This is a genomic window from Streptomyces sp. NPDC085460 (assembly GCF_044541975.1).
In the GTDB taxonomy this organism is placed as follows: domain Bacteria; phylum Actinomycetota; class Actinomycetes; order Streptomycetales; family Streptomycetaceae; genus Streptomyces.
Genome location: NZ_JBITTO010000001.1, coordinates 678,679 through 736,349, shown reverse-complemented (window position 1 = coordinate 736,349; position 57,671 = coordinate 678,679). Strand labels below are relative to the sequence as shown.

Sequence of the window (57,671 nt, the reverse complement as noted above, 5' to 3'; positions counted from 1 at the left end):
GCGGCTCAACGCGCTCAGCGACGACATGCTCGACGGGCTCGTCGACCAGCTTCGGACGGTCGAGCAGGATACCGTCGCCGTCATCATCCGCGGCGCCGGACGTGCCTTCTGCAGTGGACACGACCTCAAGCACGCCGCCGCTCAGGGACCCCTCAACACCGTCAGCGCCCGAGCCGTGGCCCAGCGCATGCAGCGCGTGGCACACGCGATGCGTGAGTGCAGGGTGCCGATCGTCACGCAGGTGCACGGCTACGCGATCGGCGGCGGGGCCGAGATCGCGCTCAGCGGTGACATCGTGATCGCCGCCGAGGAGTGTGTCTTCCAGTTCACCGAGGCGTCGGTCGGGCGCGTCGTCACCAACGGTTTCACCAACCTGCTGCCCAAGACCGTCGGACCGGTACGCGCCAAGTCTCTCCTGTTGATGGGGCGGCCCCTGAGCGGTGCGGAGGCCGCGTCATGGGGTCTGGCCACGGAAGCAGTTCCCGAAGCCGGCCTGGAGATCGCTGTGAACAGTGCGGTCCAGGTGCTCGGCGAACAGTCCGCCTGGGCGGTCGGCGCCGCCAAGAACCTGGTCAACCGGGGCTTGCAGGCGAGCTTCGAGGCCACGATCGACCTGGAGATCGGGGCCGCGATCGAGGCGGAGCTGGGCGCCGATGCCGAATCCGGCGCGCAGTCCTTCGCACGCACCTGACCACCCCCCCCCACGAGAAGGAGCGAGATCAATGCCTGTCAGCAACGCCCTGCAGCCTGACGAGATCGGCCCCGCAATATTCGACCTCACGGGTCGACGGATCCTTGTGACCGGAGCGTCCAAGGGCCTCGGACAACAACTGGCCGTCGGATTCGCCTCGTTCGGTGCCACGGTCGCGTGCGTCGCGCGGAGCGAGGACGGACTGAAGAAGACGAAGGCTCTCATCGAGGCCGCCGGCGGCAACGCCTTCGTCTATCCCACGGATCTGTCCGACCCCGCGTCCATCACCGCGACCGTCGATTCAGTCGCGGAGGACCTCGGCGGGATCGACGTCCTCGTCAACAACGCCGCTGACGACCACGACTCCCCGATCGAGGACACCTCCCGCGAGACCTGGCAGCGGATCACCGACCTCAACAGCCGGTCGGTGTTCCTGCTCTGCCAGGCCGCGGGGCCGCACCTCCAGAACTCCGGCGGCTACGGAAAGGTGATCAACATCGCCTCGATCCTCGGCAGCGTCGGCATCCGCGACAACACCGCGTACATCATGTCCAAGCACGCCCTCGTAGGCCTGACGAAGGCCCTCGCCCTGGAGTGGGCGCGCAAGGGCGTCCAGGTGAATGCCCTGTGCCCCGGCTTCGTGGTCACGGACATGACCGCCGGCGCGTACAACGACGAGGCCTCCAGCCGCTGGGTCGTCCAGCGGACGCCGCTGGGTCGCTGGGGACAGACCACCGACTTCGTGGGCGCGGCCGTGTTCCTCGCGTCCCGGGCCTCCGACTTCATGACCGGCCAGTCGATGATCGTCGACGGCGGCTGGATCGCGCAGTGAGCAACCGAATCGCAGAGCAGCGGTGAGCAACCCGATCGCACAGCAAGGAGAATGAGATGAGTGAAGAACTGAAGCCCCAGCTCGCGCCGCGCGTCGAGAAGTACGTCATCGAGAACGGTCCGATGACCGTCGAGATGCGTACTCAGCGCAAGGGCCTGTCCCAGCTCGGCGGCGGGTTCGCCCGCTTCGACAAGGGTGGAGCGACCGCGCCCTGGAAGCTGCCGTACGAGGAGATCCTCTGCGTTGTCACCGGCATCCTCAGGCTCACCTTCGGCGACGAGGTGGTCGAAGCTCGCCCCGGCGATGTGGTGACCATTCCGAGGGGGGCCGAGGTCGTCTACGAGGGTGTAGCCGGGACGTCCGCGTTCTACGCGCTCACGCCGGCCGACTGGTACCGCGAGTACCCGAACGGCCTCTGATAGGCGCATCAGGATGCTGATCCGGTGAGGCCGAAGGCCATCAACCGCCCGGGGGCGGCACGGCGAACGTCGGGCTGTGCCGCCCCAGGTCCGTCTCCCAGCACCCCTTACACGACACAACACTCGTAAGCCACTGAGGTATTCATGACTGTCGACTTTTCGCCCGACCCCAGCGTCGCGGAGCTCGCCCAGCGCACCGCACGCTTCATCCGCGAGACTGTGCTGCCCCTCGAGAAACAACACAAGGGCGTCGTCCACACCGAGTCGATACGGCTGGAACTGCAGCGCGCTGCGAAAGAGGCCGGGGTCTTCGCGCCCCACGTCGCCGCCGAACTCGGCGGTCACGGTCTGGACATGCGTGGCAGGGCGGCGGTGTTCGAAGAAGCGGGCTACTCGCTGCTCGGCCCGCTGGCGCTGAACATCGCCGCCCCCGACGAGGGCAATATGCACCTGCTGGAGGCCGTCGCGACCGCCGAGCAGCGCGAGCGCTATTTGCGGCCGCTCGCCACCGGGGAAATCCGGTCGTGCTTCGCGATGACCGAGCCGGCCCCCGGCGCCGGATCCGACCCGAACGCGCTGACGACGCGAGCCGAACGCGTCCCCGGCGGCTGGCGCATCGACGGCCGCAAGTGGTTCATCACCGGTGCCGATGGTGCCGGCTTCGCGATAGTCATGGCCAGGACCTCTGGCGAACCGGGCGACCGTGGCGGTGCGACCATGTTCCTCGTCGACTCCGACAACCCGGGGATGAAGACCGTCCGGCACATCGAGACTCTCGACGAGAGCCTCTTCGGCGGCCACATCGAGCTGCTCTTCGACGGCTGTCTCGTCCCTGCGGACGCCGTCCTGGGGGAGGTGGACGAGGGCTTCCGGTATGCCCAGGTCCGGCTGGGACCGGCCCGGATGACGCACTGCATGCGCTGGCTGGGGATCGCCCGCCACGCGCAGGACATCGCGGTGGCCCGTGCCGCGGAGCGGGAGCTCTTCGGTTCTCGGCTGGCCGATCTCGGCATGGTCCAGCAGATGATCGCCGACAACGAGATCGACATCGCTGCCACGCGCGGTCTGATCCTGCAGGCGTGCTGGGAACTCGACCAGGGCGGCTCGGCCGCGCAGTTGACCTCCATCGCAAAAACGTTCAGCTCCGAGGCCATCTGGCGTGTGGTCGACCGATCGCTGCAGATCTGCGGTTCCCTCGGGGTGTCCGGGGACGCGCTGCTCGGACGCTTCTTGCGGGAGGTGCGGCCGTTCCGCATCTACGACGGCCCCTCCGAGACGCACCGCTGGGCCATCGCCCGCCGGGTCGTACGCCGGTACGAGACCGGGACCGGCAGCCAGGGCGGTGCGTCTTGAGCGCAGCAGCCCGGAGCACTGTGGACGGCCTCGACCTGGCCGCCCTGAACTCCTTCTTCCACGACCACGTCCCCGGCTTTCGCGGCGCCCTCTCGGCCTCCTTGATCCAGGGAGGTCGCTCCAACCTCACCTACCGGCTCACGGACGGCCACGCCGTCTGGGTCCTGCGCCGCCCGCCCCTGGGCGGCCTCACCCCCTCCGCACACGACATGGGGCGCGAGTTCCAGGTGATCTCCGCGCTCGCCGACAGCGGCGTTCCGGTGCCCCGTGCGGTTGCCTGCGGCGACGCATCCGTCATGGGTGCGCCGTTCTCTCTGGTCGAGTACGTCGGGGGAAGGGTCATCCGCACCCCCGAGCAGCTTCACACGCTGACGGACCAGCAGATCACCGCCTGTGCCCACGCCCTGGTCGACGTCCTCGCCGGCCTGCACGCCGTCGACCCCGGCGCCGTGGGGCTCACGGGGTTCGGCCGTCCCGAGGGCTATCTCTCCCGGCAGATCGAGCGCTGGTACGACCAGTGGACCCGGGTCCGAACCCGTGACCTCCCCGACATCGACACCTTGCACGCACGGCTCGCCGCCGCCTGCCCACCCGAGGCCGGGGCGTCGATCGTGCACGGCGACTTCCGCATCGACAACGCCATCCTCGCCCCGCACGACCCGTCGGAAGTGCGGGCGCTCGTGGACTGGGAGATGGCGACACTCGGGGATCCCCTGGCCGACCTGGGGCTGCATCTCGTGTACACCGATCCGGCTTTCGCCCCGGTGCTGGGCGGCGCGGCAGCGTCGACCAGCGAGCGCCTGCCCACGAGGCGCGAACTCGCCGCCCGTTACGCGGAGGCGAGCGGGCGCGACCTGGGCCGCCTGGACTTCTACCTGGGACTCGGATACTTCAAGATCGCGGTCATCGCGGAGGGCATTCACGCCCGCCACCTCCAGGGCCTGACCCGAGGCGACGGCTTCGACGCCGTCGGCCAGGCCCCGGGCCCCCTGGCCGCCGCCGGGTTGCGCGCACTCGCGAACGGCGCGTGAGTGGACCGCGATGCCCGGGCGGGCATCGCGGGTGACCCCGCTGCCACCGCCGCGCCAAGAAGTTCGATCGTCAGTGGCTGAGCCCGAGGGCGGCGCCGGCGTGCGGCTCAGACCGGCCGGCGGGACAGGCCCGGGATCAGGCCGGCGAGCGTGGCGCGGGTCGTCTCCGCGTCGGTGTGCAGCAGCGCCTGCATGCCGACCGCGCGCGCGCCGAGCACGTTCGGCTCCGCGTCGTCGACGAAGAGCGCTTGGTGTGCTGGCATACCGAGCCGGTCCAGAGTGAGACGGTAGATGGGGGCCAGCGGCTTGCGCAGGCCGACCTCACCGGAGATCACCACGGGATCGCAGACGGGGTCGATCAGTTCGCGCGGGTAGATGTCGCCCCAGCTGTTGGACAGCAGGGCCACGCGGATGCCGAGGCCGCGCAGCTCGCCGGCCAGCTCGAACATCGCTTGGTCGGGGCGCAACCCGGCGAACAGCCGGGCCAGCAGGCCTACTGGGTCGACCGCGCGGCCGTCCACCGTTTCCAGCTCTGCGGCGATCAGGGTGTCGAAGTCCTCGACGGTCAGCTCACCGGTCTCCAGCCGGTGGATAGGGGTGCCGTCCTGCGCGCGCCGGGACAGCCAGGCCTTGAGCGTGCGCGAGAACGAATCCGGATCGATGCCGTCGGCTTCGATCCATGCCGCGATCGAGTCGCGAACGGGATTGGTGAGGACACCTCCGTAGTCGAAGACCACCGCGTCCACGCGTGCCGTCACCGCAGTGCCCCCTGCGCGGTCTGGCCCATCGTGATGGCGACGTCGGCCGGAGCGCCCCCGGTACGCGGGGCGGCGCAGGCCGTGGTGAAGCCGGACGCGTTCGGACATGTGGCCCTGTCGATCGGCGAGAAGGCAGCCGCCACGATGACGACCTCAGGCATGGATACTCCTCCCGACTGACTAAGCGCTTGCTTTCGAGTGGCAGTATAGGACTCCCCTGATCGAAGGTGAACCTGCGATCAGCCAGGCTGGTGAAGAGCTTCGCCCCGGCCACGGGGGCGGACGCGACCCAAGGCCGAGCAGCGTGCGGGCGGACCGGCGCCACGGCGTACGTGTCCACGGGTAGTGACGGCAGCACCCCGTCACTCCATCGAATACAACTCCAGTGGTACTTCCTGACCCGGTCCGGTCTCGGCCCAGATCGTCTTGCCCTGGCGGCCGTACCGCGTGCCCCACATGCGGGTCAGCTGAGCCACGAGGAACAACCCTCGGCCTCCTTCGTCCTCGTTGCCGGCGCGGCGCAGATGCGGAGAGGTGTGGCCCCCGTCCGAGACTTCGCAGATCAGCGTTCGGTCGACGTCACGGAGCAGGCGCAGACGGACAGGGGGGCTGCCGTAGCGGATCGCGTTGGTGACGAGTTCGCTGACGACCAGTTCCGCGACGAACGCGGCATCGTCCAGCCCCCACTCCTGCAGCTTCTTCCGGACATGTGCGCGGGCTGCGGCCACTTCTGCCGGGTCCGAGGGGACATGCCAGGATGCCATGCTGGCTTCGGAGAGGGCGTGCAGGCGCACCAACAGCAGTGCGGCATCATCCTCTGCGGATCCCTGGGAACGCAGCGAGACGACCTCGTCGCACGTTCCTTGCAAGGAGCCCGTCGAGGCCTCCAGGACCCGGCACAGGTCCGCCATTCCCTCGTCCACGTCCCGACTGCGCGCTTCGACCATTCCGTCGGTGAACAGGGCGAGCAGCGTCCCCTCGGCGAACTCGAACTCCACGCTTTCGAAAGGCAGGCCACCGATGCCCAGCGGGGGGCCTGTGGGCACCTCGAGCGGTTCAGCCTGCCGGGCCCCTGGCCCCCGCCCAGTGGCAACCGGCGGGAGATGGCCCGCACTGGCCATGGCGCACGTGCGGGACGTGGGGTCGTACACGGCGTACAGGCAGGTCGCCCCCAGCGCTCTGTCATCCCGCTCGTCGCCGGGCGTCCGGTGGATTCCGATCCGCGCCTGTCCCACCAGGTCGTCCAGCCGAGTGAGGAGTTCGTCCGGCGGCAGGTCCAGGGCTGCCAGCGCCCTCACGCTCGTACGCAATCGCCCCATGGTGGCAGCGGCGTCCACTCCGCGCCCCACCACGTCGCCGACCACCAGTCCGACCCGGGCGCCGGACAGCGGAATCACGTCGTACCAGTCGCCCCCCACGCCCAGAGGGCCGGTGGCGGGGACGTAGCGGTGCGCGAAGCCGATTCCGTTCGGTTGCGGAAGGGCTTGCGGGAGGAGTTCGTGCTGCAGTTTCAGCGCGGTGGCGCGCTCGCGGATGTAGCGGCGCGCATTGTCCACGCACACCGCAGTGCGCGACGCCAGTTCTTCGGCAAGCGCGCGGTCTGCCTCATTGAAGGGCGCGCGGGGCGGCTGCCGAAGGAGGGTGACCTGGCCGAGCAGTGTGTCACCGAGGAGCAGAGGCGGAGCCAGCAGGTGGTTCGCGCTCGTCGATCGACTGCCGATCACACCCAGTACCTGATCACCTTGCGCGATGGACGGATCGCTCGTGGTGCGCTCCGCCATGAGGCGCAGGCCCCCCGGTGCGCCCGAAGCAGCGAGCGGGGCCGCCTCGCCGGCCAGGACCGACTCCGCTACCTCGACTCGTACAGAGTCGGCCAGATCCGGAACCACGAGCTCCGCGAGTTCCTCCGCCGTCTGCCGGACGTCGAGCGTCGTACCGATGCCGCTTGCCCGGCTGAGCAATGCCAGGCGGGCCTGTGCCTCGTAGCGTTCCGTGATCTCGACGGCCGTCTCGCAGACACCCAGAGGGTGACCCGCGTCGTCCTGCAGCCGGAAGTACGAGCACGAGAAGACCCGATAATGCGCCGAGCCCTCGGGAATTTGTCCCCGCCAATGGATGTCCAGTACCGGCTCTCCGCTACGCAACACCTCCTCCAGCACTTCCTCCATGGCGTGGTAACCCGGAGGGGACAGGACCGCGCCGTGCGGGAACAGCGCACTGATGGCCTGTCCCACCCACGCACCGGCGTGCCAGCCCATTGCCTTCCGCACCGCATCGTTGACCCACCTCAGGCGGGCATCCCTTCCGTAGACAGTCAGCGCCACCGGAAACTGCGTGAAGAGCCCCGACAGCATCGACTGGTCCGTCATCCACTCCCGATAACGGTCGCCGGCCACCGCCATCACGACCCAGGCGGGCCCTTCCGGGTCCTGCTCCACCGGGAAGACACGCAGGACCGTCTCCACCGACGATCCGTCGGGGCGCCGAACGGTACGGTTCTCGATCCAGCCTCCCGCGGACGCCCCTGGTGCTCCCGCGGCCTTGAAGGGCTGTAGCACTTCCCCCTGGGACCGGACGTCGCGCATTACCTCGTTCACGGGGCGGCCGAGCACGTTCGGGGCGTCTGCACCGAACAGATCGCGGGCTGCCGGATTCCAGCCGGTCAAGCGCCCGTGCGCGTCCACCACGACCACGGCTGCGGTGGTCGTGTCGAAGGGGTTCCGACGACCTGCCTCGTGTGATGCCTGGATCGCCACCCTGCACCTCTGCCCAGTACGCGGATGTCTGAAATTCAGGCTACGCCCGGACACCCAGGCACGCTGGAGGACGGATATACGCGACACCCGACCGCACCCCCGGGACGTCGGCAGTCTGTCGGCACCTGCACAGGGCGAAAGAATCGGCCAGGTCGGCCACCAGGTACGGCTGAACGAGATGGGTGACCAGGGCACACCTGGGCCCGTTCCTGAAGCAGCCGGTCGGAGGGCCGCCCGGTCGCGCACCACACCCCGGGTGCGTACCGCTACGTCCAGGAGGAAGGACGCCGCGAGCCGGGTCAGGCCAGTCCCGCGATACACGCCAGTGCCCCGTCCACCGACAGCGGCCGGAAGCTCTCCGTGCGTATGGCGCTGTCGGCACCCCCCGGCTGGGCACGCGCGCGGGCAGGCTCGGCACTCTTCTACTCGGGCACCTCGCCCGCGCCCGCTCTGACCCGCTCGACCCAGCGGGAGGTGCCCTCGGGGCGGTCGAAGCCGACCCTGATTCCAGCCAACTCCTCCACGCCAAGTGCCAACACCTGCTGCGCGCCGGCCAGAGGGTTCAGCGTTAACCCGGCGTTCTCTTCGACCCGCCGTTCGAGCGAGCGGAATACGACATCAGCGGCCTGCACGCAACCCGGTCGCACGTCGTAGAACGCCGCGATGGCGGCCTGGATCAGCAGACTGGCACCGAGTGCGCCCAGCGGACGGTCGATGAGGATGCCGAACCGGTCGTTCGGTGTCCAGCGGGGGAAGAGCCCTGTGAGGTCCGTGTTCTCACCGCCGATGAGGTACTGGAAGCTCGAAGGCTTCGGCTGTGTGGCGGTGTGCATCGGGGTGGTCCTTCGTCAGAAGTCGGCTGGGGTGTCGCCGTTGACAAGACCGCCTTTCTGGTGGTTGAGAGTGCAGGGTGCGCCGTCCGTCGTGCGTGGCGGCCGATGGAAGACGCTGATCGGGCATGCCCCGGGCGGTGATGCCGCGCGGCGGTCCGGGGTCGGCGACGTACACGCCCCGGCGCACAGGCGGACGACATCCGCATCGAGATCACTGCGTCGGTGTGCGGATTCACGGGCTGACGACCACGCCGGCCGGGGTGTGTCCATGCCGTCGTCGGGGTGGCTTACGCCTGCGCCATCAGGGCTTTGAACGCGCCCGGGTGGCGGGCGGAGGACACGGATGTCGCGGCAAGAATGCCGACCGGGAAGACGGCGACGACGAGGTATCCCCAGGTGTAGAGGTGGGGCTCCGGCACTCCGGGGATCTCGGGGATGGAGGCGAGGGACAGGACGATCGTCGTGACGGCGGCGCCGAAAGCGGCGCCGATCATCATCACCGTTGCCGGGATGCCGGCGGCCATCCCGGCCTGGTCCTCGTCCACCACCAGCTGCGGGATCGCGAACGAGCCGCTGTAGCCGGCGCGGCTTCCGAGACCGACGAGGGCCGAGCCGACGAGGTACTGCCACGTGTGGTCGTGGGCGAACGCGAGCCACACGAGTCCGAGGCCGCACAGTGCCGCGCCGGCGGCCAGGATGACGCCAGGGCGCCCCTGCTGCACCATGCGTTCCGCCGCCTTGCCGCTGATGAACATGGTCAGCGCGAACGGCAGCAGGAGGAGGCTCGTCCCGAGCGCGTCGGTGCCGAGGCCGTATCCGACCTCGACCGGGGTCTGGGTGTAGTAGGTGACCAGCAGCACGAAGGCCGCATCGACAGCGCCGAACAGATAGGAGGCCACGCAGGCTGTCGTGGCGTACGGCCGCTTCAGCATCGCGAGGTCGAAGACCGGGGCGGTCGACTGGCGCTGTGCCGGAACCCAGGCGACACCGGCGACGACTCCGACGGCAAGGAGCAGGTAACACACGTTGCCCCAGACGCTGATCTGCGCCATCGCGAGCAGCACCAGGGTCACCCAGGCGATCATCCACACCGTTCCCCACACGCCGATCCGCGCCGAGGAAGCGGGGCGCGAGCGCGGAACGACCGCGAGAAGTGCCGCCGTGGTCACCACGAACGCCGCTGCCAGAATGTAGAAGAACGTCGACAACGACAGGTACTTCACGGACAGGCCGCCGCCCACCATGCCGGCCACGACCCCGGTTCCGGTGGAGATGATCAGGACGCTGACCGCGGTGGCCACCGAGCCGCCGGAGAGGTGGCGGCGCAGGAAGCCGACCGGGAGCATCTGTGCCGCGCTGCCGAAGCCGAGCAGGGCCGACCCGACGATCAGCGCCGGGTACGTGTCACCGATGGCGGGGATCAGCGCGCCCGCCGTGAGGATGACGCCGGACCACAGCAGCATCGTGCGGTCGTCGACGATGTCCTGCAGGCGCGGAATGAGCACGAAGCCGGCGCCGCTGCCCAGGAGCATCGCGGTGAGGACCCAGGTCGCCGCCGAGACGCCGACGGCGAAATGGCTCTGCATCAGAGGCAGCAGAGGCCCCAGCATGAAGTTGACCGCGATGGTCACCGTGCACAGCAGCGCGGCGACGCTGATCAGCGGGCCCCGCTTGCTCGAAGCCTGGGCTGCAACGCCTGTTCCTGCGCTGAGCGCTGTGTCGTTCGTTCCTGCCATGGTGATTCACTCCCGTTCGAACTGGGGCGCCGTCGCCTCCGGCTGATCCGGTCGCGCCGACGTGTGAGGTGGGTCTCAAGGTGCGCGGCATGGCCTCGCCGCGGCTACGACAGTGCCGACCGACATGCGGGTGTCCGCGGTGCACCGTGCACCACATCGACGCGCCGCTGTGCGTGGACGCCTCGGTAACAGCACTGGACGGGCACGAGCCTGACGATCTGTCACTTGGCGTCTTGCCTGGTGAGGATCAGGCTCTGTGCGGAGAACGCGAGTTCGGCGAGCCCCGCCCGCTCGGCGAGGTCGAGATTCTCAACAGCCGCCCCGATCAGGCGACCAGAGTGTCCCGCGGCACGCAGTGCGGTCAGCGTGGCCCGGGCGGCCTCGCCGAAGGTCTTCACCGTCGCTTGATCTGTCTCGTGGGCGTCGTGCGCGATCGCAGTCGCCATCTCCGCCGTCACTGCCTCGAGCAGGGCGATTGCCTGCGCTGCCGTCGAAGCCAACGCCTGCGGGGACAACCCCTGTTCGATCGCATAGGCCGCCGCCTCGACGTAGGCGCTCAGCGCAGCGATGAAGAACGCGCCAAGCATGCCCGCCCCCAGCACGCCGGCGCCGCGCACCTCGTCGGAGACGTGCTGTGACGCGCCGCCGAGGCTCACGAAGATGTCCTTGTGCTCCTCCCAGAGTGCGGCAGGGCCGGACACGACGACCATGCCGCGGGAAGAGCCGATGTCGTTGGGGTAGCAGGCGATGAACCCGTCGAGGTAGGCAGCGCCTCGCTCGCCAGCCCATCGCGCCATGTCCTCGGCTTCGTCGGGCGATCCGCTGACCAGATTGACCAACGTGGTGGCGTCCCAGTCGGTGACTGGCTGGAGAGCCGCTCTCGTGCTCTCGTAGCTGTCGGTGCAGGCGACGGAGATCCGCGACGCCTGCACCGCTTCGTCGAGGGAAGCCACAGGAGAGACCCCCGAGTCGGCAAGCGCGAGAGCTCGTTCCGGCGAGCGGTTCCACGCGGCCACCGAATAGCCCTGCCTGGCGAGGGTTCTCGCGAGCGCGGCTCCCATCAGCCCACAGCCGATGACCACGACGTCGTACCTCTTCGTGCTGTCCATGAATTCATTCCTTTCGACGATGTGCCGCGTCGCTCGTCACCGGCGGCCGATGCGGGCGTACACCTCAGGTGGTTCTTGGCGGAGCGCAGTGCGTGCGGTCGGCGTTGCCGGAACTTGGGTCACGACGACTCCGATGGAGGCGAGTGCGGGCGCGACGGGCTGGTGCCAGACAGCAATCCGGCCATGACCGACGCGGCGATGTAAGGCGTCGGTGCCCCGTGACCGTTGCCAGCCGGTGATCACCACCCGCTGCACGATGCCGAGGTGCCCGGAGGCGGTGGGATTCAGCGGGTCCTGGTTGCGCGGAGTGATACTCGGGTCCGATCGCTGGTGCTCGTCATCGCGCTCCTCGGTCGCACATCGGCCGACAGGACCGAACTCGTTCCCTGCCGCGTCGACAGTGGCCGCTGGGACCGGCGTCTTCCCAGGGCACGTCGGTGCAGGATCGAGGCGGACTCGGTGCACTCTGCACCTTGCGCGGCACCGTGGTGGACGAGGCACTCTGCCCCAGAGTCCCGTTCCACGCCTACGATGGCGGTGCATGCAGATGTTGTGGCCGAACCCGTCCGACCGGGTGTGCGAGCTGATCCGACAAATCGCCGAAAGCCAGCTGCCGGTGTCGGACGAGGTCGCCGACCAGTTGTGGCGGGCCTCGCAACGTGAGACGCGGCAGCGCGAGTACGTCGACGATCCCGTGCTGTCGGGAGCGGACTGGCGCCTCGACAAGGCCAACATGACGCACTGGCTGGCGTCCAACCTGCAGGAGCCGGGGCGCCGGGTGACTCCGGCCAAGGGCAGCGAGATGCTGATCTTTGCCCGGGACCTTGTGCTGCGCGGGATGGACGTGAACGAGCTCGGGTCCTGGCGCGCCGCCCAGCGGGTGGGGTGGGGGTTGTGGGTCGAGGAGTGCTTCGCCGCCACCACGGACCGCGACGAGCTGCGCGAGCTGCTCGAGGTGTCCGCCAACTCGCTGACGACCTACATCGACGACTCGATCGCCGCGGTCGGCCCGCAGCAGATCTCCCGGGTTTCCGGCAGAGCCATCTGGATGCCGCCGCCGCACAGCGCCTTCTGGCCCGGATCGGATCGCCGCGGCAGGTCGTCCGCTACGAGGACGTACATCTCGTCGACCTGCTCACGGCCGACCTGAGCCAGGCCGAGCACTTCGTAGCCGGCACTCTCGGCGATCTGGCGACGGCCGACCCGGTCCTGCAGCGCACGGTTCGTACCTACGTCGCGGAGGGGTACAGCATTTCGAACACCGCCGACCGGTTGTTCGCACACCGCAACACCATTGACCGACGTCTCACCAAGGCCCGCACAATGCTGCCGAGGCCGCTCGACCACGATCCGACAAGCATCGCGGTCGCGCTGATGCTGGTGGAGCTGCGACAGGACCCGCGGTCCGGTTGTTGATCGGCTGCGCTGAGGCTTCAGCGCCGACCAGCCGTCCCTCGAATCCGGAAATCAGGCCGCTTCCCAGAGGCCGGCTTCCAGGATCCGGGCGGCCTTGGTGATGCTGCCCGGCATCAGGTGCCGGTAGGTCCGGTACGTCTCCTCGATGGACTTGTGGCCCATCCATTCCGCGACGTCGGTGATGGGGATGCCACCGCCGAGAGCGTTCGAGGCGAAGTAGTGCCGGAAGCCGTACATGCCGACACCTTCCTCCGGCGGAAGATTCTTGAACAGCCTCTTCACTCGCCGCCGCTCCATGCCTTCGGTGAAGTAGCCGCCCGGGCCACGCAGCAGGTAGCCGTCCGGCGTGGTGCCGTGCTTGGCCTCATAGCGCTCGATCGCCTCCCGCACCGACCGAGACAGAGGTACCTCACGGAACTCCCCCGCCCGGCGGTGCTTCAGCTTCGCCGGCCTCAGCGTGTTGGAGTGGATCTGCTCACGCACCCGGTAGACGTCCGGGGCCACGACGTTGTTGATGTTCACCGCTCGCGCCTCGCCGTTCCGCAGGCCGCACCCCGTCATCATGACGATCTCCAACGCCAGGTCCCCATCGGCAACAGCCAGCGCCTGTTTCACATAGGCGAGGGACGGGATGACGACCGTTCCCCGAACGTATTCAGGTTCCTGGACCCCTTTCACCGGGTCGTCCGCCATGGCCCCCTTGGCATAGGCGTCGCGCAGGATGGTCTTGAGGATCCGGAAGATGTTCACCTGATTCCCCCGGCCGACCCCGTCGCTCTCCATCTCGTCCAGGAAGCGCTCGACCACCATCGGGGTAACCGAGTTCAGCTTCCGCGCTCCCAGGCGCGGGACGATGTGCACGTTGATCGAGCTGTCGACATGCTCTCCCGTGGAGTAGTCCGTCATCCGGCGCTGCCGGGGCCGCCACTGCTTCGCGTACTCCTCCACCGTCAGCTGCCCCAGCTCACGACGCGCCGCCGCCACCGACGGCGCCGTCGTCTTCTTCTCCGCGTACAACTGTGTGAGACGCTCGATCGCGTCGTCCTGCGTGGCATAGCCGGATTCCTCGCGCTGCTTGCCGAGGGCGTCCCGGAAGCGGATCGAGTACGGGTGAGGGCAGCGGGTCGGCTTCGCGCAGCCGCAGTCCTTGAAGAAGGACCCCATGCCGCGGGCGAGCTGTCGGGCCATGTGACGCACCATCCGTTCCAGCCCAAGAACCTGCTCAGGCGCCGCGCTGCGGGTCGCAGGTCAGCAAGCGCAGACACCATGCGGACGCATGCTGACCGTTTGCTGACCTGAGGGGGGCACATGATGCCCCTGACCTGCGGCGACGCCAAATAGTCAGATCTTGGACTTGAACAGAGTACGCAGCACTGTGAACTCCTCTGAGACGGCTCCCTGCCCGCTTTGTGCAGGTCAAGGGCGCTCGCGACTCTACATCGGCACGCGCCGGACGATGTTGGTGAGGAACATCGCTTCGCCTGGGCCGGCAGCGGCCCGTGCCTCGTGAGTTCAGCTCGGGGCGATCGTCACGATGTCAGGGGCGATGTCCAGCACCAGGAGCGCGGCCGCCACGTGGGTCGGGTTGTCCTCCACCTTGACGGTGGAGAGCTCGTTGGCGCGTGAGACGCGCCGTTCGACGGTGTTGCGGTGCGCGTAGAGGTCGGCGGCCGCCCGGGTCGTGCTGAAGCCGCACTGCACGTAGGTGAGCAGGGCCTGCCGCAGGGCTGTGTCGGCTTCGGCCAGCGGCCCGAGGGTGTTGACGACGAACCGACGCGCGCCGGGCCGGTCCTTCGTGAGCGCGTCGATCAGCTCGACGTCGGCGTAGGCGGTGAACCGCCGGCCGGAACCCAGCCGGATCACCAGCGCCTGCGCCGCGAGGGCGTCCTGGTGGCCGGCGCGGAATCCTTCGAGACCGCGTCCCGGCTTTCCCACCGCCGCGCGGACCGCGTCGGTCGCCGCGAGGTCCTTCTCCACGTGGTGCAGGTCCGGGACGGTTTCCCCCGAGAGCCAGATCCACCGCGACGTGGCGCTGGCGCGCGCCACCAGGGCGCTGCGGCCTCCGGCGGAGCAGCGGACGGCGGCGATCGCCTCGTCCAGGGCGTCGGCCTCCTGGGGATCGTCGACCCAGAGGACGAGGCCCACGTGCCACCGCGCCATCCGGTAGCGCAGGCGTCCTTCGGCGAGGTCCTCCGCCATCGGCGCCCCACTGGCGATCAGCTGGATCAGTGCGATCCCCTCGGCATCCGTGTTCCCCATCGCCGCGGCCAGGCCGGCTTGCCGCAGGGCCGCGACGGAGTCGAGGGCGTACTGCACCAGCGACTGCGCCGTCACGTCCAGGACCCCCACGAGGAGGTCGGGGTCCGCGCAGTCCGCCACGCATTCCTCCAGCCATCGCCGCCAGCCGATGCCCAGGGCCACACGCCAGGCGACGGCGAAGTCGGGCGCGATGCCCCGGGAGACGAGATCGTTGATGTACGCCGTGGTCCTCGGACTGACGTAGGGCTCTACCCTCCGCCCCGGTTGCTGGACGTTCGCGGTCAGCCATTGGACCACCTCGGAGCGGTTGAGCGCGCGATCCTCCTCGACCAGCGACGCGTCCGCGAGGAGAGCGGGATCGTTCTGGGCGACGAGAGAGGGCCTTGCGAAGGTGTCGATCAGGGCGTCCGTTTCCGTCAGCAGGCGCTGGCACAGGGACCTGATCGCGTCGGCGACCTCACGCGAGGGCGGGGGCCACAGCTCTTCCATGTTCTCAGTGTCCCTCTGCTCTCGGGGAGCCGAGGCTCCTGACATGCCGTTTCACCGGCAGGTGAAGGGCTCGTCGGCGACCTGACCGCCGACGGGGGCGCGGGCCCTCGACTGCTGTTTACTACCACTAAACGGCGGCAGATTTATCACGCCCTCACCGGCGCCGCAAGGGGGGCAACGCCATCGCCCCCTCCCCCTCCGCAGGGGCGCACCGATCGCCCCTGGCGCGCATGCCTTAGCCTCGTGCCCACGGAGAGGACTCGTCCGGGTCGGCCCGTCACCTGACAGGCACACGACCTCGGCCTCGGGACGGGCGGTGAGCACAGCGTGTCCATCGGTGACGGCGGGACAGCGGGCGGAGCGGAACGGGGCGCCGCCGCCCTCGAAGCGTCCACCGGCGCGCAGCTGCGGAAGATCAGGCTCGACCGCGGCTTGTCGTTGACGGAGGTCGCGCACCGGGCAGAGGTCACCAAGGGCTTTCTGAGCCAGTTGGAGCGTGGGCTCACCAGCGTGTCCGTCCCGACGTTGCTGCGCGTCTGCGAGGTGCTGCGGATCGGGGTCGGGGAGCTGTTCGCGTACCCCGACGAGCAGGTCGTGGACGGCGGAAGCCGGATCGGCATGGGTGGTGAGGGCGTGGCCGAGTACCTGCTCACGCCCGCCGGCGCCACGGCGTTCCAGGTCTTCCGTTCCGTGATCGAGCCGGGCGGGGGCACCGGCGGCCCCTATCGGCTCGACACCGCCGCGATCTTCGCGATGGGGCTGAGCGGTTCGACCCGTCTGATCGTCGGGGGCGAGACCCGGATGCTGTCGGCAGGGGCGTCCACCTCGTTCTCCGGCCGGACGCTTCACCAGTTCGACAATCCGGGGACGACGGTGAGCGAGGTCCTCTGGGTCCTGTCGCCTCCTCTGCCGCGCGCCGCGCGAGGGCCCGCCTAGATCCTGTCGTCGCGTGCCGGGCCCGCGTCTGGAGTGCCTCAGGAACCCCCTCGCCTGCCACGGCGGAGCGCCCGCCGGGCCCGTGTCCTGCTGCCGTTGAAGAAGTCGTTGAACCGGTCCAGCCCCCAGATGGCCCGGAGGACGAACGGCCGCATCAGCAGCGACATCGCCGGCGAGTACGTCGAGGCGTCCGACCAGATGCCGGCGAGGTCCTCCGGCATCTCGCCGTCGACGATGTAGTCGGCGAGCTGATGGGTCACGTACGGCACCTGGCAGAGACCGTGGCCGTTGCAGGCCATCGCGTAGAAGACGTTGTCGCCCACCTGCCCGGCGACCGACAGCCAGTCCGGGCTGATGCCGATCCAACCGCCCCAGGCCCGTTCGATGGCCACGTCGGACAGCGACGGGAACCGGTTGGCCAGATCCTTCCCCATGTCCCGCACGACAGCGGGGTCCGGGACCCGGTCCGGGAGCGGGTAGGTCTGGCCCCGCTGTGCCTTGCGGACCCCGCAGACGATGGTGTTGCGCTCGGTGAGCCGGTAGTGGGTCATCAACTGGTGCTGGGTGATGATGCCGGACCGACTGGTCCAGTCCAGCGCGGCGAGCCGCTCCGGCGCGATGGGTTCCGACTCGATCTCGATGACGTACAGCGGCGTCGCGAGGTTCTTGGGCGTGATGTCCCACTCGCCGCCGTAGACGCTGGTCGCGAGCAGCACCTTGCCGGCCCGCACGGTGCCGTGCGGTGTCGTGATCTCGACGATGCCGCCCGCGCGCCGGACATCGCTCACCCGCGTCCGCTCGAAGACAGTGGCCGAGGAGGCGAGCAGTGCGCGGCGCACACCACGGGCGAGCTTGCCCGGGTTCAGCATCCCGCCGATGGATTCCCGCATCCCGCCCACGAAGCCGGCGGGGAGGCCGAGTTCCTCCCTGCTGCCGACGGTCCCGCCCCCGCCGAAGGCGCGCAGGATCGCCGCCTGGGTCCGTACCCTGAGCATCATGAGGGGTGAGACCGCACCCCACACCAGGCCGTTCGCCACGTAGTCGCAGTCGATGTCGTGCCTCTTGATGAGGTCTTCCACGTAGCGGCCCGCGTGCTCCGCCAGTCTGGCCATGACCGGCATCTTCTTCGGGGACTGGAGGCTGAGCATCCGCAGGTCGCCACCCGGCGCCCCGGCGATCTGGCCTCCGTTGCGCGAGGCCGAGCCGTAGCCGCAGAACTCGGCCTCCAGCAGGACCACGTCCTGGTCGCGCTCCGCGAGGCGCAGAGCGGCCGCCATGCCACCCATGCCGCCGCCGATGACGGCGATGTCGCAGGTGAGATCTCCGTCCAGCGCGGGCCGCACGTCGTCCGGCGGGTCGATCCAGCCGGTGAAGCCGGTGTACTTCGTGCTGTCGGTCCTCATGCTGTCCCGGTCTCCTTTCAGGTGGGGCGTCCGCCCCACTTCGTGCTCTCTCAGTCCTGCGAAGTCGTGGCCCCGAGCGAGGCCCGGTCCGCTCGCCGCTCTCCCTTGGCCGCGACCGAACGGGCGGGCAGGTCCCCCATCGACAGGAGTCCGGGACGCGCCTCGACGACCGCGGTGGAGGCGTTGACCGCCGCCGCGACGGTGCTGAGGAAGGAATCGAAGCCCACGGAGGAACGGAGGTCGACGATCTGCTCCTCTCCGACGATCCGGTAGTCGTCGCCCGCGGCCACCTCGTCGGCCGGCTCGAAGAACCCGAACGTGATCTCCAGATCGATCACCACGTCGCCCTTGAGCACGCCCCGGGCGGCGTGCGTGACCGCCGCGATCTGCCCCGGTTCGATACGCAGGTGGTCGCCGACGCGCGGTGAGGTCGTCACGACAGAGGGTTCGACCTCTCCCACGTCCACCGAGTCGAGTTCCCATCCGAGCCCTGCCGCGAGCGCCCCGATGGCCTGCTCGAAGCCGTGGTGCCCGACGACCTCGCCCCGGCTGCGAGCCGTCGCGAACTCGCGCGTGGTCAGACCGAGGCCGAACTTCGACAGGATGGCACCGTAGCGTGACATGTTCGTCCGCCGGCGGATCCGTACGCTCTCCACACGCTGGGTCAGTGCGGTCAGGAGGAGAGGAAGGGTGTCCATCAGGACGCCCGGGTTCGCCCCGCCGCCCAGGACGGTCACGCCGTGCGCCTTCGCCGTGTCGTCGAGCCGCCGCGCCAGATCGGGGTGGCTCCGCCAGGGGTGGGCCAGCTCTTCGCAGATGCTCAGGACGTTGTACGAACGCTCCAGCAGCGGCAGCAGGACGCCGGCCGCCCTGTCCAGATCCGAGACGGTCGCCACGATCGCGAGGTCGGCGGCGGGCAGCTCGGCGGGGTCGCTCACGACGACGACACCGTTCGCGGGGCCGTCGAGGAGCACTCCGAGGTCGTGACCGACCACGCGGGGGTCCCGGTCCGCCGCTCCCACGATCTCCATGTCCGCGCGTCGCAGCAAGGAAGAGGCGATGGCCCGTCCCGTGGCACCGAGCCCCACCACGACAGTTCGATTCTTCAACGTCACTCCCCTGGGCGCCTCGGTCGGCCCGCCCACGACACGGTGCTCGACGAAACAGGACTTCGCCGGTGGCGGTTGCCTCGTACCCCACGGTCACAGGCCACGGTCGTGGTGAGAACGACACCGGGCACCGGCTTCCTCCGGGGGCGGTGCACGGTGCACAGGCCGGCCGCGCCCTCGCGCTCATGAGCTGACCGGCACGTCGCTCAGAGTCGTGCGTAGACAGCCGGTCGGCGCGCTCGCAGGACGAGGGCCTGCACCGCGCCGGCCACGGCCGAGAGGGCGACGAGGCCGCCGATCACCCAGGCGCCCGTGGTGGTGCCGACGAGGAGCGGGAAGTTGGCGACCATCAGGCAGACCACGCAGGCCAGGCCGAGGAAGGCGACGGCCGGGGCCACGACCGTACGCCACACCGGCCGCCGCCCTTCGGCGCGCCGGAAGAAGCCGATGACGGCGAGGCTGGTGGCCGCCATCAGCAGGACGATGCCGAGCGTGGCGGCGCCGGAGAACCAGGCGTAGAGGTCCCCGATCGGGTCGAGGCCGAGCGAGGCGACGACGAGCGTGGTGACGAACGCGACCGCCGAGGCGACGGCCGAGGACGCCGACGGGGCGCGGTGCCGGGCGTGGACGACGCCCAGCGGCGCCGGAAGCGCGCCGGCCCGGGACAGCGCGAACTGGTAGCGCGTCACGACGTTGTGGAAGGCCAGTACGCAAGCGAACTGGCTGGTGATCAGCAGGAGTTGCATGGCGTCGGCCCAGACGGACCCGACGTAGCTCCGCGTCAGCGTGAGGACCAGGCCCTCGGGGTCGGCCTGCGCGGCTCCGACCACGGCGTCGACGCCGGAACCCACCACGATCGCCCACACGGTGAACGAGTAGAAGGCTCCGATCACCAGGATCGCGACGTATGTCGCCCGCGGGACCGTGACGTCGGGGTCCTTCGCCTCCTGGCGGAACACGGCCGTCGCCTCGAAGCCGATGAACCCGAAGAGGGCGAACATGACGCCGAGGCCCAGGGAGCCGGTGCCCACGATCGAGGGCGACACCGGCTCGGCCGTCAGTCCGTGGGCGCCGCCGTGGCCCACGATGCCGAGGTCCAGGACCAGGAGCAGCAGGGATTCCAGCACCAGCACGGCACCGAGCACCTTGGCGCTCAGCTCGATGTCGCGGTAGCCGAGGAAGGCGATGACGCCGAGCGAGATGAGCGCCCAGGCCCACCACGGGGAGCCAACGTCGGCGTACCGCTCGATGACGTTGCTCGTCGCGACCCCGACATAGGCGTTCACCCCGACGAGAAGCAGCGTGTAGGAGAAGAGTGCGAGGGTCGCTGCCGAGAGGCCGGGTATGCGGCCGAGCCCCGCCTGGACGTAGGCGTAGAAGGCGCCCGCGTCGCGTACCCGTCCGGCCATCAGGGTGAAGCCGACCGCGAAGACCAGCAGCAGCACGGTGGACAGCGCGAAGTACAGCGGCATCCCCGGGCTGCCGCTCACGGCGAAGGCGAGCGGCACCCCGCCGGCCACGAGGCCGAGCGGCGCCGCAGCGGCGACGACCATGAAAACGATCTGCGACACGCCGAGCCCACGGTGGAGCGGGTTGCCCGATCCCGCTTCACCGCCGGGTGCTTCGGCGTGCCCTGTCTTGGAGAGGTCGGTCATCGCGATCACCTTTCGGCTCACGGGCCGGTACCGGCTCGTCATGGGTGGGGCCCGTGCGGGTTCCGGGTCGTCGGCCGCTTCCGCCGGGCCGCGATCGCGGGAGTGACGGCGGCGATCGTGGGAGCGACGGCCGCGATCGTGGGAGCGACGGCCGCGATCGTGAAAGCGACGGCGGCGCTCGTGGAAGCGACGGCGGCGATCCCCCGCAGCTCGAGAGACCTGTGGGTCCCGCTGTTTAGTACCACTAAACAGCGGGGGCAAACCTCCACCAGCCCGCTCCCGCACCCGCACCCGCAGGGGCGCAACGGCCCGGTCCGCCTGTGCATCGTGCACCGAGCCCTGGCGAAGGAGGTGCCCGCTGTCGTTCTCGCGGGCGGTCCTGGCTGGCGACAGTGAGGCAACCGCCACAGGAACAGCGAGGAAACGCCATGACAGCTGAGGTGTTGGACGCCGTCGAGGAGTTCGACGTGGTGATCATCGGAGCCGGGATCTCCGGAATCGGCGCGGCCACCTATGTCAGCCGGGAGCTGCCCGACAAGTCGCTCGCCGTACTGGAAGCGCGCGACGACATCGGAGGCACATGGGACCTGTTCCGCTATCCCGGCATCCGCTCGGACTCCGACCTCCACACGTTCGGATACGCGTTCAAGCCCTGGCGCCACGAAGCCGCGATCGCCGACGCTCCCCTCATCAAGGAGTACCTCCACGAGACCGTCGAGGAGAACGGCCTGGAGCGCGTCCTCAGGCTCGGCCACCGGGTCGTCCGCGCGGAGTGGTCCACGGCGGACTCACGGTGGACCCTCACCGTCCAGACGTCGGACCCCGCCACGGGAGCGACCCGGACCAGGACGATCCACGCGGGATGGGTCTTCGCCGCCACCGGCTACTACCGGTACGACGAGGGGTTCTCCCCGGAGTTCCAGGGACGGGACGACTTCGAGGGCCGGATCGTCCATCCGCAGCACTGGCCCGAGGGACTCGACTACGGCGACAAGAAGGTCGTCGTCATCGGCAGCGGCGCGACCGCGATCACGCTGGTGCCGGCCATGACCACCGGGGCGGGCGCCGCCCGGCACGTGACGATGCTGCAGCGCACCCCCACCTACGTCATGGCGCTCCCCCGCGTCGACAAGGTCGCCCTGGCGCTCACGAAGCTGCTCGGGGAAAAACGCGGGTACGCCGTGACGCGGTTCAAGAACATCTGGACCGAGCACGCCGTCGTGAAGGGCCTGCGGACCTTCCCCAAGGCAGGACGGGCCTTCATCCGGCGCGAGAACGTCAAGCGCCTTCCCCGGGGATTCGACGTCGACAAGCACTTCAACCCGCCGTACGACCCGTGGGACCAGCGGGTGTGCGTGGCACCGAACGGCGACTTCTTCGACGCGATCAAGGACGGAAGGGCCTCCGTCGTCACCGACGCGGTGGCGCGGTTCAGCAAGCGCGGAATCGTCCTGGCGTCGGGTGAGGAGCTGGAAGCCGACATCATCGTCACCGCGACGGGGCTGAACCTGCGGCTCTTCGACGGCATGCCCCTCGTGGTCGACGGGCACCAGGTCGACATCGCGGACGCGCTCTGTTACCGCGGCATGCTGCTGAGCGGGATGCCGAACTGGGCGATGGCGATCGGCTACACCACCTCGTCCTGGACGCTCAAGGTGAGCCTGATGTGCCGTTACTTCATCGACCTGGTCAGGCACATGGACGCCCGCGGATACGACACGGTGGTTCCGGTCGCGCCGCCGGGAACGGACCGCAGGCCCGTCATGGACCTCCAGGCCGGGTACGCCAAGCGCGGCGAGAAGCTCCTGCCCAAGCAGGGCCCCGAGAAGCCCTGGCGGATGGCGATGTCCTACCCCGAGGACGCCAGGGCGCTGCGCGGCCCGGTGGCCGACGAGAACCTCCGGTTCGGCGCCCGCCGGGCGGCCGCGCCGGCACCCGGCGGGAGGCGAGCCACCCGTGCCTGAGACGAGCGCCGTCGAGAGCGCCGACCAGTACGCGACCCTGCCGTCCGGGATGACGATCTGCTTCCGGGACCACGGCGACAAGGACGACCCCGTGATGCTGCTCATCGCGGGACTGGGCGAGGACCTCACCTTCTGGACCGACTCGTTCGTCGGCTCGCTCGTCGCCCACGGTTTCCGGGTCGTCGCGATCGACAACCGTGACGCCGGCCAGTCGACGTTCGTCGCCTCGCCCCCTCCCGGGCTCTGGCGTCAGATCGCCGCGCGTCCGCGCGGCGACGCGTACGCGCTGGCCGACATGGCCCAGGACGCCGTCGGTGTACTCGACCATCTCGGGATCGCGCGGGTGCACCTGGTCGGGCGGTCGATGGGCGGGATGATCGCGCAGACGATCGCGGCCACGGCGCCCGAGCGGGTCCTGTCGCTGGCCTCCCTCTACTCCACGACCGGGGCGCGCGAGGTCGGTCAGCCGACGCTGTCGACGATCCGGCTCCTCGCCGCGCCGCCGGCGAGGAACAGAACCGCGGCGGTCCGTGCCCACCTGAGGCTCACCCGTCACATCGCGGGAACGGCTCACCCCATCGACGACGCGGCCGAGGCGGCCGTCGCGGCGCGCGGCTGGGACCGCAGCGGCGGCGACCCGGCGGCCGGCACGGCGCGCCAGATCCAGGCCATCCAGCGCTCCGGGGACCGGACGGCCCAGCTGAGCCGGATCACCGCCCCGACGCTGGTCATCCACGGCGACCGGGACCCGCTGGTGAGCCCGAGCGGCGGCGCCGCGACGGTCAAGGCGATCCGCTCGGCCCAGCACGTGGTCATCCCCGGCATGGGCCATCACCTCCCCGAGTCCCTCGTCGGCCCCGTCACGACCTACATCGCGCAGCACGCGACCCGCGTGGGTGAAGGAGGCAGTCATGTCCGGATCTCGTGAGCCCCGCTCCGGGAGCACCACGGTCGACGTCGTGGTCGTCGGTGCCGGTTTCGCCGGTCTGAGCGCGGCGGAGCGACTGGTGAGCACGGGGCGGTCGGTTCTGGTCGTGGAAGGCCGCGACCGGGTCGGAGGCCGCTCGCTCTCCGGCGAGGTGGCGGGCGTGAAGGTCGACCTCGGGGCGACGTGGGTGGCCCGGCGCCACACCGCCGTCCGGGACCTCGCGAGCCGGGTGGGGTGTACCACCACCGACCAGTTCGCCCAGGGCCGCAACGTGCTGTGGATGGCGGGCCGGCGCCGCACCTACAGCGGCACCATTCCCAAGGTCTCCCCCGCGGCCCTGGTGGACATGGCGCGCATGCAGGCGGCGGTGAACAAGCTGGTCGCGACCGTCGACGTGGACGCGGCGTGGGAGACGCCGGGGGCCGGCCGGCTCGACGCCGTCTCGTTCGGCGAGTGGCTCGACCGGAAGAACGCGCTGCCCGGCACCCGCGCGCTGATGACCGTCATCAGCAAGGTGCAGTGGGGCTGCACCCCGGGAGACGTGTCCTTGCTGCACGCACTGCGCTACATCCGTTCGGCGGGCGGGCTCGACCACATGCTGGACGTCGAGGGCGGCCAGCAGCAGGACCGGATCGTCGAGACCACCCAGGAGATCGCCCAGCGGGTGGCGGAGCGGCTCGGTGACCGCGTGCGCCTGGAGACACCGGTGCGCCGCATCGCACAGGACGACGACGGCGTCACCGTCCGCACCGACTCCGGCGAGATCCGGGCCCGGTACGCGATCGTCACGGCCTCGCCGGCGCACCGCGCCGCCATCGCCTTCGAGCCCGCCCTGTCCGAACGGGGCGAAGGGCTCACGCGGACCTGGCGCATGGGCGTGCTGAGCAAGGCGTTCGTGGCCTACGAGAGGCCGTTCTGGCGGACCGACGGCTGTTCCGGGGAGGCGGTGACCGACACCGGGACCGTGTTCATCACCTTCGACGTGTCCCCCGCCCCCGGCGGACCGGGCGTCCTGATGGCCTTCTGCGATCCGCGCGTCTTCGACGGCTTCGGCCCCGAGACGCGGCGCGACCGGGTGGTCCGGCAGCTCGCCGACCTCTACGGTCCGCAGGCGCTCACGCCGATCGACTACGTGGACCACTGCTGGGGAGCGGAGCCCTTCGCCCCGGGCGGCCCCAATCCCGCCGTCGCTCCTTACGCGACCACGAGCTTCGGCAAGGCGCTGAGCGAGCCCCACGGGCGCGTCCACTGGGCGGGCTCCGAAACCGCCGGCGAATGGGCCGGAACCATGAACGGCGCGGTCCTGACGGGCCAGCGCACCGCCGAGAGCGTCCTCACCCTGCTGTCCCGCGACGTCCGAGAGGGGGCGTCCCGATGAAGGAGACGCTGTTCCTGCTGGCCGACCTGTGGATGATCTTCGCCGGTTACTTCTACGGCTGGAAATTCATCCGCCGCTACGGCAACTACCTCCTGGGCCTCGAATGGATGGTCGTCGCCACGTCGGGCACCAACTTCCTGCTCTGGTCGCTGCTCGGGGCCGAGAGCGACAGCGTCCTGTACGACCTGGCGTACTTCTTCGACGCGTTCTCCAGGTCGGTCGGCATCACCCTCATCCTGGTCCTGGGCCTGATGAAGGTCACCCATCGCTACAAGCCGAGCCGCGGCGTCGACGTGACCGTGTTCGGGGTCGCGATCGTGGCCGCCCTGTTCCTCCGCCCCTTCCACGGCGCGGATCTCGACACCGACCGCGGTGCGTTCTGGGTCTCCGTGTTCTACGTCGTCGTCAACCTCCTCACGGCGGTCTTCCTCGGGTACTTCGCCAAGCGCCTCTGGAAGGCGGGCGCGAAGTGGCCGGCGGTCTGGACCGGACTGGTCACGGCCGCCGGGACCACCATCGCGATCACGTACGACTTCTTCCCGCTGCCGTTCGACGACGCGAACCGCACGATCTTCTACACCGCCGCGCTGGCGACCTGGGGCACCCAGGGATTCGTCTACTTCCGCGCCTACCGCGCGCTGCACGACCGCGACGCGGCCCTGGACTCGAACCCGGCCCGCACGGCCGGGGCCCCCGCATGAAACCGCATCACGACGAAGGAGTCAGTATGGCGAAGCGACACGTGTACGCGGTGGTCGACCCTGCCACCGGCAAGCTGGTCAAGGAGTACCCCACCGCGACGGACGAGACCGTCGACGCGGCGATCGACGCGGCGGCACAGGCATACGCGCACTGGTCGGGGCAGACCTCCGTGGCACAGCGCGCCCAGCTGTTGCACACCGTCGCCACCCTGCACGACGAGCGCGGCCGGCAGCTCGCCGAGATCATCCACCGGGAGATGGGCAAGCCGGTGGACGAGGCCGTCGGGGAGGTCGAGTTCAGCGCCTCGATCTACCGGTACTACGCCGAGAACGCGGAGAAGTTCCTCACCGACGAACCGATCGAGCTCCTGGAGGGAGAGGGCACCGCCTTCGTCCGCCGCCAGCCGGTCGGCGTGCTGCTAGGAATCATGCCCTGGAACTACCCGTACTACCAGGTGGCCCGGTTCGCCGCGCCCAACCTCGCGCTGGGCAACACCATCGTGCTCAAGCACGCGTCGCAGTGTCCGGAGTCGTCCGCGGCTCTCCAGCAGCTGTTCACGGACGCGGGCTTCCCCCAGGGCTGCTACGTCAACGTCCACGCCACCGGGGAGCAGATCGGCCGCGCCATCGCCGACCCCCGCGTGCGGGGCGTCTCCTTCACCGGTTCGGAGCGGGCCGGCGCGGAGGTCGCGGAGAAGGCCGGGCGCAGCCTCAAGAAGGTGGTGCTCGAACTGGGCGGCTCGGACCCCTTCATCGTGCTGTCGACCGACGACCTCGACGCCACGGTCCAGGCGGCGGTCGAGGCGCGGTTCGAGAACGCCGGGCAGGCGTGCAACGCCGGGAAGCGCTTCATCGTCGCCGAGGACGTCTACGACGCCTTCCTCGACAGGTTCACCGAGAAGGTGCTCGCGCTGACCGACGACCTGGCGCCGCTCTCCTCGGTCGCCGCCGCCGAGTACGTCGAGGAGCAGGTCGGGCGCGCCGTCGCCGAGGGGGCGACCTTCGTCTCCGCGCGGCAGCGCGAAGGGGCGTACTTCCCGCCCGGCGTGCTGACCGGCCTCTCCCCGGCGTCGCCGTCGGCCACCGAGGAGCTCTTCGGCCCTGTCGCGACCGTCTACCGCGTCGCCTCCGAGGACGAGGCCGTCGAGCTGGCGAACGACACCCCGTACGGCCTTGGCTCCTATGTGTTCACGACGGACGCCGAGCAGGCGCTGCGCGTCGCCGACAGGATCGAGGCCGGCATGGTCTTCATCAACGGCGTCGGCCTCGACGGCGCGGAACTGCCCTTCGGGGGCGTCAAGTTGTCCGGCTTCGGCCGCGAGCTCGGCCGGCCGGGCATCGACGAGTTCGCCAACAAGAAGCTCATCCGTACCGCTCGGACGTGATCGCCCCCCACACGGAAGGAAGACTTTCATGACGATCGAGTTCGACGCCGCCGTCTTCAGGACGCCGAACGAACCGCTGACCATCGAGCGGGTGGCGATCCCCTCGACGCCTCCGCCCGGCGAGGTGCTCGTGCGGCTCCGGGCGAGCGGGGTGTGCCACAGCGACCTCCACGTCCTCCTGGGCGAATGGCAGGTTCCTTCGCCGATGATCCTCGGCCATGAGGGAGCCGGAACCGTCGAGAGTGTCGGCGCGGGCGTCACGACGCTGAAGAAGGGCGACCACGTCGTGCTGTCCTGGACGCCCTCCTGTCGCCGCTGCCGCTACTGCGTCAGCGGCAGGCCCGTCCTCTGCGACATGGTCAGGCAGCACTCGGCGAACCACCTGTCGTTCGACGGCCGGCCCCGGATCACGTCCGCCGACGGGGACGACATCCTCAGCTTCGCGGGCCTGGGAACGTTCGGTCAGTACGCCCTCGTGCCCGAATCGGGAGCGATCGCCATCCGGGACGACGCCCCGTTCCCGCAGGCGGCTCTGGTCGGATGCGCCGTCACGACCGGTGTGGGCGCCGCCGTCAACACCGCCGACGTGCGGCCGAGCGACACCGTGCTGGTCCTCGGCTGCGGCGGCGTCGGCCTGAACGCGATCCAGGGGGCCCGGCTCGCCGGCGCGCGGAAGATCATCGCCGCGGACATCTCCGACGAGAAGCTGGAGCAGGCGCGCGTCTTCGGCGCGACCGACCTGATCAACAACGGCCGCGAGGACTTCGCGGACCGGGTGCGACAGCTCACCGACGGACGCGGTGTGGAGATCGCCATCGAGGCCATCGGACTGCCCCGCACCATCGAGGCGGCCTACGAGGTCCTGGCCCGGGGCGGCACGGCGGTGGTCGCCGGGCAGGTGGCGGACGGCCTGAAGGTCTCCATCGACCCCTTCGTCATGTCCGACCAGGAGCTCTCGCTCATCGGTTCGAACTACGGCTCCAGCACGCCGGATTCCGACTTCCCGCTGCTGATCGACCACTACATGAACGACCGCATCGATCTCGACTCCCTGGTGACGAGCGTGATCGGTCTGAAGGACGTCAACGAGGCGTTCGACCAGATGAAGCGCGGCATCGGCATCCGCTCGGTGATCACGTACTGAAAGGGAGGGGCGATCTCATGGCCCTGGAATCATCCCGCTCGGCCTTCGAGCGAACCCTCCGCAGCGTCGGCGGGGGCGTGGGGTCGGGCCTGCGCGCCGCGATGCCACCCCATCCGCTCTTCGTGCGCGAGGCGCGGGGCGCACACGTCTGGGACCTGGACGGCGACCGGTACGTCGACTACGTGATGGCCTGGGGGCCGCTCGTCCTCGGTCACGGTGACCCGCGCGTGCTGTCGGCGGTGTCCGAGGTCGCGACGAAGATGCAGGTCGTCGGCACCGGCCACCCGCTGGAGTACCTCGCGGCGGAAGCGGTCCTCGCAGCGGTGCCGCACGGCGAGCGACTGCTGTGGAGCAACACGGGGACCGAGGCGGTGCAGGTGGCGCTGCGCCTCGCGCGCGCCGCCACCGGGCGGCGCCGCGTCCTCAAGTTCGCCAAGAGCTACCACGGTTGGCACGACACCGTGTACGCCGGGATGTCCGAGGACGACTGCGACCGCCCCGCCACCCCCGGTGGGGCGGGACAGTCGGCCAGCGTCCTCGACGACCTGGTCGTGGCGCGCTTCAACGACGTACGGCTGGCCGAGCGTCTGCTGGGCGAGGCCGTCGAGCGCGACATCGCGGCCGTGCTCGTCGACCCGGTGATGAGCAACGCCGGCGTGGAAGCGCCCACACCGCAGTTCCTGTCGACGCTGCGGACCCTCTGCGACCGGCACGGCGTCGTCCTCGTCTTCGACGAGGTGATCGCCGGGTTCCGGATCGCCCGGGGCGGGGCGGCCGAGAAGTACGGCGTGCTGCCCGACCTGTCCGTCTTCGGGAAGGCGATGGCCGGAGGCTTCACCCAGAGCGCCGTCGTCGGCCGGGCGGAGCTGGTCGATCAGGTGACCTCCGGCGTCGTGCACGCCGGGACCTTCAACGCCAACCCGATCGCGCTGGCGGCCGTCGCGGCGACGATGCGCGTCCTGGCCGATCCCTCGGTCTACGAGCAACTCGAACGGATCTCGTCCGAGTTCGAAGCCGTCGTCGGCGCCGTTCTCGGTTCGTCGCCCGACTTCGGCAGCTTCAACCGGGTCGGCTCGCTCCTCCAGTACGTCCCCGCCGGGGGCGCCACGGGGCTTCACGGAACGAGCGGGCTCTGGGCGGTGATCCTCGAAGGGATGCTGCGGCAGGGCTTCCTTTTCATGCCGTCCGGCAAGGTCTTCCTCAGCACGGCGCACACCACCGCCGACGTCGAGGCGACGGCCGAGGCCCTCGACCGGCTCCTGCGGACGCTGTGACGTCCGCGTCGAGCCACGCGTAACCCCCACCCGCTCCGGGCCAGGCCGCGTGTTCTGTTCCTCCGCGGCCTGGCCCGGTCCACCTTTCCGGAAATGGCACCATGCTGAACCTCTCGGTCCTGCTCGAGGACTCCGCCCGCACGCACCCGGACCGGGACGCGGTCGTCCTCGGCACGACGCGTCTCACCTACGCCCAGATCGACGCCGCCGCCAATCAGGTCGCCAACCTCTTGGTCGACCGCGGCATCTGGCCCGGCGACAAGGTCGCGCTCAGTTGTCCGAACGTGCCCTGGTTCCCGATCGTCTACTACGGGATCCTCAAGGCCGGCGCCGTCGTCGTACCGCTCAACATCCTGCTCAAGGGCCGGGAGGTCGCCTACCATCTCGCCGACTCGGAGGCGAAGGCGTACTTCTGCTTCGAGGGCGGCGAGGGCCTGCCGATGGGTGCGGAGGGCCACGCCGGGTTCGCCGGGACCCCGGGCTGCGAGCACTTCTTCCTCATCACCGCCGATCCCGCGGCGGAGAGCCCGATCGAGGGCGTCGAGACCATGGGCGCCGCGCTGCGGGGAACCGCGGCGACGTTCGACAGCATCGGAACGTCGGGGGACGACCCGGCCGTGCTGCTCTACACGAGCGGTACGACGGGGCAGGCGAAGGGCGCCGAACTCAGCCACGCCAACCTGGTGCTCAACGCCCTCGCGGTCAACCGGCTGTTGGAGAACCGGCCGGCCCTGGACACCCATCTGGTCGTGCTGCCGCTGTTCCACTCCTTCGGCGCGACCGTGCAGTTGAACGCCGGCTTCTCGACGGCGAGCACACTGGTGCTGCTGCCGCGGTTCGACGCCCGGCAGGCGGTGTCCCTGATGCAGGAGGAGGACATCACCTTCTTCGCGGGCGTCCCCACCATGTGGTGGGGCCTGTTGCAGGCGCTCACCGACGACGTCGACGTCGAGCGCATCGCGAGGAACCTGCGCGTCGGCGTCTCCGGCGGCGCCTCGCTCCCCGCGGAGATCGTCAAGCAGGTCAGGCAGCGGCTGGGCGTCCAGGTCCTGGAGGGCTACGGCCTCTCCGAGACCTCGCCGGTGGTGACCTTCAGCGATCCGGCGCGGGAGCCCCGTCCCGGGTCGATCGGCGTGCCGATCTGGGGCGTCGAGGTCAAGCTCGTCGACGCGGACTGGTCGGAGGTCGAGGACGACGGCACGGGCAGCGCCATCGGGGAGATCGCGGTCAAGGGCCACAACGTGATGAAGGGCTACCACGGCCGCCCCGAGGCCACCGCCGACGCCGTCAGGGACGGCTGGTTCCGCACCGGCGACCTGGCCCGCAGGGACAAGGACGGCTTCTACTACATCGTCGACCGAGCAAGGGATCTGATCATCCGCGGTGGCTTCAACGTCTACCCGCGCGAGATCGAGGAGGTCCTGATGACGCACCCGGCGGTCAGCCTGGCCGCCGTCGTCGGCGTGCCGCACGAGAGCCACGGCGAGGAGATCAAGGCGTTCGTGATCCTCGAACGCGGCGCCGAGGCCCGCCCCGACGAGCTGGTCGCCTGGGGCAAGGAGCAGATGGCCGGCTACAAGTACCCGCGCATCGTGGAGATCGTGCCGACGCTGCCGATGACGTCCACCGGAAAGATCCTCAAGCGCGAGCTCACGTGACCGGCGCGCCGCGCGCCGACATGGGTGGGAAGGACGGCAGATGACAGTGAATGAGGGCCGGCAGCGGGACGTGTTCCTCGACGGATCCGGTACGGGTCCGGGCACGGTTCCCGGCTCGCTCGTGGCCGCCTGGAAGGCACGCGTGGCGAAGAACCCGGAGGGCATCGCGCTCCGCTTCTTCGACGGCGCCCTGACCGCGCGGGAGGTGGACGCGGCGTCGGACGCCCTGGCCGCCGCGTTCGAGGCCCGCGGGACCGGCCGGGGCGACCGCGTCGGGGTGTACCTGCAGAACGTTCCGCAGTACGCGCTGGTGCTGCTGGCCCTGTGGAAGCTGGGGGCCACGGCGCTGGGACTCAACCCGATGTACCGGGGCCGGGAACTCCGCCGGATCGTGGAGGACTCCGGGACCGTCGGCGTCGTCTGCGCGGACGAGGACGTCCACGAGACGCTCGGCACGCTGGCGGGGAGTTCGGTGCGGTGGCTGGTCAGCACGTCGGCGCTGGACTACCAGTCGCGGAACGATCCGCGGGTCTTCGCGACGGCGGAACGTCTGGCGCCCGCGCCGGACGGCGACCTGGTGGCGCTGATCGGCGAGTTCGAGGGCCGCGGTCCCTCCGCCAGGGAACTGACCCGTGACGACGTCGCGTTCCTGACGTACACCTCGGGGACGACGGGGCCGCCGAAGGGTGCCATGAACACCCACGGCAACGTGCTGAGCGTGGTGGGGACCTGCGCGTCGTGGATGGGTGTGGGCGACGGGGACGTCGTGTTCGCCATGGCCCCGCTGTTCCACATCACCGGGGCGGTGGTCAACGCGACGATCTCCCTGCTCACCGACACCACGCTCGTCCTGGCGGGCCGGTTCCACCCCGAGGTCGCCCTGGAGACCTTCGCCGAGCAGGGGGTGACCTACACGATCGGCTCCATCACCGCGTACAACGCGATCTACGAGCTGCCGCAGGCCGGACCGGAGCACTTCGCGACGGCGAAGGCCCTGTACTCCGGGGGCGCGCCGATCCCGCCGGCGACCGTCGAGCGGTTCCGGGAGCGGTTCGGCGTCTACCTCCACAACGGCTACGGGATGACCGAGACGACGTCCGCCGTCATCGCCGTGCCGCCGGGTTCGCGGGCGCCGGTGCACCTGCCGAGCGGGACGCTGTCCGTCGGCAAGCCGCTGCCGCATGTCACCGCGCGCGTCGTGGGACTGCACGGCGACCCGGTGCCCCCCGGTGAGCAGGGTGAGCTGGAGTTGAGCGGGCCGCAGGTGGTGCCCGGGTACTGGGGCAAGCCCGAGGCCACCCGTCGGACGATGCCGGAGGGCCGGCTGCGTACCGGTGACGTCGCGGTGATCGACGAGGAGGGCTGGGTCTACCTGGTGGACCGGCTCAAGGACCAGATCAACGTGTCCGGGTACAAGGTCTGGCCGCGCGAGGTCGAGGACGCGCTGTACGAGCATCCGTCGGTCCTCGAAGCCGCGGTCGTCGGCCGGCCGGACGCGTACCGCGGCGAGACCGTCGTCGCCTACGTCTCCCTCAAGACGGGCCGGAACGCCACGGCGGACGAGCTGATCGCGTTCACGCGTGAGCGGCTGGCGGCCTACAAGTGTCCACGCGCGATCCGTTTCCTGTCCGACCTGCCCAAGACCCAGAGCGGCAAGATCCGGCGCGCCGAGCTCCGCGACGCCGGAGCGGTATCCCCTTCGAAGGACTGATCCATGAGCCAGAATCGTTTCTCCGGACGCACCGCCGTCATCACCGGGGCGAGCCGGGGCATCGGTCTCGCCGTCGCCGAACGCCTCGTCGCCGAAGGGGCGCGCGTGTGCCTGACCGCGCGCAAGGCCGGCCCGCTCGAAGAGGCCGCCGCCACGCTTTCCCCGGGCAGCGTCGTCACCGTCGCCGGCCGGGCGGACGATCCCGACCACCGCCGCGAGGTCCTGGACACCGTGGCGCGCGAGTTCGGCGGGCTGGACATTCTCGTGAACAACGCGGGCATCAACCCTGCCTACGGCCCCGTCGTCGGCCTGGACCTCGACGTCGCCCGCAAGGTGCTGGAGGTCAACGTCCTGGCCACCCTCGCCTGGGTACAGGACGCCGTGGCCCATCCGAAGCTCGGTTTCACCGGACGTCGGGGCACCGTCGTGAACCTCTCCTCCGTCACCGGCGACACTCCCTCCCCCGGCATCGGCCTCTACGGCGTGAGCAAGGCCGCCGTCTCCCACCTGACCCGGACCCTGGCCGTCGAGCTCGGCCCCGAGATACGGGTCAACGCCGTCGCCCCCGCCGTGGTGAAGACGCGGTTCGCCGAAGCCCTGTACGACGGCAGGGAGGCAGAGGTGGCCGCCGACTACCCCCTGCGGCGCCTGGGCGTGCCGTCCGACATCGCCTCCGCCGTGGCGTACCTGGCCTCGGAGGACGCCTCCTGGGTCACCGGCCACGTCCTCACCGTCGACGGCGGCCTCACGGTCGCCGGCGGCACCGCGTAACGACCTCGCCCCTCCCACAAAGGACAGCCATGACCACCCCTGACCTTCCGCCGGAGCTGGCGGAGCTGCGTGAGCGCACGCGCCGGTTCATCCGCGAGACCGTCGTCGACGCCGAACCCGCCCCCGGCGGACGCCTCGACCAGGCCACCCGCGACCGGCTCCAGACCGCCGCGAAGGAGGCCGGTGTCTTCGCGCCGCTCGTGCCGAAGGAGTACGGCGGGCAGGGCCTGCCCATCGAACACTGGTCACCGATCCTCCAGGAGGCCGGCTACTCGCCGATCGGCCCCAGCGTGCTCAACTGCATGGCCCCCGACGAGGGCAACATGCACATGCTCCACCTCATCGCCACCGAGGAGCAGAAGAAGCTGTATCTCGCGCCTCTGGCGGCGGGGGACGTCCGGTCCTGCTTCGGCATGACCGAGCCCCATCCCGGAGCGGGATCCGACCCGGCCGCGCTACGGACCACCGCCGTACGCGCCGACGGCGGCTGGATCATCGACGGCCACAAGCGGTTCACCAGCGGAGCCGTCGGCGCCGCGTTCTGCATCGTCATGGCCCGCACCCCGGCCGTCGACGGCTCCCCCGAGGGGGCCACCATGTTCCTCGTCGACCTGACCAACCCCGGGATCCGGATCGGCGAGGCGATCCACACCGTCGACCGCGCCATCGACGGCGGCCACCCGCACCTGCACCTGGAGAACTGCTTCGTCCCCGACGACGCGGTCCTCGGCGAGGTCGGACTCGGCTTCCGGTACGCGCAGGTGCGGCTCGGCCCCGCCCGGCTCACGCACTGCATGCGGTGGCTGGGACTGGCCCGCAGGGCCCACGACATCGCGCTCGACCGGGCCGGGAAGCGGGAGCTGTTCGGCGGTCCGATCGACACGCTCGGCCTGGCGCAGCACCTGATCGCCGAGTCCGTCATCGACATCGAGACCTCCGACGCGATCATCACCAAAACCGCCAACCTGCTGCACCGCGACCCGAAGACGGGCTCGGCGATGTCCTCGGTCGCCAAGGTCCACTGCTCCGAGGCGATCCACCGGGTCATCGACCGCGCGATCCAGATCTGCGGCGGGGACGGCGTCTCCGACGGGCTCCCGCTGGCGCAGTACCTGAACGAGGTACGCCCGTTCCGCATCTACGACGGTTCCAACGAGACCCACCGGTGGGCCATCGCCCGTCGGGCGTCGGCAGACCGCAGCGCCGCGGTCCGGGCCGGCGAGAGCTACCTGGGCGACGCCGTCGTCGGCCGGGACGGGGGCACGTGATGCACACCGTCCCCGACGGCGTGGAGGTCGTCGCGAGCCGCGAGCGGGCCCGTCGTCTCGACAGCCCTCCGCTCCTGGTCCTCGACGCTGTCACCGGCTTCCTCGACGCCCACGGCATCGGCAGCGGGCCGCTCGCGTGGCAGCGCATCGGCGACGGCCAGTCCAACGTCACCTACCTGATCGAACGCGGCGGCGAGTGCGTCGTCCTGCGCCGCGGCCCGCGCCCGCCGCTGCCGAAGTCGACGCACGACATGGTGCGCGAGGCCCGCATCCAGAAGCTCCTCCACGGGCACGGGGTGCCGGTGCCGGAGATCATCGCGGTCTGCGAGGACGAAGGCGTCCTGGGCGTGCCGTTCTACCTCATGGGCCGGCTTGACGGGACGGTCGTCACCGACACGATCCCGGCCCACCTCTCCCCCGCCGAACAGCGCAGGGCCACCAGCGAGGCGGTCGTCGACACCCTCGTCACCCTGCACAGCCTCGACGTCACCCGGGGGGAACTCGCCTCCCTGGGCCGCCCCGAGGGGTACCTGCGACGCCAGGTCGAACGCTTCCGCGGCCTGTGGGAGGTCAACACCACCCGCAGCCTGCCCGCGGTGGAGCGCGTCGCGGACTGGCTCGCCCAGAACCTGCCGACGAGCCAGTCGGCCTCGGTGGTGCACGGCGACTACCGCATGGGCAACCTCATGTTCGCCCCGCAGGCCCCGGCCGAGGTCCTCGCGATCCTCGACTGGGAGATGGCCACGCTCGGCGACCCGCTCGCGGACCTGGGCTACCTCACCGCCACCTGGTCCGAGGCCGGCAGCCCCGCCACCCCGCTCGAACTCACCAAGGTGACCCGTTCACCCGGCTACCTCACCCGGTGTCAGCTGGCAGAGCGCTATCAGCGCCGCACGGGCCTCGATCTCACCCCGCTGCCCTGGTACCAGACCCTCGCCCTCTGGAAGGCGGCGATCTTCTGCGAGGCCATCTACACCCGTTGGCAGCGGGGCGAGCGTCCGCATGACACGGTCTTCGGACCGTCGCTCGAAACGGGTGTCCCCCGGCTCCTGGAGCGGGCCGGGCACTACGCCGGCCTGACCGCGACCAGCCGCCGCTGACGTCCGACGCCCGCGGTACGAGGCTCTTCACCGGCCCCACCACGACCGGGCCGTCGTGCTCCGACGTCACGCCGCCGTCCCGCGCGCCCTCGCGCCGAGTCCGTCTTCCCTGTCCTTCCAGAGAGAGGTCCCGTGCCCTCCGATTCCTCCCGGCATTCCCCCCGCGACACACGGATGCTGGTCACCCTCAACGCGCTGCCGCTCGCCGTCGGCGTCCTGCTCTCCTGCTCCACGACTCTCGGAGAGATCTCCGTGTACGGACGTCTCACGCTCGGCATCACGTGGGCACTCACCCAGCTGGTCGTCCTCGTCGGCGGGACCTGGTGGTACGAGAAGCGGGCCGCGTCCTCCTTCGAACCGGCCTCGGCGACCACCGCTGCGCGTTCGGCCGGGGGCGCGTGGTGACGACGCACCTCCTGAGCGTCGGCTCGCCCGATCTCATCGGCACCGCCGCGAGGGGCGCGGTCATCAGCGCCTTCCTCGTCTTCATCGGCCTCTGCCTGCTGTGGGTCTTCACGCTCGCCACGCAGGACGACGACCCGGAACGCCTCTACGTCGCCGGCCGGTCCCTCCCGCCCGTCTTCAACGGCGTCGCGATGGCGGGAGAACAGATCACGGTCATCATCCTGGTCTCGCTGCCGGGAGCCATCGCCCTCTTCGGCTACGACGGAGTCTCGACCGCCGTCGACAGCGCCCTCGCGCTCGGCGTCTTCCTGCTCCTCGCCCCCAGGATGCGCGCGACCCGCCGCTACACCCTGGGCGAGCTGTTCTCCCTGCGCGCCGAGGGGCCGGGAGTACGGATCGCGGGTGCCGTGGTGACACTGTGCATCGCCGTGCCCCTGCTCATGGTGCAACTACGGGCCGGCGGCATCACCACCGCCCTTCTGATCGGCATGCCGAGCGAGGGGGCCCAGGTGGTGTGCACGGTGCTGATGGGATTCCTGGTCACGTGCTTCGCGGGGGTGGCCGATCTGCGCGGCACCAGTTTCGTGCAGGTCGCCAAAGTGCCCGTGGCCCTGGTGACGCTCGCCGCGGTGACGCTGCTGGCGCTCCGCTCCTTCGACTGGAGTCCCGGATCCCTGCTGTCGGCCGCCATGGACAAGAGCGTGTCACCGGGCGGATACCTCAGCCCCGGGCTGTGGGCACACTCCGCCGGAGGCGGATCGCTCGGCACGCTCAGTGACCACATCGTCGTCATCCTCGGAACCGCGATGATGCCCCACCTGATCCTCCGCGTCAGCGCGGGCCGGGACGTGCCCGCCGCCCGGCGCTCGCTGAGCGTCGCCGTCGGGCTGACCGGCCTCTTCTACCTGCTGCTGATCACGACCGGCTTCGCCGCGGCCGCGGTGGTGGGCAGCGGACGGATCGGAGCGGTCGACGCGAAGGGGCAGGGAGCCCCGATCCTCCTGGCGTCGGAGGTGCTCCCCCACCACTCCACCGGCCGGGTCGTGCTCATCACCCTCGTGGCCTGTGTCGCCTTCCTCGCCGTGCTCACGGCCGTGGCGAGCGTGACCTTCGCCGCCGCCGTCTCCGTGACCCGCGACCTGCTCGGGCGGAAGGGCCGTGCCCGGATCGGGATCGGAGAGCCGGCGGTCCTGCGGCTGTCCGTCGTCGTGCTCTGCGTCGTGAGTCTCCTCCTCACCACCGCTGTACACCGCTATCCCATCGAGTTCCTCCTCGCCTTCTCGCTGAGCCTCGCGGCCACATGTGTGTTCCCCGCGGTCGTCTACTCGTTCCTGTGGACCGGCTTCAACCGCCACGGGCTGCTGTGGCTCGTCTACGGAGGGCTGTCCCTGTGCTCCCTCCTGACCCTCGCCTCCCCCGCCGTGTCCGGGACGAGATACGCGCTGCTGCCGGAGCAGGACTTCAACCTGTTCCCGCTCCACACCCCCGGCCTGATCTCCGTACCGGCGGCCTTCCTCCTCGGATGGCTCGGCAGCACGCGTCCCTGGGAGCGGACCACACACCGCCGGCACACGGCGTCGGGACCTGTTTCCGCCCGTAGCGCCCCCGCAGCTCGCATCGATTCCGGCAAGGACGCCGTGAGCGGATAGCTCCGCCGTGCCCGCGACCGGACGGTGCATCGTGCACCGGGCCCGGGCGAAGCAGGTGCCCGCTGTCGTTCTCGCCCGCGGTACCGGCTGGCGACAGTGAGACGACCACCACAGGAACAACGCGGAAACGCCTGACCTTCGAGCCCACCTGATCAACCGCGCTTCGGATCGAGGAAGAGGACACGCATGACGACCCAGAAGAAGACCCAGGCGCTGACGTCCGTGGCGAACGACACGCCGGCGGAGGAGATCCTCGAGATCGTGACCCGTGACGGCGGCGTCATCATCAAGGGCTTCCTGACACAGGAGCAGATCGTCCGCTTCAACACCGAGATCGAACAGCCGCTGCGGGCGCTCGCCCCGGGGTCCACCCACGAGGACGAGATCGTGGCCGCGTTCCACGGCAGCAACACCAAGCGCCTCACGAACCTGGTGACGCACAGCGCCACGTTCCGCAGCGAGATCATCGACCACCCCCTGGTCCACGAGATCAGCGACCTGGTCTTCCTCCAGGAGTCGGGCACGTACTGGATGACCACCGCCCAGGTGATCGAGATCGGCCCCGGCAACAAGGCGCAGATGCTCCACCGCGACCTGGAGAACTGGTTCCCGTTCATCGGCATGGGGCCCGGCGGGCCGGAGGTCACCATCAACTTCCTGGTCGCCCTGACCGACTTCACGGAGGAGAACGGCGCCACCCGCGTCATCCCCGGAAGCAACCACTGGAGCGACTACGAGGACCGCGGGACCCCCGAGCAGACGATCCCCGCCGTCATGAACGCCGGGGACGTCCTTCTCTTCAGCGGCAAGACCGCGCACGGCGGCGGGGCGAACCGGACCGGCGACGAGTACCGGCGTGGCCTCGCCTTCGCGTTCAACGCGGGCTTCCTCACCGGCGAGGAGGCGTACCCCTTCCTCGTCGACAGGGAGCTCGCCAAGACGCTCTCGCCGCGCGTCCAGCGCATGCTCGGCTTCCGCTCCCAGTACCCCACGGGCTCCCCCGGCCTGTGGCAGGTCGACTACGCCGACCTGGGCGACCACCTCGGTCTCTGAGGTCCGGGTCGATCAGAGGCCGCCGCAGCCGTCCGAGGAGCGCACGTCATGGCTTTCCCTTACATTCGCACTATGGGAACCGGTGTCGATGCGTTCCTTGGTCAGCTGGCCCGCCACCTCAGACCACAGGTGAAGAAGCTGGCCGCCCTGCTGCTCCAGCGCCTGAACGGCGAGTTCCCCGAGCTGTGGGAGAACGCGGACATCGAGGACCTGACCCTGGAGGAGACGGCCCAGCACGTCACCGCCCTCCTGGAACTCCTGGAGGCCCGCCCCGGCGCGAGCGCGCCGGAAGCTCCTCCGGCCGCCTTGGACATCGCCCGCCTCTACGCCCGCCGGGGGATCCCGGTGAGCCGGCTCCTCCGTGCCTACCGCCTCGGCCATCTCAGCCTGCTCGAACAGCTCCAGGCCGAAGCTCCCCGCCTCACCGACGACTGGCACATGATCAACCAGGCCACGGTGAGGCTGGTCGGAATCGGTTTCGACTACGTGGACCGGTCCTCGGAAGAGGTCGTCGCCGCCTACCAGGAGGAACGCGACCGTCTGCTGCGGCGTCGGCTCGCCCTCACCGACAGGGCGAGCAAGCGGATCGGGACCACGCTCGACATCTCCCGCACCGCGGAGGAGCTGACGGAGGTCTGCACCGAGGACTTCGCCGACCTCGTCACCGTCGACCTCCTCGACTCCGCACTCGACGAGACCGGCACCGGTCCGCCGGAGGCCCTGACACAGCGCCGCGTCGCCCAGCGCTCCGTCCTCGACGACTGTCCGGAGTCCCCGCTCCGCGTCGGTGGAACCCACACCTACCCCGACGGCTCCGAACCGGTTCGCGCACTGACCACCGGACGGTCCGTCCTGCACCACATCGCGGGGACCGAGCTGCCCCCGTGGGTGGCGCCGTCGGAGTCCCACGGCCGAGTGCTGCGCGACCTCGGTCTCCACTCCGTACTCCTCGTGCCTCTGCACGCCCGCGGGGAGATCCTCGGCCTGGTGCAGTTCGTACGCCACCGCACCTCGGCCCCCTTCGACGACGACGACCTCCTGCTGGCGCAGGAGATCGTCTCCAGGGCGGCGGTGTCCATCGACAACGCCCGCCGGTACACCCAGGAGCGTTCCACCGCGCTCGCCCTCCAGCGGACCCTGCTGCCCCGGAACACGGTGCAACACGCGGCCGTCGAAACCGCCTCGCGCTACCTGCCCGCCGGATCCCGCGCCGGCGTGGGCGGCGACTGGTACGACGTCATTCCCCTGTCCGGGGCCCGCGTCGCGCTGGTCGTCGGCGACGTGGTCGGTCACGGCCTGCACGCCGCCGCCACCATGGGCCGGCTCCGCACGGCCGTCCGCGCCTTCGCCGACATCGACCTCATGCCCGACGAACTCCTCACCCATCTGGACGACGTGGTCATCCGCATGCAGCGCGAGGAGTCGCCGGACGAGGGCGAGACCAGCGCCACCTGCCTGTACGCGATCTACGACCCCGTCTCGCGCAGGTGCTCGCTGGCCAGTGCCGGCCATGTCCCGCCGACCGTCGTCACCCCCTCGAAGATCAGCGAGGGTTTGCCGGAGGTACCGATCGGACCTCCTCTCGGCCTGGGTGGACTCCCCTTCGAAACCGCGGAGTTCGAGCTGCCGGAGGACAGCCTGCTGGTCCTGCACACCGACGGGCTGATCGCCGGCCGCACGCGTGACGTGGACCGAGGACTCGCCACTCTGCACGACGTCCTCACCTCGGCACCGGACTCACTGGAGGAGATCTGCGACCGGCTCCTGGCCGCACTGCTGCCCGGCCGCCCCGCCGACGACGTCGCCCTGCTCGTCGCCCGGACCCGTGCCCTCGACCCGGACCACGTGGCCACGATGGACCTCCCGCCCGATCCGGCGGCCGTGTCCGGGGCCCGACGCTTCGCCTCCGACGTCCTGACGGCCTGGGGGGTGGAGGAACTGTCCTTCACCACGGAGTTGGTCGTCAGCGAACTGGTCACGAACGCGATCCGCTACGGCAAGAGCCCGATCCAGCTGCGACTGATCCTCCAGTCGACGCTCACCTGCGAGGTCTCCGACGCCAGCAGCACCGCCCCGCATCTGCGCCGTGCCCGGATGTACGACGAAGGCGGCCGCGGCCTGCTCCTCGTGGCCCAGTGCGCGGAGCGCTGGGGGACGCGGCACGGTCGCGAGGGAAAGGTCATCTGGGCCGAGCAGGCTCTCCCCGGAGACAGAGCGTCGACGGCCGCAGTGACATAACGCCTGCTCCAGGCCGACTTGATCGATCGACTAAGTCGATATAGTGGGCCTATGGCTCATGTTTCCGCGGCGGAGCGCCGCCCCCAGTTGATCAAGGCGGCCATCGACCTCATGACCCGGGAGGGCGTCGCCGCGGGGAGCACCCGCGCCATCGCCGCGGAGCTCGGCGTCGCTCAGGCCACCGTCCACTACACCTTCGGCACGAAGGAGGACCTGTACCGAGCCGTCATGGACCAGATCACCGACGAGCTGGTCGCGCAGGTGCGGCGGGCGGCGCCGGAGGACGCGGGCTTCGAGGAGACCTTCAGCGCCCTGGCGGGCGCCCTGTGGGGCACCGTGCGCGAGCCGACGTCGCACCACCAGCTGCTCAGCGAGCTGACCATGTTCGCCCTGCGCGTGCCCGGCCTCAACGAGGCCCGGCAGAGCCACTACCGGCGGGTCATAGAGGTGACCGCGCAGGTGATCACGGAGACGGCCGAGAGGGCGGGGCAGGAACTGGCCGAGTCCCCCGAGACGGTGGCCCGGTTCTTCCTCTCCGGCTTCGACGGCCTCACCATGCAGGTCCTCCAGTGCCTGCCGGACGAGGCCACCGAGCGGACGGGACTCAGGGCACTGGTGGGCGCCACCGTGGCGCTGGCCAAGGGGGACCTCGATCTGCCTGACGTACCGATGACCCCTGACGTACCGACGGCCTGACACGACGCGAGAACGGTGGTGGGCGCACCTTTCCAGGTGCGCCCACCACCGTTTCCGTGTGAGGATCAGCCGGCCCAGACGTCCTCGACGTAGCGTCCGGATCCTACGAGCGCGGCGAGCCACGCCTCGGCCCGCTCGTCGCTCTCACCGGTCTGCTCGCGGTAGATCGCCATGAACGCCTCCCGTACGGCGGGGGCCATGCGGCGGCCGTCGCCGCAGATGTAGACGCGTCCGCCGGCTTCCAGGACCGACCACACCTCCTCGCTCTCGCGGGCGATGCGCTCCTGCACGAAGCGGGCGCCGTCCTCGGGCGCGTGCATGAAGGTGGGGCGCATGCTGACGGCACCGGCTGCCTCGGCCGCCTCGAACTCCTCCCGGTGCAGGAAGTCCACGTCGGGGTGGTCGCAGCCGAAGTAGCAGAGCAGGGTGCCGGTCGAGCCCGTGTGGTGGCGGTCCAGGACCGCGCCGCGGAAGGGCGCGAGTCCGGTGCCCGCGCTGACCAGGATCACCGGCACGGAGGTGTCCTCGGGGAGGCGGAAGGACTCGCTGCACGGCAGGACCCGGGCCTGGATCACGTCGCCCGCGTCCACGGTCTGCAGGAAGTGCGAGGCGATGCCCCGGAAGGTGCCCTCGCCCGCCCTGTGGGGCGCCGCGAGCAGCGACACCATCAGGTCGGCCTCGCCGGGCCGGGCCGCGGCGGACGACGAGATCGAGTAGTGCCGGGGACGCAGGACCGGCAGCAGCTCCAGGAAGCGCTCGAAGGGCGGCTCGCACGCGCGGTAGCGCTCCAGGAGGTCCAGGACGCTGAGGCCCGTGACGGTCACCTGCTCCCGGAAGGTCTCGGGATCGGCGGTGGCGAGGGCGGTGAGCGGCTGCTTCTCGGGCGGGCAGTCGGTGTGCTCGGCGAGCACGGCGACCTGCTCCTGGGTGGCCGCGTCCTGGAGCTCGACGAAGTCGGTGAGCAGGCGGCGCAGGGTCAGCGGCCGGTCGACGGGCAGGGCGCCCCGGCTCCGGCGGCGGGCGCGCAGCCGGACGGTGCGGTCCAGGTCGAGGCCGAAGCGGTCGGCTACGCGCCGGACGAGGTCCTCGGGGTTGCTGGGCAGGACGGCGAGGTGGTCGGCGGTGCGGTAGGTGACGCCCTCGGGCAGCCGGAGCCGCAGGAACCGCTTGGAGCGGCCCAGTTCGTGGTCGGTGTCGACGAGTTCGTACGCTTCGAGGACCTCCATCGGCTGGACGCCGTGGCGCTCGGCGAGACCTCCGAGGACCGACTCCGAGGTGTCCTCCAGCTCGTAGAGTCCTTCCCCTTCCGCCTCGGGCGCGGGGCCGACCGCTTCACCGGCGGTCGCCTCGCCGTACTCCTCCAGGAGCGCCTTCCACAGGTCTTCCGTCCACTGGTCGACCACTCCGCCGAAGTCGCCGGAGGCGTCGGCGCTGCCGCGCTCCAGGAGCGGGACGGCGCCGGCGGCGGTCAGGCGCTCGTCGATCAGGGTGGGGATCCGCTGGTACGTGGCGGCCCAGTTGCGGTCGCCGACGCCGAGGACGGCGTAGCGCAGCCCGGTGAGCGAGCCGGGGGCGAGGTTCTCCAGGGAGGCGACGAACCCGGCGGCGTCGTCGGTCGGGCGACCGTTGTAGGAGGCGGCGACGATGACGACCGGTCCCTTGGAGCCGGCCAGCCGCTCCGTGTACGCGTCGAGGGGGGAGACGGTCGGGGCGAAGCCGTGCTCCTCGCCGTCCGTGCCGAGGTCGCGGGCGATGCCGGCGCAGGTGCCGAGGTTGGAGCCGTGGAGCAGCGTCAGCGCGGTGCCGCTCGCCCGGCGCGTCACGGCCGCGGTCCGGCCCTCGGCGGGGACCGCCGCCGCGGCGGCGGGCAGGCGCCGTTCGTCGCTGGTGCGGCGGGCGAGCCTCAGGCTGAAGCCGTCGGGCTTGATCGTCAGCGTCGACTTGATCTTCATCTGGTAGTCGGTGTGGTCGATCAGGCGGTAGCGGTGCACCAGCAGGCCGAGCAGCAGGGTGGCCTCGTGCAGAGCGAACTGCCGCCCGATGCAGGCCCGTTCGCCGCTGCCGAACGGCTTGAAGGCGTGCACCGAACGGGCCGCCTCCCGCTCGGGAGTGAAGCGCTCGGGATCGAACAGCTCGACGTTCTCCCCCCAGGCCGCGTCGCGGTGCAGCGCCGAGGCGATCACCATCAGCGATTCACCCTTGCGCACGGGGTACTTGCCGCCGATGACGGTGTCCTCGATCGGCTCGACGGCGTACGCGGGCGCCGTCGGCCACAGCCGCAGGCTCTCGTTGAGCACCTGGCGGATGTAGGTGAGCTTGCCGATGTCGCCGTACTGGGGGTCCGGGGACTCGGTGTCGCCCCACAGGGCGTCCACCTCGGCCTGGGCCCGGGCGAGCACCTCCGGGTGCTTGGTCAGGTAGTACAGCGCGAAGGAGAGCGCACTGCTGGTGGTCTCGTGGCCGGCGATCAGGAAGGTGATCACCTGGTGCCGGATGTTGACGTCGTCCAGGAGCTCGCCGGTGACGGGGTCCTTCGTGTGCAGCATCAGCCCCATCAGGTCGTCCGTGCCGGTGTCGCCGGAGGCACGGCGCTCCCTGATCACGTCGTCGACGAGGTCCGTCATCAGGTCGATGTCCGCGCGGAACTGCTCGACCTTCTTCCTCTTGAAGAGTTCGGAGCCCGGGATGGACTCGCCCTTCTCCTGGGCGAAGACGAGGGCCCGGGACATCGCCTCGACGAACGGGTGCAGGTCGTCGCGGCGGAAGGACTCGAAGTCGTAGCCGAAGCCGCACAGGCCGATCGTGTCGAAGGTCAGCCGGGTCATCTCGTCGGGCACGTCCACCGACTGCACCCCGGCCAGACGGTCCCACTTGCCGATCAGCGACCGGGCGACCTGGAGCATGGGGGCGTGGTAGCTGCGCATCGAGCCGAGTGAGAACGCGGGCATCAGGATGTCGTGGGCCTTGCGCCAGTTCGGCTCGTGGTTGTAGGCGGTGAACAGACCGTCCCCGGCCAGAGCCCGGACCTCGACCAGGTCGGTGTGCACGTGCTTGCGGAAGCGGGTCTCGTCCGACAACTCGGTCACGAGGTCCAGGCCGCCGACCATGACGGTGTCCCTCCCGAAGAGCCGCAGCCGGTACACGGGCCCGAATTCCCTGAACTCCTTCAGCAGGTAGGCCAGGAAGTCCGCGCCCGCCGGAACGTTGAACGCGTGGCCTACGAGGGGCAGCGGGGGGCGCTCGGGGATCGCCCGCGCCGCGCCTACGGACACCTGAGTCATGAGCGTGCCTTTCGTTGCACTCCAGCAGTCACCAGCCAACATACACGCGACTTTGTCAGGTGAACATGTCGGGCGACTGTACTGAACGACACAGTCGCAGAGCGGAACTCGGAGCATGCCGCGAACGTCCGGCGGGAGCGGCTTGACAGATGACACCGTCACTGGACACGGTTAAGCGACATGGTCAGTCGACCATGTCGAGCGCCTGAGCTATGCGCGCGCTTCCTCCACCGAACACATCGAGGTTTCCGCATGAACACCATGCTGGCCGGGCGGCTGCGCCTGGACACCCGTACCTTCGCCGTCGAAGAGGTCCCGGTCCCGGCCCCCGGCCCGGGCGAGGTCCTCGTGGAGGTGCGGGCCGCCGGCGTCTGCCTGTCCGACATCCATCTGATCGACGGCAGCCTGAGCCCCTTCTTCCCCACCGACGCCGTCACGAAGGCGGGCGCCGTCACCCTCGGCCACGAGGTCGCCGGTGTCGTCCACACCCTCGGCCCGGACGTGAAGGGCGACTGGACGCCCGGGCAGCGCGTGGTTCTCCAGGCCGGCGAGGCGTGCGGCGACTGCGGCGGCTGCCTGCGCCGGATGACGTGCCACCGGCCGATCACCCGCGGCCTCGACTACGACGGCGGCTGGGCACAGTACGCGATCGCCCGCGAGGGCACGCTGCTGCCCATCCCGGACGGCCTGCCCTTCGACCAGGCCGCGATCATCCCCGACGCGGTCTCCACCCCGTACGCCGCGATCGTGGGCACCGGCGCGGTCCGCCCCGCCCAGTCGGTCGGCATCTGGGGCGCGGGCGGCCTCGGCGCCCACGCCGTGCGGCTCGCCCGGATGGTCGGCGCGGCCCCGATCCTCGCGATCGACCCGCTGCCCTCGGCCCGCGAGCGGGCCCTCCTCTTCGGCGCGGACGTCGCCCTCGACCCCCTCGCCCCTGACTTCGCGGAGGCGGTGCGGGAGGCGACGGCCGGGCGCGGCCTCGACGTCGCGTTCGACTTCGCCGGCGTGGGCGCCGCCCGCGCCCAGGCCGCGTCGGTCCTCGGTCCGTTCGGTTCGCTCGTCCTCGCCGGACTCACCCCGGAGCCGGTCGCGATCGCCGACAGCATCGGATTCTGCTTCAACGTCAACCAGGTCCGCGGCCACTACGGCTCCGAGCCGGAGCACGTGGAACAGCTCGTCGGCCTGGCCGCCGCCGGACGGATCGACCTCGGCCCCTCCGTCAGCGCCCACGTCCCGCTGGCGGAAGCCGCGGAGGCCGTGGCTCGGCTGGAGAAGAAGATCGGGGACCCGATCCGCCTGGTGCTCACCCCCTGAGCGGCGGGGGCGGTGGCGGGTTCGCTCCGCACCCGCGGACGAACCGGTCACCGCCCCACCGTCACCCGAGGACCGCCGGCACCCGTCAGCCGCTCCGCCCGCCGTCCAGCGCCGCGACCATGCCGGCCACGATCACCGTGTTGAAGACGAACGCGATGGCCGCGTTGGCCGCCACCGTCCGGCGCATCTCCCGCGACATCACCGTGACGTCCGTCGTCCCGAACGTCGTCATGACCGACAGGGCGAAGTACACGTAGTCGGCCCAAGCCGCCGTCTCCCCGCCCGGGAAGTCCAGCGCCGTCTCGTCCTCCACGAGGTTGTCGGCATGGAACGCGACCGCGAAGGCGACCAGAACGCAGATCCAGGCGACGACGACGAGACCGAGCGCCATCAGAACCCGCGCGGTCGCCGGGAAGGCGGAACCCAGATGCCCGGGACGCCACACCGCCGACACCACGAGCGCCGCCGACGCGATGAGGACCGACACCCCGGGGCCCGGCGCGGTCCCCAGAAGGTAGCGCTGCAGCACCGTCCCCCGCTCCTCCCTCCTGGCCCAGAAGCGGATCCGTTCCGGCGGCGCGGCCGAGAAGGCTCTCAGCGTGACCACCAGGTAGCAGATCAGGTAGGCGAACAGAGCCACCACGCCCAGATCGGCACTGGAGGCGGACACGGACCCCGGCGCGAGAACCCCCAGCAGGCCGAGGAGCACGGCGACACAGACCCCGACGACCGTGCTCACCGCGGACCGACGGCGCTCGGAGAGCCACGCATGCACCGGCCGCGCCTCCTCTCGAACGTCCCCGCGCATGCGACGACAACCGCCCGGCCCCGCGAAGGAATGTGGAACAGAACGTGATCGTACGAAAGGGCGGCCATCCAAGGCCGCCGTCCACCGAAGGACGCGCCGGTGGTGCGCACACGCTCCCCGCCCCGCCGCGTTTCCCCCTCCTACGGACGCGTTCGCCGTCCATCCGCGTGAGCTGGTGTGATATCCGGGCCTCCCGCCCCTCGGAGCCCGGCTCCGGCTCATGAACATCGTGTGACGGACCGGGGCTCCGCCGGCTCGGTCCACCGATACTGACCGGGCACGAGCGACGGGTGGGGAGCGCTGTGGAGTGGACCGCGTGGGCCGGTATGGCGGCCGGACTGCTGATCTCGGTGGTGACCGCCCCGGTGGGGGTGTCGGGGGCGGTGTTCCTGCTGCCGTTCCACCTCAGCGTCCTCGGCGTGCCGAGTCCCGCGGTCACACCGACGAACCTGCTGTTCAACGTGGTGGCCGGGCCGGGCGCGCTGTGGCGGTACCGCCATGACGGTGCTCTGCGGGGCGGGCTGGCCCGGCGCCTCGTCGCCGGCACGCTGCCTGGTGTGGTCCTCGGCGCCGCGATCCGCGTCTTCGCTCTCCCGGGGCCGGGTGCTTTCCGGCTCCTGCTCGCCGTCCTGCTGCTGCCGCTAGGGGTGTGGCTGTGCGTACGGACCCTCGCCCCGGCCCGCCACCGGCCGCTCGTGGACGCGGAGCCCTCGCCGGCCGTGCTGACGGTCCTCGCCGTCGGCGTGGGAGTGGTCGGCGGGATCTACGGGATCGGCGGAGGGTCCCTCCTCGGGCCGGTCCTCGCCGCCCGGGGCCTGCCCATGGCCCGGGTGGCACCCGCCGCGCTCTCGGCCACCTTCGCCACGTCCCTCGTGGGAGCCGCCGCCTACGCCCTGTTGTCCCTGGCCGCCTCGGGCCATGTCGCCCCCGACTGGTGGCTCGGCCTCGCGTGCGGAATGGGCGGCCTCGTGGGCGGCTACCTCGGCGCCCGCCTCCAGCCCCGGCTCCCCGAGCGAGCCCTGCGCCTGCTGCTCGGCGTGCTCGCCGGCGGCGTCGGCGCGATGTACGGGCTCCAGGCGCTGGCGTGAGCCTGTCCGGGCCGGAGCGTTCTGACGTGTTCAGGTCGGTGCCCTAGCGTCCGCTTCGGCCGCGCGCGACGGACGGGCGGCCGGTACCGACCGAGGAGAGACGACGTTGAGCAGCACACCCGCGCCCGGGACACCGGACGAACTCCATCGGCGCCTGGGGGTGTCGGACGCGGTGCTGATCGGGCTGGGGTCGATGATCGGTGCCGGGATCTTCGCGTCCCTGGCCCCGGCGGCGCGCGCCGCCGGCTCCGGCCTGCTGATCGCCCTCGCCGCGGTCGTCGCCTCCTGCAACGCGACCTCCTCCGCCCGGCTCGCCGCCCTCTACCCGGCCTCCGGCGGCACCTACGTCTATGGACGCGAGCGGCTCGGCGACTTCTGGGGCTACCTCGCCGGGTGGGCGTTCGTGGTCGGCAAGACCGCCTCCTGCGCGGCCATGGCCCTCACCGTCGGCGCCTACGTCCGGCCCGGGCAGGCCCACGCGGTCGCCGTCGCCGCGGTCGTGGCGCTCACAGCGGTCAACTACGCCGGAGTGCGGAAGTCAGCCCTGCTGACGCGGATCATCGTGGCCGTGGTCCTGACGGTCCTCGCCGCCGTCGTGGTCGCCTCCCTGACCTCGGGTTCCACGGACGCGGCGCGACTGGACGTCGGCTCGGAGGCCACGCCCGGCGGGGTGCTGCAGGCGGCGGGGCTGCTGTTCTTCGCGTTCGCCGGCTACGCCCGAATCGCCACCCTGGGCGAGGAGGTCCGCGACCCGGCCCGGACCATCCCGCGCGCCATCCCGGTCGCGCTCGGCATCACCCTCGTCGTGTACGCCGCCGTCGCCGTGTCCGTCCTGCTGGTGCTCGGTCCCGACGGCCTGGCGGCGGCCGGAGCACCGCTGACGGACGCGGCCCGGGCGGCGGGAGCGGAGTGGCTCGTCCCCGTCGTACGGGCCGGCGCCGCGGTCGCGGCCCTCGGCTCGCTGCTCGCCCTCGTCCTCGGGGTCTCCCGCACCACCTTCGCCATGGCCCGCGACCACCACCTGCCCCACGGGCTGGCGGCCGTGCACCCCCGGTTCAAGGTCCCGCACCGGGCCGAGCTCGTCGTCGGGGCCGTCGTCGCGGCGGCCGCCGCGACCGCGGACGTCCGCGCGGCGATCGGTTTCTCCTCCTTCGGCGTCCTCGCCTACTACGCGATCGCCAACGCCTCCGCCTGGACGCTCGCCCCCGCCGAGGGCCGCCCGTCCCCCGTCGTTCCCGCGGTCGGTCTGGCCGGCTGCCTGGTTCTCGCCTTCGCCCTTCCGCTGTCCTCCGTCGTCACCGGAGCAACCGTGCTGGCCGTCGGCGCCGCCGTCTACGGCATGCGCCGCGCACTCGCCCGCCGCGCATAGCCACGGGGGCGCACGCGCGCATCGGCCGGCAGCGGCGGGTCAGGGTGAGGCGTACAGGCTCGCGGCCTGTTCTCGCGTGGGCAGGAGCCGGGGGATGAGGCGGAGGTACGCCACCATTCCGAGGACTTCGACGAGGGGTGGGCGACGCCTCGGGCTTGAGGCGATGCCGTCGAGCCCCTCCGGGGTCAGCGGGACCTCCTCCAGCGCGTACTCGCCGCGGCCTTCGGCGCTGAACTCGGGGCCGGTGCGGTCGTCGAAGGACCACGTCGCGATCCGGGCGAGGTGGAAGAGCTGGCGCTCGTCGTCGGTCTCCCTCGTGTGGAGGAGGCGGACGATGTCCGCCTTCCCCGCGATCTCCTCGTGGATCTCCCGGTGGAGGGCGGCCTCCCGGGACGCGTCGCCCTGTTCGACGCCGCCGCCGGGCAGGACCCAGTACTCGGGGATGCCGGGCCTGGTGCGGCGGATGCCTCGGCACGACGGACGAACACGGTCGCGTCGGTATCGACCACAGTCGTGTTCCTGGCCGCCAACGCCATCAGCATCGGATTCGCCGTCACCTGAGAGTTGTCCCGCGAAGTTCCCGGCTCCGGTCAGTGACCACCTGGAGCCGCGCCCACCGGGACGTCGCGTCGGGCGCGGGAGGGACGTTCGAGAGGGGTGAGGAAGTCCAGGGTGTCGAGCGGCTGGTCGGTGAAAAAGCGCAGCAGGAGTTCCGAGACCTCTCGGTGCCGCTCCAGGGCGGAAAGGTGGTCCGTTTCACGGACGAGGGTGAAGACGCTGTCCTCGATGCCGGCCGCGACGTCACGGCCGAGGTCGGGACGGGTGAGCGTGTCGTGTTCGCCGGTGAAGCACAGGGTGGGAATGCCGGTGAGGCCGCCGGCGGGCAGGCCCTGCCAGTCGATGACCCGGCGGGTCGACGCGTCATGCCGTTGGAATCCGTTCCCCTGGACGGCTGCCATGTCTCGGGCGAGGAGCCGGGTGACGGCGGCCCGGTTGCGTACCGGCCGGTCGGCGGGGGCCATGAGCGCGTCGACACTGCGGCGGGCGTAGCCGTCGGCGTCGCCGGACGCAAGCGCTTCGACCATCGCTTCGAGGCTCGCGAGCCCCTCGGGAGGATAGATCGGAGCGGCTCCCGTGAGGACGAGACGGGCGACGTGCCGCGGGTGCTCCTGGGCCAGTCGGTAGACGACGGGCACACCGTAGGAGACCGCGTACAGGTTCACCCTGCCGAGGCCGAGGCGTTCCAACAGGTCCGTCAGGACATCGGTGAGGAAGTCGAATCCGTAGGAGGCCGGCAGCGCGTCGGCCCCGCCCGAACCCGGGAGGTCGACGCTGACCAGGGTGGCCGCTTCGGCCCAAGGCCGTTCGAGGCGGCGGTAGGAGTACATGTTCTGGAAGGCGCCGCCGATCACGACGATCGGTTCCGTGCGGGGCGCCGGGTTCTCCACCACTCGGCACTGGTAGCCGAAGCCGGAGAAGGCGAAACGATGCACCTGGTCAACAGGCATACGAGAAGGCTCCAAAGACGGGAAACGCTTACCGCGATCAACGAGTCACCCACTTGATGGATCTTGTCCGCTGCCCACCACCACACGATCGGGTCACGGCCTGGGCGCATGTGGCAGCGGCACGAACCGCCACGGACACCGTCCCGATTCGTTGCCAGCGTGCGGCCTCCGGCCCCCGCCGGAGCCACGACCGCTTCACCGACACACGGGAGCAGGACATGTCCGCGACCTGGGACACGGCATCGCCCGACGGCACCCGCTTCGTCAGCTACGCCGAGACGCTCCTCGACGTGCTGGGCGAGCATCCCGATCGCCCCGTGGTGATCACCGCGGACCGCATGCCCGTCTCCGCGGCCGAACTCCGGGAGACGACCATCCGACTGGCCCGTTCCCTGGCCGTACGCGGTATCGGTCCGGGCTCGACCGTCGCGCTCCTCACCGGCAACAGCGCGGAAGCGCTGGCCGCACGCCACGCCGCCACCCTGGCCGGCGCCCGTCTGGTCTACCTCTACGACATGCTGCCGCCCGACTCCCTCGCGCACATCGTCCACAGTGTCGAACCCCGACTCCTGCTCGTGGACTCAGTCCGTCACGCGGACATGGAGCGGCTCCTGTCCCTCGTGCCCGCATCGGCCGTGGCGACGCTCGGTCCGGGGCCACGCGGCCGGGACCTCGCCGACATCATCGCCGAAAGCAGCCGTCTGGCTCCAGTGCCCCTCTTCATGGGGGCCGGCCCCGAGGACGACTGGTGCATCCGCCACACCAGCGGTACCACGGGCGTTCCGAAGGCCATCCAGGTGACGCACGGCCAGTACCGCAGCTGTCTGACGAACCTCCGGGTCGACGCGGGCGACCCACCCCGCTTCCTCGCCTGCACCCCCCTCTCCCATGTCGCCGGGCTCTGCGCCGACCTGACGCTGCTTCAGGGCGGAGCGGTGGTGATGCAGCACGCGTTCGAACCCGGCGCCGTCCTCTCCGCGATCGAGCGCGAGCGCATCACCCACACGTGGCTCCTGCCACCCCTCCTGAACCGGTTGCTCGACCATCCCGCCCTCCCTACGACCGACGTGTCCTGCGTCGAACGGATCACCTACGGGGGCAGTCCGGCCGCACCGGCGAGACTGCGACAGGCGGAGGAGGTCTTCGGGCCCGTGCTCCACAGCTGGTACGGGCAGAGCGAAACCCTCGGACTCACCGAGGTGAGCCCTGAGGAACACAGGGTGGTCGGGCGCCACGGTCAGATCACCGTCGGTCGACCCATGGCCGGCGTCGAGCTCACCATCCGCGACGAGCGCGGTGAACCCGTACCCGCGGGGACGCAGGGGGAGATCGTCGCCCGCTCCCCGGGGATGATGTCCGGCTACTGGAAGCAGCCGGAGCTCACGGCGGAGGTCATGCGGGACGGCTGGGTGCGGACCGGCGACGTCGGATACCTCGACGAGAGCGGTTATCTCTTCCTCGTCGACCGGTGCAACGACATGATCAAGGTGGCGGGCGGGGGCATCTACCCGAGCGAGGTCGAAGCGGTGCTCCTGACCCATCCGGCCGTCGCCCAGTGCGCCGTCTTCAGCGTGCCCGACCAGGATGCGACCGAGCACGTGCACGCCGCCGTGGTGCCCGCCCGGGACCACGACATCACCCACGACGAGATCCATGCCTTCGTCACCGCCCGCAAAGGCGACCAGTACGCACCGACCGTGGTCCACCTGCTGGCCGACATCCCCCACACGTCCGTGGGAAAGCCCGACCGGCGCAGGCTCCGAGCGCTGCTGAGCTGACGATTCCCTTTCCGACTGCGGTACGGAGATGCCGTGCCTGCCGCAGGGCTGTGCCGACTTCGGCCGGCGGCCCGAGGGTGTTGACGACGAACCGACGCGCGCCGGGCCGGTCCTTCGTGAGCGCGTCGATCAGCTCGACGTCGGCGTAGGCGGTGAACCGCCGGCCGGAACCCAGCCGGATCACCAGCGCCTGTGCCGCGAGGTCCCTCTCCACGTGGTGCGGGTCCGGGACGGTTCTCATGGTGACGTCCGCATGGTGGGATCTCGTCACCGCTGGGCTCGTGCGCGGCTAGGGTGGCGTCCGCAGCTGGTTCGTCCCGTCATCCAGGCGGGAACGTCGTAAGAGGGAACCCGGTGGGAATCCGGGACTGCCCCGCAGCGGTGAGCGGGAACGACCGCCGTCATACGCACTGGGACCGGAGAACGGTCCTGGGAAGCGACGGCCAGTAGGTGCCTGCCTCGTCAGAGGCCGGTGTGCCCGCGAGTCCGAAGACCTGCCCGTTGCCCGTACGCGGACGTACTCCGCGCACGGCCATTCCGGTGACCTCGTGGGCGGGTCGGCGTACACGGCGAGCGGCACGTGCGGTGTTCCACCGCGGCGTGAGCCGCGCGTTCCGTCGTATTCCTTCGCGTCCGCGTCCCCCGCCGGGATGTTCCGGACACAAACTCGCGAAGGAGAGTTCCGTGACAGCGAAGCCCGCGACCGCGGCAGTTCGAGCCACCGTGTACGGCTACCCCCGCCAGGGTCCGAACCGTGAGCTGAAGAGGGCGATCGAGGGGTACTGGAAGGGCCGCGTCACCGCCGACGCCCTCCGGGCCACCGCCGCCGAGCTGCGCAGGTCGAACTGGCGGCAGCTGGCCGACGCCGGCATCACCGAGGTGCCCACCGGCGACTTCTCGTCCTACGACCACGTCCTGGACACCAGCGTCATGGTCGGCGCCATCCCCGCCCGGCACCGGGAGGCCGTGGCCGCCGACGCCCTGGACGGCTACTTCGCCATGGCCCGGGGCACGCAGGACGTGGCGCCCCTGGAGATGACGAAGTGGTTCGACACCAACTACCACTACCTCGTCCCCGAACTCGGCCCCGACACCGTCTTCACCGCCGACTCCTCCCGGCAGGTCGCCGAGCTGAAGGAGGCCCTGGCCCTGGGGCACGCGGCGCGCCCGGTGCTCGTCGGCCCGGTCACCTACCTCCTGCTGGCCAAGCCCGCGCCCGGCGTCGCCGCCGGCTTCGACCCGCTGACCCTCCTGGACCGGCTGCTGCCCGTCTACGCCGAGGTCCTCGCCGACCTGCGCGCGGCGGGCGCCGAGTGGGTTCAGCTGGACGAGCCCGCCCTCGTCCAGGACCGCACTCCGGCCGAGCTGAACGCCGCCGCCCGCGCCTACCGCGATCTCGGCACGCTCACCGACCGGCCCAAGCTGCTCGTCGCCTCCTACTTCGACCGGCTCGGCGACGCGCTCCAGGTGCTCGCCTCAGCCCCCGTGGAGGGCCTCGCCCTCGACTTCACCGAGCGCGCCGCCGCCAACCTCGACGACCTCGCCGCGGTCGGCGGACTGCCTGGCAAGCGCCTGGTCGCGGGCATCGTCAACGGCCGCAACATCTGGATCAACGACTACCAGAAGTCCCTGGCCACCCTCGCCACCCTGCTCGGTCTCGCCGACCGCGTCGACGTGGCGGCGTCCTGCTCGCTCCTGCACGTCCCGCTCGACGCGACCGCCGAGAACGACATCGACCCCCAGGTCCGGCGCTGGCTCGCCTTCGCCCGGCAGAAGACCGCGGAGATCGCCACCCTCGCACGCGGCCTCGCCCAGGGCACCGACGCCATCGCCGCCGAACTGGCCGCCAACCGGGCCGATCTCGCCTCCCGGGCCGAGTCCCCGATCACCCGCGTCCCGGCCGTACGCGCCCGGGTCGAGGCCGTCACCGACACGGACGGCCGGCGCTCCCAGCCGTACGCCGAGCGCGCCGCCGCCCAGCGCGCGCATCTCGGCCTGCCGCTGCTGCCGACCACCACCATCGGCTCCTTCCCCCAGACCGACGAGCTCCGCGTCGCCCGCGCCGACCTGCGCGCCGGCCGGATCGACACCGCGTCGTACGAGGAGCGCGTCAGGGACGAGATCCGCGAGGTCCTCTCCTTCCAGGAGAAGACCGGGATCGACGTCCTGGTCCACGGCGAGCCCGAACGCAACGACATGGTGCAGTACTTCGCCGAGCAGCTGGACGGCTACGTGGCCACCCAGCACGGCTGGGTGCAGTCGTACGGCACCCGCTACGTCCGGCCGCCGGTCCTGGCCGGCGACATCTCGCGCCCCGAGCCGATGACGGTCCGCTGGACCACCTACGCCCAGGCGCAGACCGCCAAGCCGGTCAAGGGCATGCTGACCGGCCCGGTCACCATGCTGGCCTGGTCCTTCGTCCGCGACGACCAGCCGCTCGGCGACACCGCCCGCCAGGTCGCCCTCGCCCTGCGCGACGAGGTGAACGACCTGGAGGCCGCGGGCACTTCGGTCATCCAGGTCGACGAGCCCGCCCTGCGCGAGACGCTTCCCCTGCGGGCCGCCGACCACCCCGGGTACCTCGCCTGGGCGACCGAGTCGTTCCGGCTCACCACCGGCGGGGTCCGGCCGGACACCCAGATCCACACCCACATGTGCTACGCCGAGTTCGGCGACATCGTCCAGGCCATCGACGACCTCGACGCCGACGTCATCAGCCTGGAGGCCACCCGGTCGCACATGCAGGTCGCCCGTGAACTCGCCGCCCACGGCTACCCCCGCGAGGCCGGGCCCGGCGTCTGGGACATCCACTCCCCGCGCGTCCCGGACGCGGAGGAGGTCGCGGGGCTGCTGCGCACCGGGCTGCGGGCCATCCCCGCGGAGCGGCTCTGGGTCAACCCGGACTGCGGCCTGAAGACCCGCGGCTGGACCGAGACCCGCGCCTCCCTGGAGAACCTCGTCGCGGCCGCCCGCGCCGTACGCGAGGACCTGCCGGCCGACAACGGCTGAGGCCGCACGGGCGCCCCGGCTCCCGGCCGCCACCGGCGGCTCGGGGAGCCGGTCGGCGCCGGCTCCCCCGCAGCGCGAAAGGGTGCGGCGGAGACAGCTCCGCCGCACCCTCTCCTCCACAGGCCACCGGGCCCCTCAGCCCGGTGGGCGGCGCCGGGGTCCCTGGTCCCGGCCGTAGGTGTGGAACCCGCTGCCGGCCTTGCGGCCGAGCAGGCCCGCCTGCACCATCCGCGACAGGAGCGGGGGTGTGGCGTACAGGGGTTCCTTGAATTCCTCGTACAGCGACTCCGCGATGGCGGCGACGGTGTCGAGGCCGATGAGGTCGGCCAGCCTCAGGGGGCCCATCGGGTGGGCGCAGCCCAGCTCCATCCCGGCGTCGATGTCCGCCGCGGTGGCGAAGCCGGACTCGGCCATGCGGATCGCGGAGAGCACGTACGGGATCAGGAGGGCGTTGACGACGAATCCGGCCCGGTCCCGCGAGTGGATCGGTGTCTTGCCCAGGGTGTCGCGGGCGAACGCCTCCACCGTGGCCACGGTGTGCGGCGAGGTGTGCAGGGAGGAGACGAGCTCCACCAGCGGCAGGACGGGGACCGGGTTGAAGAAGTGGAGGCCGACGACCCGGTCCGCGCGGCCGGTGGCCATGCCCAGCCGCATCACGGGCAGGGACGAGGTGTTGGTCGCGAGGATCGCCTCCGGATCGGCGACGATCTTGTCGAGGGCGCCGAGGACGGCGATCTTGGCGTCGGCGTCCTCCGTCACGGCCTCGATGACGAGCCGGCGGTCCGCGAGGTCGTCCAGGTCGCCGGTGAAGACCAGGCGGGCCAGGGCGTCCTCCGCGGCGAGCCGGTCGAGGCCGCCGCGCCGGACGGCGCGCTCCAGGGAGCCGGCGACGCGTTCCCGCGCCGCGCGGGCGGCGGTGGCGTCGGCCTCGCAGACCACGGTGTCGAGTCCCGCCCTGGCGCACACCTCGGCGATGCCGGCGCCCATCTGGCCGCCGCCGACGATGCCGACCCTGTCGATCGTGGTCATGCGCGGGCCTCCTGGCGGCGGACCAGGTGGCGCGTGTAGGCGTCGGGGGTGAAGAAGGCGGGCAGGTCCCGGCCGAGGGCGACGCGCTCCAGGACGGCCCTGGCCTCGGTGACGAGGGCGTCGGGCTGTTCCTTCTCGAAGGCCGCGCACTCCTCGCGGATGACCGCGAGCAGGTCGTCCCGGTCGACGGTCCGGTGCCGCAGCCACTGCCACAGCTGGGTCCGGGCGATCTCGGCGGTGGCGGCGTCCTCCATCAGTCCGTAGAGGGCGACGGCTCCGTGGCCGCGCAGCCAGGCGTCGAAGTACCGCAGGGCGACGGCGACGTTGGCGCGGACGCCGTCCGCCGTGGGCGGGGCGCTGGTCCGCCGGACGGAGAGGA

At 70.7% G+C, this 57,671-nt stretch carries 47 protein-coding genes and 1 riboswitch (2 of these 48 only partly in view); of the genes, 30 read left to right on the top strand and 17 right to left on the bottom strand.

The features are described from left to right. The 5 genes from ACIGHB_RS03145 to ACIGHB_RS03125 form a co-directional block, all read left to right on the top strand. Positions 1-691, top strand: the 3' portion of a protein-coding gene (locus tag ACIGHB_RS03145; RefSeq protein WP_399909067.1) for an enoyl-CoA hydratase/isomerase family protein. The gene continues 68 nt to the left of window position 1, outside the view; 691 of the gene's 759 nt are visible here — the last part of the coding sequence; the start codon falls outside the window, past its left edge; it ends in the stop codon at positions 689-691. A 31-nt stretch (positions 692-722) separates the two neighbouring features. After that, positions 723-1,523: an SDR family NAD(P)-dependent oxidoreductase gene (locus tag ACIGHB_RS03140; RefSeq protein WP_399909065.1), complete on the top strand. Its 801-nt coding sequence runs from the start codon at positions 723-725 to the stop codon at positions 1,521-1,523. Positions 1,524-1,579: 56 nt separating this feature from the next. Beyond that, entirely contained in the window at positions 1,580-1,942 is a 363-nt protein-coding gene (locus ACIGHB_RS03135; protein WP_399909063.1) for a cupin domain-containing protein, read from the top strand. Positions 1,943-2,086: 144 nt separating this feature from the next. Continuing rightward, positions 2,087-3,295, top strand: coding sequence for an acyl-CoA dehydrogenase family protein (locus ACIGHB_RS03130; protein WP_399909061.1), 1,209 nt, complete (start codon positions 2,087-2,089; stop codon positions 3,293-3,295). Then, positions 3,292-4,326, top strand: coding sequence for a phosphotransferase family protein (locus tag ACIGHB_RS03125; RefSeq protein ID WP_399909059.1), 1,035 nt, complete (start codon positions 3,292-3,294; stop codon positions 4,324-4,326). Before ACIGHB_RS03130 ends, ACIGHB_RS03125 begins: the two co-directional genes overlap by 4 nt. A gap of 107 nt (positions 4,327-4,433) precedes the next feature. Here the strand turns inward: ACIGHB_RS03125 and ACIGHB_RS03120 are convergent, their stop codons facing one another. The 6 genes from ACIGHB_RS03120 to ACIGHB_RS03095 all read right to left on the bottom strand — a co-directional run bounded on the left by ACIGHB_RS03120 (position 4,434) and on the right by ACIGHB_RS03095 (position 11,518). Further along, the gene (locus ACIGHB_RS03120; protein WP_399909057.1) at positions 4,434-5,084 is read right to left on the bottom strand and encodes an HAD family hydrolase; all 651 of its coding nucleotides are present in this window, start codon (positions 5,082-5,084) and stop codon (positions 4,434-4,436) included. After that, complete coding sequence (locus ACIGHB_RS03115; protein ID WP_399909055.1) at positions 5,081-5,245, bottom strand: hypothetical protein; 165 nt, start codon at positions 5,243-5,245, stop codon at positions 5,081-5,083. The genes ACIGHB_RS03120 and ACIGHB_RS03115 overlap by 4 nt, the downstream gene beginning before the upstream one ends. A 201-nt stretch (positions 5,246-5,446) precedes the next feature. Further along, positions 5,447-7,840, bottom strand: coding sequence for a SpoIIE family protein phosphatase (locus tag ACIGHB_RS03110; RefSeq protein WP_399909054.1), 2,394 nt, complete (start codon positions 7,838-7,840; stop codon positions 5,447-5,449). 422 nt (positions 7,841-8,262) lie between these two features. Then, positions 8,263-8,673 carry a hypothetical protein gene (locus ACIGHB_RS03105; RefSeq protein ID WP_399909052.1) on the bottom strand — a complete coding sequence of 137 codons (411 nt, stop codon included), beginning with the start codon at positions 8,671-8,673 and terminating at the stop codon, positions 8,263-8,265. 287 nt (positions 8,674-8,960) lie between these two features. Next, positions 8,961-10,409 carry an MFS transporter gene (locus ACIGHB_RS03100; RefSeq protein ID WP_399909051.1) on the bottom strand — a complete coding sequence of 483 codons (1,449 nt, stop codon included), beginning with the start codon at positions 10,407-10,409 and terminating at the stop codon, positions 8,961-8,963. 221 nt (positions 10,410-10,630) lie between these two features. Continuing rightward, positions 10,631-11,518, bottom strand: coding sequence for an NAD(P)-binding domain-containing protein (locus ACIGHB_RS03095; protein ID WP_399909049.1), 888 nt, complete (start codon positions 11,516-11,518; stop codon positions 10,631-10,633). Between the two features lie 541 nt (positions 11,519-12,059). Between ACIGHB_RS03095 and ACIGHB_RS03090 the strand changes: the two genes are divergently transcribed. Both ACIGHB_RS03090 and ACIGHB_RS03085 read left to right on the top strand, forming a co-directional pair. After that, entirely contained in the window at positions 12,060-12,668 is a 609-nt protein-coding gene (locus ACIGHB_RS03090; RefSeq protein WP_399909373.1) for a hypothetical protein, read from the top strand. Continuing rightward, positions 12,563-12,934, top strand: coding sequence for a helix-turn-helix domain-containing protein (locus ACIGHB_RS03085; RefSeq protein WP_399909359.1), 372 nt, complete (start codon positions 12,563-12,565; stop codon positions 12,932-12,934). The genes ACIGHB_RS03090 and ACIGHB_RS03085 overlap by 106 nt, the downstream gene beginning before the upstream one ends. 51 nt (positions 12,935-12,985) lie before the next feature. Here the strand turns inward: ACIGHB_RS03085 and ACIGHB_RS03080 are convergent, their stop codons facing one another. Further along, positions 12,986-14,122 carry a tyrosine-type recombinase/integrase gene (locus ACIGHB_RS03080; RefSeq protein ID WP_399909047.1) on the bottom strand — a complete coding sequence of 379 codons (1,137 nt, stop codon included), beginning with the start codon at positions 14,120-14,122 and terminating at the stop codon, positions 12,986-12,988. 324 nt (positions 14,123-14,446) lie between these two features. Continuing rightward, positions 14,447-15,682 (bottom strand): PucR family transcriptional regulator, encoded by a 1,236-nt coding sequence (locus ACIGHB_RS03075; RefSeq protein WP_399909045.1) that lies wholly within the window; start codon positions 15,680-15,682, stop codon positions 14,447-14,449. Between the two features lie 327 nt (positions 15,683-16,009). Between ACIGHB_RS03075 and ACIGHB_RS03070 the strand changes: the two genes are divergently transcribed. Beyond that, the gene (locus ACIGHB_RS03070) at positions 16,010-16,618 is read left to right on the top strand and encodes a helix-turn-helix domain-containing protein (RefSeq protein ID WP_399909043.1); all 609 of its coding nucleotides are present in this window, start codon (positions 16,010-16,012) and stop codon (positions 16,616-16,618) included. 38 nt (positions 16,619-16,656) lie between these two features. On the opposite strand, the gene ACIGHB_RS03065 is transcribed toward ACIGHB_RS03070, so the two are convergent. From ACIGHB_RS03065 to ACIGHB_RS03055, 3 genes are all read right to left on the bottom strand, one after another. Then, positions 16,657-18,021, bottom strand: coding sequence for an FAD-binding oxidoreductase (locus ACIGHB_RS03065; RefSeq protein WP_360308674.1), 1,365 nt, complete (start codon positions 18,019-18,021; stop codon positions 16,657-16,659). A 50-nt stretch (positions 18,022-18,071) separates the two neighbouring features. Further along, a complete protein-coding gene (locus tag ACIGHB_RS03060) occupies positions 18,072-19,136 on the bottom strand; it encodes a dihydrodipicolinate reductase (RefSeq protein WP_399909041.1) in 1,065 nt (354 codons plus the stop codon). 200 nt (positions 19,137-19,336) lie between these two features. After that, the gene (locus ACIGHB_RS03055; protein WP_399909039.1) at positions 19,337-20,785 is read right to left on the bottom strand and encodes an APC family permease; all 1,449 of its coding nucleotides are present in this window, start codon (positions 20,783-20,785) and stop codon (positions 19,337-19,339) included. 428 nt (positions 20,786-21,213) lie between these two features. On the opposite strand from ACIGHB_RS03055, the gene ACIGHB_RS03050 reads away from it, so the two are divergent. The 17 genes from ACIGHB_RS03050 to ACIGHB_RS02970 all read left to right on the top strand — a co-directional run bounded on the left by ACIGHB_RS03050 (position 21,214) and on the right by ACIGHB_RS02970 (position 42,108). Then, positions 21,214-22,749: a flavin-containing monooxygenase gene (locus ACIGHB_RS03050; RefSeq protein ID WP_399909037.1), complete on the top strand. Its 1,536-nt coding sequence runs from the start codon at positions 21,214-21,216 to the stop codon at positions 22,747-22,749. Beyond that, positions 22,742-23,677 (top strand): alpha/beta fold hydrolase, encoded by a 936-nt coding sequence (locus ACIGHB_RS03045; RefSeq protein WP_399909036.1) that lies wholly within the window; start codon positions 22,742-22,744, stop codon positions 23,675-23,677. The genes ACIGHB_RS03050 and ACIGHB_RS03045 overlap by 8 nt, the downstream gene beginning before the upstream one ends. After that, positions 23,661-25,055, top strand: coding sequence for a flavin monoamine oxidase family protein (locus ACIGHB_RS03040; RefSeq protein WP_399909034.1), 1,395 nt, complete (start codon positions 23,661-23,663; stop codon positions 25,053-25,055). The genes ACIGHB_RS03045 and ACIGHB_RS03040 overlap by 17 nt, the downstream gene beginning before the upstream one ends. Then, positions 25,052-25,756 carry a transporter gene (locus tag ACIGHB_RS03035; protein WP_399909032.1) on the top strand — a complete coding sequence of 235 codons (705 nt, stop codon included), beginning with the start codon at positions 25,052-25,054 and terminating at the stop codon, positions 25,754-25,756. The genes ACIGHB_RS03040 and ACIGHB_RS03035 overlap by 4 nt, the downstream gene beginning before the upstream one ends. A 26-nt stretch (positions 25,757-25,782) precedes the next feature. After that, complete coding sequence (locus ACIGHB_RS03030) at positions 25,783-27,141, top strand: NAD-dependent succinate-semialdehyde dehydrogenase (RefSeq protein WP_399909030.1); 1,359 nt, start codon at positions 25,783-25,785, stop codon at positions 27,139-27,141. A 28-nt stretch (positions 27,142-27,169) separates the two neighbouring features. Next, positions 27,170-28,285, top strand: coding sequence for a Zn-dependent alcohol dehydrogenase (locus ACIGHB_RS03025; protein ID WP_399909028.1), 1,116 nt, complete (start codon positions 27,170-27,172; stop codon positions 28,283-28,285). A gap of 17 nt (positions 28,286-28,302) precedes the next feature. Further along, entirely contained in the window at positions 28,303-29,559 is a 1,257-nt protein-coding gene (locus ACIGHB_RS03020) for an aspartate aminotransferase family protein (RefSeq protein ID WP_399909027.1), read from the top strand. A gap of 101 nt (positions 29,560-29,660) precedes the next feature. Beyond that, positions 29,661-31,217, top strand: a complete 1,557-nt coding sequence (locus ACIGHB_RS03015; protein WP_399909025.1) for a long-chain fatty acid--CoA ligase — start codon at positions 29,661-29,663, stop codon at positions 31,215-31,217. Positions 31,218-31,257: 40 nt separating this feature from the next. Further along, the gene (locus ACIGHB_RS03010) at positions 31,258-32,928 is read left to right on the top strand and encodes a class I adenylate-forming enzyme family protein (protein WP_399909023.1); all 1,671 of its coding nucleotides are present in this window, start codon (positions 31,258-31,260) and stop codon (positions 32,926-32,928) included. Positions 32,929-32,931: 3 nt separating this feature from the next. Next, entirely contained in the window at positions 32,932-33,699 is a 768-nt protein-coding gene (locus ACIGHB_RS03005; protein ID WP_399909021.1) for an SDR family oxidoreductase, read from the top strand. Positions 33,700-33,728: 29 nt separating this feature from the next. Further along, positions 33,729-34,967 (top strand): acyl-CoA dehydrogenase family protein, encoded by a 1,239-nt coding sequence (locus tag ACIGHB_RS03000; RefSeq protein ID WP_399909019.1) that lies wholly within the window; start codon positions 33,729-33,731, stop codon positions 34,965-34,967. Beyond that, entirely contained in the window at positions 34,967-36,067 is a 1,101-nt protein-coding gene (locus ACIGHB_RS02995; protein ID WP_399909017.1) for a phosphotransferase family protein, read from the top strand. Before ACIGHB_RS03000 ends, ACIGHB_RS02995 begins: the two co-directional genes overlap by 1 nt. A gap of 174 nt (positions 36,068-36,241) precedes the next feature. After that, the gene (locus tag ACIGHB_RS02990; RefSeq protein WP_360308630.1) at positions 36,242-36,472 is read left to right on the top strand and encodes a hypothetical protein; all 231 of its coding nucleotides are present in this window, start codon (positions 36,242-36,244) and stop codon (positions 36,470-36,472) included. Further along, positions 36,469-38,121, top strand: coding sequence for a transporter (locus ACIGHB_RS02985; protein ID WP_399909014.1), 1,653 nt, complete (start codon positions 36,469-36,471; stop codon positions 38,119-38,121). The genes ACIGHB_RS02990 and ACIGHB_RS02985 overlap by 4 nt, the downstream gene beginning before the upstream one ends. 186 nt (positions 38,122-38,307) lie before the next feature. Next, entirely contained in the window at positions 38,308-39,174 is an 867-nt protein-coding gene (locus tag ACIGHB_RS02980) for a phytanoyl-CoA dioxygenase family protein (protein WP_399909013.1), read from the top strand. A 48-nt stretch (positions 39,175-39,222) separates the two neighbouring features. Then, on the top strand, positions 39,223-41,412 hold the full coding sequence (locus ACIGHB_RS02975) for a SpoIIE family protein phosphatase (RefSeq protein WP_399909011.1): 2,190 nt from the start codon (positions 39,223-39,225) through the stop codon (positions 41,410-41,412). 51 nt (positions 41,413-41,463) lie between these two features. Next, complete coding sequence (locus ACIGHB_RS02970) at positions 41,464-42,108, top strand: TetR/AcrR family transcriptional regulator (RefSeq protein ID WP_399909009.1); 645 nt, start codon at positions 41,464-41,466, stop codon at positions 42,106-42,108. 65 nt (positions 42,109-42,173) lie between these two features. On the opposite strand, the gene ACIGHB_RS02965 is transcribed toward ACIGHB_RS02970, so the two are convergent. Then, entirely contained in the window at positions 42,174-45,389 is a 3,216-nt protein-coding gene (locus ACIGHB_RS02965; protein ID WP_399909008.1) for a bifunctional cytochrome P450/NADPH--P450 reductase, read from the bottom strand. Positions 45,390-45,641: 252 nt separating this feature from the next. On the opposite strand from ACIGHB_RS02965, the gene ACIGHB_RS02960 reads away from it, so the two are divergent. Next, complete coding sequence (locus tag ACIGHB_RS02960; protein WP_399909006.1) at positions 45,642-46,703, top strand: zinc-binding dehydrogenase; 1,062 nt, start codon at positions 45,642-45,644, stop codon at positions 46,701-46,703. A gap of 85 nt (positions 46,704-46,788) precedes the next feature. Here the strand turns inward: ACIGHB_RS02960 and ACIGHB_RS02955 are convergent, their stop codons facing one another. Further along, positions 46,789-47,511 carry a DUF1345 domain-containing protein gene (locus ACIGHB_RS02955; RefSeq protein WP_399909004.1) on the bottom strand — a complete coding sequence of 241 codons (723 nt, stop codon included), beginning with the start codon at positions 47,509-47,511 and terminating at the stop codon, positions 46,789-46,791. A 302-nt stretch (positions 47,512-47,813) separates the two neighbouring features. On the opposite strand from ACIGHB_RS02955, the gene ACIGHB_RS02950 reads away from it, so the two are divergent. Together ACIGHB_RS02950 and ACIGHB_RS02945 are read left to right on the top strand one after the other, a co-directional pair. Beyond that, complete coding sequence (locus ACIGHB_RS02950; RefSeq protein WP_399909002.1) at positions 47,814-48,599, top strand: sulfite exporter TauE/SafE family protein; 786 nt, start codon at positions 47,814-47,816, stop codon at positions 48,597-48,599. A 106-nt stretch (positions 48,600-48,705) separates the two neighbouring features. Then, entirely contained in the window at positions 48,706-49,968 is a 1,263-nt protein-coding gene (locus ACIGHB_RS02945; RefSeq protein ID WP_399909000.1) for an APC family permease, read from the top strand. A 39-nt stretch (positions 49,969-50,007) separates the two neighbouring features. On the opposite strand, the gene ACIGHB_RS02940 is transcribed toward ACIGHB_RS02945, so the two are convergent. Continuing rightward, positions 50,008-50,433, bottom strand: a complete 426-nt coding sequence (locus ACIGHB_RS02940; RefSeq protein ID WP_399909357.1) for an NUDIX domain-containing protein — start codon at positions 50,431-50,433, stop codon at positions 50,008-50,010. Between the two features lie 125 nt (positions 50,434-50,558). After that, complete coding sequence (locus tag ACIGHB_RS02935) at positions 50,559-51,476, bottom strand: alpha/beta fold hydrolase (protein WP_399908998.1); 918 nt, start codon at positions 51,474-51,476, stop codon at positions 50,559-50,561. Between the two features lie 218 nt (positions 51,477-51,694). On the opposite strand from ACIGHB_RS02935, the gene ACIGHB_RS02930 reads away from it, so the two are divergent. Together ACIGHB_RS02930 and metE are read left to right on the top strand one after the other, a co-directional pair. After that, positions 51,695-53,254, top strand: a complete 1,560-nt coding sequence (locus ACIGHB_RS02930; protein WP_399908996.1) for an AMP-binding protein — start codon at positions 51,695-51,697, stop codon at positions 53,252-53,254. A 291-nt stretch (positions 53,255-53,545) separates the two neighbouring features. Continuing rightward, positions 53,546-53,771: riboswitch (cobalamin riboswitch) on the top strand. A 167-nt stretch (positions 53,772-53,938) separates the two neighbouring features. Then, complete coding sequence (gene metE / locus ACIGHB_RS02925) at positions 53,939-56,263, top strand: 5-methyltetrahydropteroyltriglutamate--homocysteine S-methyltransferase (RefSeq protein WP_399908994.1); 2,325 nt, start codon at positions 53,939-53,941, stop codon at positions 56,261-56,263. Positions 56,264-56,398: 135 nt separating this feature from the next. Here the strand turns inward: metE and ACIGHB_RS02920 are convergent, their stop codons facing one another. Together ACIGHB_RS02920 and aceB are read right to left on the bottom strand one after the other, a co-directional pair. Further along, positions 56,399-57,292, bottom strand: a complete 894-nt coding sequence (locus tag ACIGHB_RS02920; protein ID WP_399908992.1) for a 3-hydroxybutyryl-CoA dehydrogenase — start codon at positions 57,290-57,292, stop codon at positions 56,399-56,401. Continuing rightward, on the bottom strand, positions 57,289-57,671 hold the final stretch of the coding sequence (aceB, locus tag ACIGHB_RS02915) for a malate synthase A (protein ID WP_360308597.1). The gene runs 1,210 nt beyond the window's last position; 383 of the gene's 1,593 nt are visible here — the last part of the coding sequence; its start codon lies off the right edge, out of view; the stop codon is at positions 57,289-57,291. The genes ACIGHB_RS02920 and aceB overlap by 4 nt, the downstream gene beginning before the upstream one ends.

Excerpts from the sequence above, each read along its gene's own strand:
- ACIGHB_RS03140 (WP_399909065.1), top strand. The coding sequence starts at position 723 with ATGCCTGTCAGCAACGCCCTGCAGCCTGACGAGATCGGCCCCGCAATA.
- ACIGHB_RS02920 (WP_399908992.1), bottom strand. The coding sequence starts at position 57,292 with ATGACCACGATCGACAGGGTCGGCATCGTCGGCGGCGGCCAGATGGGC.
- ACIGHB_RS03065 (WP_360308674.1), bottom strand. The coding sequence starts at position 18,021 with ATGAGGACCGACAGCACGAAGTACACCGGCTTCACCGGCTGGATCGAC.
- ACIGHB_RS03055 (WP_399909039.1), bottom strand. The coding sequence starts at position 20,785 with ATGACCGACCTCTCCAAGACAGGGCACGCCGAAGCACCCGGCGGTGAA.
- ACIGHB_RS02935 (WP_399908998.1), bottom strand. The coding sequence starts at position 51,476 with ATGCCTGTTGACCAGGTGCATCGTTTCGCCTTCTCCGGCTTCGGCTAC.
- ACIGHB_RS03000 (WP_399909019.1), top strand. The coding sequence starts at position 33,729 with ATGACCACCCCTGACCTTCCGCCGGAGCTGGCGGAGCTGCGTGAGCGC.
- ACIGHB_RS03010 (WP_399909023.1), top strand. The coding sequence starts at position 31,258 with ATGACAGTGAATGAGGGCCGGCAGCGGGACGTGTTCCTCGACGGATCC.
- ACIGHB_RS03080 (WP_399909047.1), bottom strand. The coding sequence starts at position 14,122 with ATGGCCCGACAGCTCGCCCGCGGCATGGGGTCCTTCTTCAAGGACTGC.
- ACIGHB_RS03050 (WP_399909037.1), top strand. The coding sequence starts at position 21,214 with ATGACAGCTGAGGTGTTGGACGCCGTCGAGGAGTTCGACGTGGTGATC.
- ACIGHB_RS03025 (WP_399909028.1), top strand. The coding sequence starts at position 27,170 with ATGACGATCGAGTTCGACGCCGCCGTCTTCAGGACGCCGAACGAACCG.
- ACIGHB_RS02990 (WP_360308630.1), top strand. The coding sequence starts at position 36,242 with ATGCTGGTCACCCTCAACGCGCTGCCGCTCGCCGTCGGCGTCCTGCTC.
- ACIGHB_RS03115 (WP_399909055.1), bottom strand. The coding sequence starts at position 5,245 with ATGCCTGAGGTCGTCATCGTGGCGGCTGCCTTCTCGCCGATCGACAGG.
- ACIGHB_RS03095 (WP_399909049.1), bottom strand. The coding sequence starts at position 11,518 with ATGGACAGCACGAAGAGGTACGACGTCGTGGTCATCGGCTGTGGGCTG.
- ACIGHB_RS02995 (WP_399909017.1), top strand. The coding sequence starts at position 34,967 with ATGCACACCGTCCCCGACGGCGTGGAGGTCGTCGCGAGCCGCGAGCGG.
- ACIGHB_RS03135 (WP_399909063.1), top strand. The coding sequence starts at position 1,580 with ATGAGTGAAGAACTGAAGCCCCAGCTCGCGCCGCGCGTCGAGAAGTAC.
- ACIGHB_RS03005 (WP_399909021.1), top strand. The coding sequence starts at position 32,932 with ATGAGCCAGAATCGTTTCTCCGGACGCACCGCCGTCATCACCGGGGCG.
- ACIGHB_RS03090 (WP_399909373.1), top strand. The coding sequence starts at position 12,060 with ATGCAGATGTTGTGGCCGAACCCGTCCGACCGGGTGTGCGAGCTGATC.
- ACIGHB_RS03015 (WP_399909025.1), top strand. The coding sequence starts at position 29,661 with ATGCTGAACCTCTCGGTCCTGCTCGAGGACTCCGCCCGCACGCACCCG.
- ACIGHB_RS02970 (WP_399909009.1), top strand. The coding sequence starts at position 41,464 with ATGGCTCATGTTTCCGCGGCGGAGCGCCGCCCCCAGTTGATCAAGGCG.
- ACIGHB_RS03020 (WP_399909027.1), top strand. The coding sequence starts at position 28,303 with ATGGCCCTGGAATCATCCCGCTCGGCCTTCGAGCGAACCCTCCGCAGC.
- ACIGHB_RS02955 (WP_399909004.1), bottom strand. The coding sequence starts at position 47,511 with ATGCGCGGGGACGTTCGAGAGGAGGCGCGGCCGGTGCATGCGTGGCTC.
- ACIGHB_RS03035 (WP_399909032.1), top strand. The coding sequence starts at position 25,052 with ATGAAGGAGACGCTGTTCCTGCTGGCCGACCTGTGGATGATCTTCGCC.
- ACIGHB_RS03030 (WP_399909030.1), top strand. The coding sequence starts at position 25,783 with ATGGCGAAGCGACACGTGTACGCGGTGGTCGACCCTGCCACCGGCAAG.
- ACIGHB_RS03040 (WP_399909034.1), top strand. The coding sequence starts at position 23,661 with ATGTCCGGATCTCGTGAGCCCCGCTCCGGGAGCACCACGGTCGACGTC.
- ACIGHB_RS02980 (WP_399909013.1), top strand. The coding sequence starts at position 38,308 with ATGACGACCCAGAAGAAGACCCAGGCGCTGACGTCCGTGGCGAACGAC.
- ACIGHB_RS02975 (WP_399909011.1), top strand. The coding sequence starts at position 39,223 with ATGGCTTTCCCTTACATTCGCACTATGGGAACCGGTGTCGATGCGTTC.
- ACIGHB_RS02930 (WP_399908996.1), top strand. The coding sequence starts at position 51,695 with ATGTCCGCGACCTGGGACACGGCATCGCCCGACGGCACCCGCTTCGTC.
- ACIGHB_RS02965 (WP_399909008.1), bottom strand. The coding sequence starts at position 45,389 with ATGACTCAGGTGTCCGTAGGCGCGGCGCGGGCGATCCCCGAGCGCCCC.
- ACIGHB_RS03130 (WP_399909061.1), top strand. The coding sequence starts at position 2,087 with ATGACTGTCGACTTTTCGCCCGACCCCAGCGTCGCGGAGCTCGCCCAG.
- ACIGHB_RS03105 (WP_399909052.1), bottom strand. The coding sequence starts at position 8,673 with ATGCACACCGCCACACAGCCGAAGCCTTCGAGCTTCCAGTACCTCATC.
- ACIGHB_RS02960 (WP_399909006.1), top strand. The coding sequence starts at position 45,642 with ATGAACACCATGCTGGCCGGGCGGCTGCGCCTGGACACCCGTACCTTC.
- ACIGHB_RS03075 (WP_399909045.1), bottom strand. The coding sequence starts at position 15,682 with ATGGAAGAGCTGTGGCCCCCGCCCTCGCGTGAGGTCGCCGACGCGATC.
- ACIGHB_RS03100 (WP_399909051.1), bottom strand. The coding sequence starts at position 10,409 with ATGGCAGGAACGAACGACACAGCGCTCAGCGCAGGAACAGGCGTTGCA.